Origin of the sequence: Paenibacillus sp. LBL (genome assembly GCF_029893715.1) — a bacterium.
In the GTDB taxonomy this organism is placed as follows: domain Bacteria; phylum Bacillota; class Bacilli; order Paenibacillales; family Paenibacillaceae; genus Paenibacillus_AQ; species Paenibacillus_AQ glucanolyticus.
Genome location: NZ_JARXYU010000025.1, coordinates 1 through 57671 on the forward strand (window position 1 = coordinate 1; position 57671 = coordinate 57671).

The 57671-nt window shown below is 49.9% G+C and carries 59 protein-coding genes, 1 rRNA gene and 1 riboswitch (1 of these 61 running past the window's edge); of the genes, 57 read left to right on the forward strand and 3 right to left on the reverse strand.

Translation table 11 applies throughout. The features are described from left to right. From rrf to M2277_RS31820, 5 genes are all read left to right on the forward strand, one after another. Positions 1-92, forward strand: a 5S ribosomal RNA gene (gene rrf / locus M2277_RS29205); the annotation flags it as partial. A 330-nt stretch (positions 93-422) separates the two neighbouring features. Next, positions 423-860 (forward strand): hypothetical protein, encoded by a 438-nt coding sequence (locus M2277_RS29210; protein ID WP_006207393.1) that lies wholly within the window; start codon positions 423-425, stop codon positions 858-860. 401 nt (positions 861-1261) lie between these two features. Then, positions 1262-1639: an IS3 family transposase gene (locus tag M2277_RS29215; RefSeq protein WP_280756253.1), complete on the forward strand. Its 378-nt coding sequence runs from the start codon at positions 1262-1264 to the stop codon at positions 1637-1639. Between the two features lie 31 nt (positions 1640-1670). Then, positions 1671-1877, forward strand: a complete 207-nt coding sequence (locus M2277_RS29220) for a DDE-type integrase/transposase/recombinase (RefSeq protein ID WP_280756254.1) — start codon at positions 1671-1673, stop codon at positions 1875-1877. 48 nt (positions 1878-1925) lie between these two features. Continuing rightward, complete coding sequence (locus tag M2277_RS31820; protein ID WP_457816001.1) at positions 1926-2102, forward strand: IS3 family transposase; 177 nt, start codon at positions 1926-1928, stop codon at positions 2100-2102. A 117-nt stretch (positions 2103-2219) separates the two neighbouring features. Here M2277_RS31820 and M2277_RS29225 read toward each other — a convergent pair whose 3' ends face one another. After that, complete coding sequence (locus M2277_RS29225; protein WP_280756255.1) at positions 2220-2741, reverse strand: hypothetical protein; 522 nt, start codon at positions 2739-2741, stop codon at positions 2220-2222. 230 nt (positions 2742-2971) lie between these two features. On the opposite strand from M2277_RS29225, the gene M2277_RS29230 reads away from it, so the two are divergent. The 10 genes from M2277_RS29230 to rsmI all read left to right on the forward strand — a co-directional run bounded on the left by M2277_RS29230 (position 2972) and on the right by rsmI (position 11044). After that, on the forward strand, positions 2972-3157 hold the full coding sequence (locus M2277_RS29230; protein ID WP_063478215.1) for a sigma factor G inhibitor Gin: 186 nt from the start codon (positions 2972-2974) through the stop codon (positions 3155-3157). Between the two features lie 136 nt (positions 3158-3293). Next, positions 3294-4961: an aminotransferase class I/II-fold pyridoxal phosphate-dependent enzyme gene (locus tag M2277_RS29235; protein ID WP_280756256.1), complete on the forward strand. Its 1668-nt coding sequence runs from the start codon at positions 3294-3296 to the stop codon at positions 4959-4961. An 84-nt stretch (positions 4962-5045) separates the two neighbouring features. Continuing rightward, complete coding sequence (gene tmk, locus M2277_RS29240) at positions 5046-5690, forward strand: dTMP kinase (RefSeq protein ID WP_063478217.1); 645 nt, start codon at positions 5046-5048, stop codon at positions 5688-5690. A 65-nt stretch (positions 5691-5755) separates the two neighbouring features. After that, positions 5756-6085 (forward strand): cyclic-di-AMP receptor, encoded by a 330-nt coding sequence (locus tag M2277_RS29245; RefSeq protein WP_006207400.1) that lies wholly within the window; start codon positions 5756-5758, stop codon positions 6083-6085. Between the two features lie 340 nt (positions 6086-6425). Continuing rightward, positions 6426-6869, forward strand: coding sequence for a YaaR family protein (locus M2277_RS29250; protein WP_280756257.1), 444 nt, complete (start codon positions 6426-6428; stop codon positions 6867-6869). Between the two features lie 75 nt (positions 6870-6944). Further along, the gene (holB, locus tag M2277_RS29255; RefSeq protein WP_006207402.1) at positions 6945-7931 is read left to right on the forward strand and encodes a DNA polymerase III subunit delta'; all 987 of its coding nucleotides are present in this window, start codon (positions 6945-6947) and stop codon (positions 7929-7931) included. Positions 7932-7987: 56 nt separating this feature from the next. Beyond that, positions 7988-8788, forward strand: coding sequence for a PSP1 domain-containing protein (locus M2277_RS29260; RefSeq protein ID WP_006207403.1), 801 nt, complete (start codon positions 7988-7990; stop codon positions 8786-8788). Between the two features lie 32 nt (positions 8789-8820). After that, positions 8821-9192: a DNA replication initiation control protein YabA gene (gene yabA, locus M2277_RS29265; protein WP_006207404.1), complete on the forward strand. Its 372-nt coding sequence runs from the start codon at positions 8821-8823 to the stop codon at positions 9190-9192. A gap of 194 nt (positions 9193-9386) precedes the next feature. Further along, on the forward strand, positions 9387-10154 hold the full coding sequence (locus M2277_RS29270) for a tRNA1(Val) (adenine(37)-N6)-methyltransferase (protein WP_076151275.1): 768 nt from the start codon (positions 9387-9389) through the stop codon (positions 10152-10154). Then, on the forward strand, positions 10151-11044 hold the full coding sequence (rsmI, locus tag M2277_RS29275) for a 16S rRNA (cytidine(1402)-2'-O)-methyltransferase (RefSeq protein WP_063478220.1): 894 nt from the start codon (positions 10151-10153) through the stop codon (positions 11042-11044). Before M2277_RS29270 ends, rsmI begins: the two co-directional genes overlap by 4 nt. A gap of 249 nt (positions 11045-11293) precedes the next feature. Here rsmI and M2277_RS29280 read toward each other — a convergent pair whose 3' ends face one another. Beyond that, positions 11294-11548, reverse strand: a complete 255-nt coding sequence (locus M2277_RS29280; protein WP_006207408.1) for an AbrB/MazE/SpoVT family DNA-binding domain-containing protein — start codon at positions 11546-11548, stop codon at positions 11294-11296. 321 nt (positions 11549-11869) lie between these two features. Here M2277_RS29280 and M2277_RS29285 point away from each other — a divergent pair, with 321 nt between their 5' ends. From M2277_RS29285 to M2277_RS29345, 13 genes are all read left to right on the forward strand, one after another. Further along, positions 11870-13159 (forward strand): HD domain-containing protein, encoded by a 1290-nt coding sequence (locus M2277_RS29285; protein ID WP_006207409.1) that lies wholly within the window; start codon positions 11870-11872, stop codon positions 13157-13159. Positions 13160-13253: 94 nt separating this feature from the next. After that, positions 13254-14018, forward strand: coding sequence for a TatD family hydrolase (locus tag M2277_RS29290; protein ID WP_006207410.1), 765 nt, complete (start codon positions 13254-13256; stop codon positions 14016-14018). Between the two features lie 206 nt (positions 14019-14224). After that, positions 14225-14439, forward strand: a riboswitch (cyclic di-AMP (ydaO/yuaA leader). 272 nt (positions 14440-14711) lie between these two features. Then, positions 14712-15899 (forward strand): 3D domain-containing protein, encoded by a 1188-nt coding sequence (locus M2277_RS29295; protein WP_280756258.1) that lies wholly within the window; start codon positions 14712-14714, stop codon positions 15897-15899. Between the two features lie 194 nt (positions 15900-16093). Next, entirely contained in the window at positions 16094-16645 is a 552-nt protein-coding gene (gene rnmV / locus M2277_RS29300) for a ribonuclease M5 (protein WP_040680119.1), read from the forward strand. Beyond that, the gene (gene rsmA / locus M2277_RS29305) at positions 16642-17526 is read left to right on the forward strand and encodes a 16S rRNA (adenine(1518)-N(6)/adenine(1519)-N(6))-dimethyltransferase RsmA (RefSeq protein WP_006207413.1); all 885 of its coding nucleotides are present in this window, start codon (positions 16642-16644) and stop codon (positions 17524-17526) included. The genes rnmV and rsmA overlap by 4 nt, the downstream gene beginning before the upstream one ends. Positions 17527-17640: 114 nt before the next feature. After that, positions 17641-18543, forward strand: a complete 903-nt coding sequence (gene yabG / locus M2277_RS29310) for a sporulation peptidase YabG (protein WP_036640982.1) — start codon at positions 17641-17643, stop codon at positions 18541-18543. Positions 18544-18833: 290 nt separating this feature from the next. Then, positions 18834-19109, forward strand: a complete 276-nt coding sequence (gene veg, locus M2277_RS29315) for a biofilm formation stimulator Veg (protein WP_006207415.1) — start codon at positions 18834-18836, stop codon at positions 19107-19109. 232 nt (positions 19110-19341) lie between these two features. Next, entirely contained in the window at positions 19342-19524 is a 183-nt protein-coding gene (locus M2277_RS29320) for a small, acid-soluble spore protein, alpha/beta type (RefSeq protein WP_006207416.1), read from the forward strand. A gap of 191 nt (positions 19525-19715) precedes the next feature. Beyond that, positions 19716-20570, forward strand: coding sequence for a 4-(cytidine 5'-diphospho)-2-C-methyl-D-erythritol kinase (ispE, locus tag M2277_RS29325; protein ID WP_006207417.1), 855 nt, complete (start codon positions 19716-19718; stop codon positions 20568-20570). Between the two features lie 108 nt (positions 20571-20678). Further along, a complete protein-coding gene (gene purR / locus M2277_RS29330) occupies positions 20679-21506 on the forward strand; it encodes a pur operon repressor (RefSeq protein WP_006207418.1) in 828 nt (275 codons plus the stop codon). A 183-nt stretch (positions 21507-21689) separates the two neighbouring features. Continuing rightward, the gene (spoVG, locus tag M2277_RS29335; RefSeq protein ID WP_006207419.1) at positions 21690-21974 is read left to right on the forward strand and encodes a septation regulator SpoVG; all 285 of its coding nucleotides are present in this window, start codon (positions 21690-21692) and stop codon (positions 21972-21974) included. A 110-nt stretch (positions 21975-22084) separates the two neighbouring features. Continuing rightward, positions 22085-23473, forward strand: coding sequence for a bifunctional UDP-N-acetylglucosamine diphosphorylase/glucosamine-1-phosphate N-acetyltransferase GlmU (gene glmU / locus M2277_RS29340; RefSeq protein WP_006207420.1), 1389 nt, complete (start codon positions 22085-22087; stop codon positions 23471-23473). 88 nt (positions 23474-23561) lie between these two features. Next, positions 23562-24515: a ribose-phosphate diphosphokinase gene (locus M2277_RS29345; protein ID WP_006207421.1), complete on the forward strand. Its 954-nt coding sequence runs from the start codon at positions 23562-23564 to the stop codon at positions 24513-24515. A gap of 155 nt (positions 24516-24670) precedes the next feature. On the opposite strand, the gene M2277_RS29350 is transcribed toward M2277_RS29345, so the two are convergent. Continuing rightward, the gene (locus M2277_RS29350) at positions 24671-24871 is read right to left on the reverse strand and encodes a hypothetical protein (RefSeq protein WP_006207422.1); all 201 of its coding nucleotides are present in this window, start codon (positions 24869-24871) and stop codon (positions 24671-24673) included. Positions 24872-24978: 107 nt separating this feature from the next. On the opposite strand from M2277_RS29350, the gene pth reads away from it, so the two are divergent. The 29 genes from pth to M2277_RS29495 form a co-directional block, all read left to right on the forward strand. Next, on the forward strand, positions 24979-25542 hold the full coding sequence (gene pth, locus M2277_RS29355; RefSeq protein ID WP_006207423.1) for an aminoacyl-tRNA hydrolase: 564 nt from the start codon (positions 24979-24981) through the stop codon (positions 25540-25542). A gap of 123 nt (positions 25543-25665) precedes the next feature. Then, a complete protein-coding gene (locus tag M2277_RS29360) occupies positions 25666-25896 on the forward strand; it encodes an anti-sigma-F factor Fin family protein (protein ID WP_006207424.1) in 231 nt (76 codons plus the stop codon). Positions 25897-26082: 186 nt separating this feature from the next. After that, a complete protein-coding gene (gene mfd / locus M2277_RS29365; RefSeq protein WP_280756259.1) occupies positions 26083-29610 on the forward strand; it encodes a transcription-repair coupling factor in 3528 nt (1175 codons plus the stop codon). After that, positions 29594-30679 carry a peptidylprolyl isomerase gene (locus M2277_RS29370; protein WP_076151268.1) on the forward strand — a complete coding sequence of 362 codons (1086 nt, stop codon included), beginning with the start codon at positions 29594-29596 and terminating at the stop codon, positions 30677-30679. Before mfd ends, M2277_RS29370 begins: the two co-directional genes overlap by 17 nt. A gap of 315 nt (positions 30680-30994) precedes the next feature. Beyond that, positions 30995-31537: a stage V sporulation protein T gene (spoVT, locus tag M2277_RS29375; RefSeq protein ID WP_006207427.1), complete on the forward strand. Its 543-nt coding sequence runs from the start codon at positions 30995-30997 to the stop codon at positions 31535-31537. Between the two features lie 199 nt (positions 31538-31736). Continuing rightward, positions 31737-33419 carry a putative polysaccharide biosynthesis protein gene (locus M2277_RS29380; protein ID WP_006207428.1) on the forward strand — a complete coding sequence of 561 codons (1683 nt, stop codon included), beginning with the start codon at positions 31737-31739 and terminating at the stop codon, positions 33417-33419. 95 nt (positions 33420-33514) lie between these two features. Beyond that, positions 33515-35029, forward strand: a complete 1515-nt coding sequence (yabN, locus tag M2277_RS29385; protein WP_280756260.1) for a bifunctional methyltransferase/pyrophosphohydrolase YabN — start codon at positions 33515-33517, stop codon at positions 35027-35029. 165 nt (positions 35030-35194) lie between these two features. Next, positions 35195-35467 carry an HU family DNA-binding protein gene (locus M2277_RS29390; protein ID WP_036640966.1) on the forward strand — a complete coding sequence of 91 codons (273 nt, stop codon included), beginning with the start codon at positions 35195-35197 and terminating at the stop codon, positions 35465-35467. Next, complete coding sequence (locus M2277_RS29395) at positions 35467-35745, forward strand: RNA-binding S4 domain-containing protein (RefSeq protein ID WP_006207431.1); 279 nt, start codon at positions 35467-35469, stop codon at positions 35743-35745. The genes M2277_RS29390 and M2277_RS29395 overlap by 1 nt, the downstream gene beginning before the upstream one ends. Before the next feature lie 151 nt (positions 35746-35896). Continuing rightward, a complete protein-coding gene (gene yabP / locus M2277_RS29400; protein ID WP_006207432.1) occupies positions 35897-36178 on the forward strand; it encodes a sporulation protein YabP in 282 nt (93 codons plus the stop codon). Further along, entirely contained in the window at positions 36175-36744 is a 570-nt protein-coding gene (gene yabQ, locus M2277_RS29405) for a spore cortex biosynthesis protein YabQ (protein ID WP_006207433.1), read from the forward strand. The genes yabP and yabQ overlap by 4 nt, the downstream gene beginning before the upstream one ends. An 11-nt stretch (positions 36745-36755) precedes the next feature. Then, positions 36756-37106: an FtsB family cell division protein gene (locus M2277_RS29410; RefSeq protein WP_006207434.1), complete on the forward strand. Its 351-nt coding sequence runs from the start codon at positions 36756-36758 to the stop codon at positions 37104-37106. A gap of 114 nt (positions 37107-37220) precedes the next feature. Then, positions 37221-37712, forward strand: coding sequence for a S1 domain-containing RNA-binding protein (locus tag M2277_RS29415; RefSeq protein WP_006207435.1), 492 nt, complete (start codon positions 37221-37223; stop codon positions 37710-37712). 344 nt (positions 37713-38056) lie between these two features. Then, positions 38057-40567: a stage II sporulation protein E gene (spoIIE, locus tag M2277_RS29420; protein WP_280756261.1), complete on the forward strand. Its 2511-nt coding sequence runs from the start codon at positions 38057-38059 to the stop codon at positions 40565-40567. A 173-nt stretch (positions 40568-40740) separates the two neighbouring features. Beyond that, a complete protein-coding gene (locus M2277_RS29425; protein ID WP_006207437.1) occupies positions 40741-41481 on the forward strand; it encodes a vWA domain-containing protein in 741 nt (246 codons plus the stop codon). Next, positions 41465-42385: a serine/threonine protein kinase gene (locus tag M2277_RS29430; RefSeq protein WP_036640963.1), complete on the forward strand. Its 921-nt coding sequence runs from the start codon at positions 41465-41467 to the stop codon at positions 42383-42385. The genes M2277_RS29425 and M2277_RS29430 overlap by 17 nt, the downstream gene beginning before the upstream one ends. A 42-nt stretch (positions 42386-42427) precedes the next feature. Then, positions 42428-43858, forward strand: coding sequence for a tRNA lysidine(34) synthetase TilS (tilS, locus tag M2277_RS29435; RefSeq protein WP_280756262.1), 1431 nt, complete (start codon positions 42428-42430; stop codon positions 43856-43858). Positions 43859-43926: 68 nt separating this feature from the next. Then, on the forward strand, positions 43927-44466 hold the full coding sequence (gene hpt / locus M2277_RS29440; RefSeq protein WP_006207441.1) for a hypoxanthine phosphoribosyltransferase: 540 nt from the start codon (positions 43927-43929) through the stop codon (positions 44464-44466). Positions 44467-44565: 99 nt separating this feature from the next. Beyond that, positions 44566-46635 (forward strand): ATP-dependent zinc metalloprotease FtsH, encoded by a 2070-nt coding sequence (ftsH, locus tag M2277_RS29445; protein ID WP_280756263.1) that lies wholly within the window; start codon positions 44566-44568, stop codon positions 46633-46635. Between the two features lie 230 nt (positions 46636-46865). Further along, positions 46866-47804 (forward strand): quinolinate synthase NadA, encoded by a 939-nt coding sequence (gene nadA, locus M2277_RS29450; RefSeq protein ID WP_280756264.1) that lies wholly within the window; start codon positions 46866-46868, stop codon positions 47802-47804. Positions 47805-47842: 38 nt separating this feature from the next. Further along, positions 47843-49459, forward strand: a complete 1617-nt coding sequence (nadB, locus tag M2277_RS29455; protein WP_006207444.1) for an L-aspartate oxidase — start codon at positions 47843-47845, stop codon at positions 49457-49459. Next, positions 49449-50324, forward strand: a complete 876-nt coding sequence (gene nadC, locus M2277_RS29460; RefSeq protein ID WP_036640958.1) for a carboxylating nicotinate-nucleotide diphosphorylase — start codon at positions 49449-49451, stop codon at positions 50322-50324. The genes nadB and nadC overlap by 11 nt, the downstream gene beginning before the upstream one ends. After that, complete coding sequence (locus M2277_RS29465; protein ID WP_006207446.1) at positions 50321-51085, forward strand: type III pantothenate kinase; 765 nt, start codon at positions 50321-50323, stop codon at positions 51083-51085. The genes nadC and M2277_RS29465 overlap by 4 nt, the downstream gene beginning before the upstream one ends. Before the next feature lie 52 nt (positions 51086-51137). Further along, positions 51138-52022: an Hsp33 family molecular chaperone HslO gene (hslO, locus tag M2277_RS29470; RefSeq protein WP_036640957.1), complete on the forward strand. Its 885-nt coding sequence runs from the start codon at positions 51138-51140 to the stop codon at positions 52020-52022. Positions 52023-52042: 20 nt separating this feature from the next. Then, positions 52043-52978 carry a peptidylprolyl isomerase gene (locus M2277_RS29475; protein ID WP_280756268.1) on the forward strand — a complete coding sequence of 312 codons (936 nt, stop codon included), beginning with the start codon at positions 52043-52045 and terminating at the stop codon, positions 52976-52978. Between the two features lie 420 nt (positions 52979-53398). Further along, positions 53399-54334, forward strand: a complete 936-nt coding sequence (gene cysK / locus M2277_RS29480) for a cysteine synthase A (protein WP_006207449.1) — start codon at positions 53399-53401, stop codon at positions 54332-54334. A gap of 263 nt (positions 54335-54597) precedes the next feature. Continuing rightward, positions 54598-56274, forward strand: a complete 1677-nt coding sequence (locus tag M2277_RS29485) for an anthranilate synthase component I family protein (RefSeq protein WP_006207450.1) — start codon at positions 54598-54600, stop codon at positions 56272-56274. Between the two features lies 1 nt (position 56275). Beyond that, on the forward strand, positions 56276-56857 hold the full coding sequence (gene pabA, locus M2277_RS29490; protein ID WP_006207451.1) for an aminodeoxychorismate/anthranilate synthase component II: 582 nt from the start codon (positions 56276-56278) through the stop codon (positions 56855-56857). After that, on the forward strand, positions 56854-57671 hold the 5' portion of the coding sequence (locus M2277_RS29495) for an aminotransferase class IV (protein WP_280756265.1). It continues 70 nt past the right edge of the window; 818 of the gene's 888 nt are visible here — the first part of the coding sequence; its start codon is at positions 56854-56856; its stop codon lies beyond the right edge, outside the window. The genes pabA and M2277_RS29495 overlap by 4 nt, the downstream gene beginning before the upstream one ends.

The following is a 57671-nucleotide window of genomic DNA, read 5'->3' on the forward strand; positions in this document are numbered from 1 at the left end:
CACGCGTACCCATACCGAACACGACCGTTAAGCCTTCCAGCGCCGATGGTACTTGGACCGCAGGGTCCCGGGAGAGTAGGACGTCGCCAAGCGAAAAACCACTGTCGATGTAATCGATGGTGGTTTTTATTTTTGCTTTTTACGGAGAATAGGTTGTCCGACTCATGAATGATATTGTGTTGAGTCGTCAATAACCGTAACTGTTATATAACATGGTCATAAAATTAACATAAACAGATGAAGATTTTGTTACCGATATCACGCAGAAAATCAGTATAATAGAATTAGGCATAATCGGGAAAGTGCTTACCGATTTACGCAGGCTATAGGAATGAAGGCCTGATTGGAGGGTTCTCCATTAACCAACCAACTACGAATACTCATCTGGAGACCGGTTATTGTGGGGGAAGGAGGACAATTACATGTTGCGTAAAAATAGTCTGCGTGTAGCAGAGATCATATGTGCGGGTACGATTTTGTTAATCGGATCCGGATGCGGCGCATCCACAGAACCAAGCTGGAAGTCCTTCGACGGTGCGGCGAATGTAAAGTCGTTCCCGGTTCCGAAGGAAGCGAATAAAACCGAACAAACCACAGGCAATAGTGATTTGGACTACGTACGTTATGCGCTTCCGGGGCTGAAGGAAGACGATAGTATACCTGAAGCTTACCTGGATGAAATCGTGTCCTGGGGATGGAAGCAGAAGGAAACGGAAGACAATGGTTCTTCATTAGTTTTTGAAAAAGGAAAAAATATCGTCCACCTGTCGGTGCATGACGATTTTCTCATAATCACGGTTCCTGCTCAGTTTAAGAAACAAGTCATACAAGGATTGGAAAGCAACAAAGCGAATGAATAAAGACCTCTTTCCGGCTTTGAAGTGCACCCCTTAGAATAGACATTGGAAAAACCCCCGGGTTTAACCGATGAAATTCTAGGGGGTGTATTTTTATGGGACAAAAGTTTAAGACCTATTCAATTTGCCAATGAAAAAGGAAGCTATTCGTCTTCACATCGATGATAAATGGACGTATCGCTGAATTACGAAGTACCTGGAGATTCAGGACGCGGATCGTGTGAAAAAGTGAATGAGAAAATATATAGGGAGCTAGGTGGGTTCGGTCTACTGGATGGACGGGGACGTCGGAAGCAATATAGGAGTCAGGATCGGTATGTGCAAAAGTTGAAACGGGAGAATGAGTTGCTAAAAAAGTGCTTGGTCGCCTGGAAGGAGGAAGTAAACAAGAGAGATATCAGATCATGGAAAAGGTAGTAGCATACGGAGATGTCCAGAAACTTTCCCGTGTTTTTGGTGTGTCCCGAAGTGGTTATTACGCTTATTTAAAGCGCAAACGAATCGATCGTGATGCAAAGGCAAAGAAGCAGGTGTTTCAAGTTTATCAGCGTTATGAAGGAAAATATGGCTATCGGCTGCTTCAGTTATTTCTTTGGCAAGATCAAGGGATTTGGATGAACCACAAGAAGGCCCTTCGTCTCATGCAAGCACACGGCATTCAATCTCGAATTCGCCGTAAGAGACGATTTGGAAGCACGTGTGCAGCTGCTGAGCGTGTATCGGAGAACCGTCTGAAAAGGGATTTCACTGCGGAAAAACCAAATTCAGAAATGGGTAACTGACATTACTCAGTACCGTGTTGGAGAGCGTTGGGTGTACCTGTCAGCCATTAAGGATCTGTTTAATAACGAAATTGTGGCTTACGATATGGGCGAACGCAACGACAATGAACTCGTGCTCCGCACATTCAGCAAAGCATTTGTTAAGCAAAAAGACGTGACCGGATGGATCGTTCATAGCGATCAGGATTTCCAGTACACGTCTCATGTTTACCACGACATGCTACCAGCCAAAGGTTAGCGCCCGAATCAGCATGTCTCGACGAGGAAAGTGTTATGACAATGCTCGATGGAGAGCTTCTCCTCGCATCTCAAAACGGAAGGACTCTACCCTTTCATATTCGAACGGTCACCGAAGCACAAAACAAAATTGAGAAATACATTCTGTTTTTATAACCGGAAACGACCACAACGAAAACTAAAAAAACTGACGCCGGTAGAGTGCCGACGCCCGTTTTTTGCCTAGGTTTTTTTCAAATGTCTATAAAATGGGGTCTTGAACACTTCGGAATGAGGTGTTTTTTTGATGATGGACTGGATGATTACTATATGTACCCATGTAGATGGAAGACAGCTTACTGTGTTATTGCATGTAGTAAGAGATGTCTTGTTCGTTCATTTTTAACATGCCTTCCTTACGCTGACCAGTCAGGCGCAGCATCGTATAGCCACGGGGGAGAAGAAGCCACAGATGCCAGAATGCTAGCGCAATCGCTAAAGGCAGCGGTAACCAGAAAGCCATGATAGCGCTTAAGACAATCCCTACCCAGCAGGTATAGAACTGTACCAAAGTGAATACACGCAAGCTGACGTGTTGATCCGGTATATAGCCAAGCCACGGTAGCTTTAGACGAAAGCGCCAGCGCTTCCGGTAGCCTGCTCCGAGCAGAATGAGCACCGTATGCCCGATGACATACTGGATCCATAGCATAAGCGGAAAGGCGATTAGCATATAGAGCGGGATATAGGGTGATACCGTAAATATCCCCGCAGCTGCAGCGAGCACAGGCAGACTTAGGTAAAGGATGAGCAAGCTTTTGGAAATCTGAATTTTTTTAATGAGTCGGTAGTGATAAAAGGTGGCTTGACCGTGTGGATCTGCCATTGGGCTGTGCCGTCCTCCTTAGGTATAAGATAAATTTCGATAGACAAGAAGTAACAGTCTTTTATGTTTTTATCGGACAAAATCATATTTTTATTAAGTTAAAAAAAGGTACAGACACAAGGCCAGCAAGGGGTACATATAAATAAAGCGTAGAAAGATATCCTATGAAAAGGTTTAAAATAATAGAAACTGTGTCATACTAATAGTAAAAGGATCAAGGTGGGATGGTTATGGAAGAATTGACCGAACACGTGTGTATCATATGCAATCAGTCCAAGATAGACGGAATCACCATTGTATCGCAATTCGTATGCGAGGAATGTGAATCGGAAATCGTTCATACCAGTGCGGAAGATGCCAAATATCATTTTTTCATCCGTCAATTAAAACAGATTGCCATGCCTAAAAATGCATAGACGCGATACGCGTGTAATGGGCCTGAATTGAAGGCCTTTTTTTGTTTGTGCAGGCTGTTTAGGGGATTGGGGCGTAGGCGTAGGTTTCAAATTGCGTTAAAATAGGTTAGAGAATGTAATCCGAAGGGATATGTCGATGACTACACATAGAGACCTTGCCCCACTTGCAGAAGCATTGGCGTTATACCGGGATCGGGGGGCTTCTTCTTTTCATGTACCCGGTCACAAGAATGGCAGGGCATACGAGGCAGACAAGAACGGCGCAGACATGCTGCATGAAGCCATGCGTATTGATGTGACGGAAATTACCGGGACGGATGATTTGTTTCATCCTGAAGGGGTCATTCAGGACGCACAGGAGCTGGCAGCAGATTGTTTTGGAGCCGAGGAGAGCTTTTTCCTCGTGGGTGGAAGTACTGCCGGCAATTTGGCGTTAATCCTAACGGTATGCCGGGAGCCTGGGGATATCGTGCTTGTACAACGGAATGTACATAAGTCTGTCTTAAACGGATTAATGCTGGCAGGGGCAAGGGCGGTCTTTCTTCAGCCGGAAATGGACAAGTCCAGTGGTCTGGCTGTTGCTCCTTCTGCAGCGACGCTGGCAGCAGCGCTTGAGGCTTACCCGGAGGCAAGAGGGGCCGTCGTAACGATGCCCAACTACTACGGGATGGGCAGCGACTTGAGGCCGCTAGCAGAGGCATGCCATGAGCATGATATTCCTCTGCTTGTGGATGAGGCGCATGGAGCCCATTACGGGCAGCATCCCCAGCTGCCGATGAATGCCCTGTCCTGCGGCGCGGATGGCGTGGTTCAATCCACGCACAAGATGTTAGCCGCGATGACGATGGGAGCCATGCTGCACGTACAGGGCGGGCTGCTCGACCGCAGCCTGCTGCGTCAGCGGCTGGCAATGGTCCAGAGCTCCAGCCCCTCGTACCCGCTCATGGCTTCGCTGGACCTGGCGCGGCGCCTGCTGCACATGCAGGGCGCAGGCGCCTTCACGGCTGGCCTTGCCGCCGTGGATGCCTTCCGGCGCGGCCTAGCGAAGCTGCCGCGCTTCGGGCTGCTGCAGCCGCCGCAGCCCGGGGGCCACGCCGCGGGCACAGCCGCTGCGGCGTATACCCGCCAGGACCCGTTCAAAGCGGTCATATATGACCGCACTGGGTCCCTGAGCGGGTATGCACTCCAGCGCGCACTAGAGGCGCGCGGCTGTGTGCCGGAGATGAGCGACGAGCTGTACGTCGTCTTATTGTTTACGTTAGGGTCGACCCAGGAAGATGCGAATCACGTCTTATGGGCTCTTGTGCATATTGTAGAGCAGGAGGAGGCGTTGGAGAAGACCGGGACTGAACCAGGCGATCAACCAGAGGGTACGGAATTGCTGATCCGGAAATTGCGGGATCAGGGGGATTTCACGAGGTATGAGCAGCCAGCGTTTCGTACGGAAGAAAATCTTGATTATATCGATGTCGATGCTAGCTTGTTAACTGAAGAGTATGTAACCCCCAATGTTTCCACGTGGAACAATTTGCCCGGGGAAACTCCCTATTCAGCTCCGGTTCCCTTTTCACTGAAGCCGATCGACAGGGAGAGGGTGGAGTCCGTGCCAATAGAGAGCAGCGCCGGACGAACGGTCGCGGAGATGGTGATTCCCTATCCGCCAGGAATTCCGATTCTGTATCCGGGCGAGGTCATAGCCATGGAGATGGCACAGAGAATGCTGGCATTAAGGGAGGCAGGGGCCAAGTGCCAAGGCATCAAGGATCCAACACTGGCAAGCATTGTCGTTTTTAAGGAATTATGAGGCAAGGAACTCGAAGTATACACTGATATCGATAGTCGACACATATTAGATCCGTGATCAACAAAAGATGAAAGCAGGATACTTATGAATAATCGCAGACCACTATTTATTACCCTGGAAGGAGGAGAAGGATCCGGTAAAACGACCATGATGGGCAGACTCGCCGCCTTTATGCAGAATCATTCGATCCCTTATCTGATTACCCGCGAGCCTGGGGGCATTGAGATTGCGGAGAAGATTCGCTCCATTATTCTGGATCCGGAGCACACCGCGATGGATGCACGCACCGAAGCATTATTATATGCGGCAGCCCGCCGACAGCATCTTGTGGAGAAGGTGGAGCCGGCATTAAGGCAGGGGCTGACCGTGCTCTGTGACCGATTCGTGGACAGCAGCCTGGTTTACCAGGGATATGCACGCGGATTGGGGATGGAAGAGGTGTGGAGCATCAATCAGTTCGCCATCGATACCCGGATGCCGGATTTGACGCTGTTGTTTGATATCGAGCCGAAGATTGGCCTTTCACGGATCGCAGCGAATGCCGAAAGAGAATGGAATCGACTGGATATGGAGAACCTGACATTTCACGAGAAAGTTAGGGAGGGCTATCTGCTGGTAGCAGAGCGTAATCCGGGTCGAATTCGCATCGTGGATGCTTCCAAGACACCGGCGCAGGTCGAACGGGAAATGAATCGTCACCTGGAAGACGCGATATTAAAGGATTTTTGAGGTTGTTTGTCAAATAAGTAGTGATAGGGGCACACGATGTCCAAATTAAACAAGGAGGGTTTACCATGAAATTGATTGTTGCGATTGTACAGGATAAAGATAGCAACCGTCTCTCTGCCGCATTGGTCAAAGCTAATTTTCGGGCAACGAAACTTGCCAGCACAGGCGGCTTCCTGAAGGCGGGAAATACCACCTTTATGATTGGGGTAGACGATTCACAGGTTGAAAGCGTGCTTAGTGTCATTCGCACAAGCTGTAAGGTTCGTGAGCAGCTGGTCACTCCGGTAACCCCAATGAGTGGTACTACGGATTCCTATCTACCGCTTCCAGTCGAAGTACAGGTTGGCGGTGCTACGGTATTTGTGCTCCCTGTTGAACGATTCGAGCATTTCTAAATTCATTTTCTGGATCTGCGATAGCACGTAACGGATGTTTTTATTGGGATATTTGACGGCTGTGTTCTCCTGTATCGACTATCTTTTGAACCTCTTCTGTATCATAATAAAAATAGTTACCGTAGATCGCCGTACTCGGGAGATGATCTTTAATTAGGTAATGATGTAGATGAACTCCAAATAAACTGTTGAATGTATCAGATGATTGCCTGTAAATCGCTTGACAAGAAAACCATTTCAAGGTACGTTCACGTGAGGCATAGGTTGTTCGATTTATGAACGTACCGGATGCCTCCGTTTTATTAAGATGCTAGAATTACGCAAGAGGCGGTGGATCAGGGTGAAGATTAATCCGGGCTTTCGGCCCATGAAAAGTGAAATCACGGTGCCGGATGGCAACGCCAGACCGATTCAGCAGCGATCATTCTCCGATATGATGCAGCAGCAGGGGGAACGTGCAACCCATGAGGAACTGAATCGTCAAATGCGTGAAATTGCACTACAAGGGGACCGATTGGCCAAAGTCATGACTGTTCGGGAGCTGAAGACTTATAGAATGATGGTTCGGCGCTTCCTTGAGGAAACGGTTCGGCGCGGTGTGAAGATGAAGGAAACACGGGGCTGGGACCGCCGGGGGCGCGGCAAGCGTTATAATGTCATAGATGAGGTTGATTCTGCGCTGCTGGCTATGGCAGATGATCTGCTTGATACGGAGCAAGGGAGAATTGATTTGCTGAACAAGGTTGGAGAAATTCGCGGCATGCTGATCAATCTTGTATTTTAATTGTAAGGAAGCTTAAAACGATCCATGAGGTGTTACGGCCATGAAGGCATGGGGATCGGTAGAAAGTGAGGACTTATGTCTTTTAATGATATCGTAGGTCAAGAGACTGCGAAGCAATTGCTGCAAAATGCCTTGCGCCGCCATGCAGTTAGTCATGCTTATCTGTTCAGCGGTCCTAACGGTGCCGGGCAGATGCAGACGGCGCTTACGTTCGCCAAGGCATTGTTTTGTACGGAACTTGAAGATGATGCCTGCGGGCATTGTTTGGAATGCCGCAAGGTGGACCATGGCAATCATCCTGACCTTACGATGGTCGAGCCGGATGGGGCCAGCATCAAGATCGATCAGATTCGTGATCTGCAGCGCATATTTTCCTATCGCTCGGAGAACCGCAATCCGAAGGTCTATATTATTGATCGGGCGGAGAAAATGACAACACAGGCAGCCAACAGTCTGCTTAAATTTTTGGAGGAGCCGCAGTCGCCAGCGGTAGCTATCCTGATAGCCGAGAATGGACAGGCACTTCTGCCCACCATTCAGTCCAGATCCCAGCAAGTACCGTTCCGGGCACTGGATCCACAGATGATGGAGAAGGTCCTGGTAGGTGAAGGTTATCCTGCTGCACTTGTGCGCTGCGCAGTTCATCTTGCATCAGGAATTGATGAGTGCAGGAAAATATTGAATGAGAATTGGTTTGCAGAAATTAGAAACGTAGTGTTACAATTAGGGAAGGAGTCTTTGAACCGAAGCGGCTCAGCTATGATTACAGCGAGTCAAAAAGTGTTCAAAACAGAACTCTCTGATCATCTGGACCTATTGTTCAGCATGTTTCATTTATGGTTTAAGGACATGATCCATGTCCAGTATGGAAGGAAAGAGTCTCTCGTTTTCATAGATCAGGCGGAGTATATCTCTGGTCATGCGTCAGCCCGCAGCACAGCACAGTGGGTGTCATACATGGATTTGGCCGCAGAGTGTCAGAAGAAGTTACGCTATAATGTCAATGGACAGCTCAGTTTAGAGCAGTTGTTGATGGGTTTGGGCGGTAACACTCCGGCGTGAGCACACCCCCAGGCCCGAAGAATGGCCAATATGTACAGGCACAAGGGGGTTTATTTTTGTACAGTGTAGTAGGTGTCCGCTTTAAGAAAGCGGGCAAAATATATTACTTCGATCCGCTCGATCTGCCCGTGGAGAAGGAACAATCCGTCATTGTGGAAACCGCGAGAGGCATAGAGTATGGTCAAGTTGTGATAGGAAAGAAGGAGGTTGGTGAATCGGACGTTGTTCTTCCACTGAAGAAGGTCATTCGCATCGCTGGTGATTCCGATGCCCGTGTGGTTGAAGAGAACAAGCACGCCGCGAAAGATGCATTCACCACCTGTTTAAATAAAATTCGGGATCACGAGCTGAAAATGAAGCTGGTCGATGTGGAATTCACATTTGATCGCAACAAAATCATTTTCTACTTCACCGCCGAAGGCCGTGTGGATTTCCGTGAACTGGTTAAGGATCTGGCCAGTATATTCCGAACTCGAATCGAGCTTCGCCAAATCGGAGTTCGTGACGAAGCCAAAATGCTCGGCGGTCTTGGACCCTGTGGACGCGTACTGTGCTGTTCCTCATGGCTTGGTGATTTTGAGCCGGTATCGATCAAGATGGCAAAGGATCAAAGCCTATCGCTCAATCCGACTAAAATTTCCGGGCTATGCGGAAGATTGATGTGCTGCCTGAAATTTGAGCATGATAATTATGAAAGCGTGAAAGAAGAGCTTCCATCCGCTGGAAAGCTTGTCGTTACTTCGCTGGGAGAAGGCAAAGTAGTCGGACTTAATGCGGATAAGCGGACGGTTCATGTTCAGCTGTTTGAAATTGGAAAGGTTAAGGAACTTCCGATGGATGACGTTGTCATCAAGTAGTCCAATAGAATGTTTATTTTCGGGGTGTAGACTTGGAGAAGAAAAACATTTTTGTGCTCATTCAAGAGTTGGAAACACAGATGGGACATATACACAGTGAACTGGGTGGACTTAAGCTGGTCATCAAGGAACTGCTGGAAGAGAACCATCGCCTCAGTCTTGAAAATGAACAGCTCCGGAAAATATTAAAGAGGGAAGTCAATCCGGCAGAATTTGAAAACCCAGTTGCTATACAACCTCAGCCTCATGTGAAGGATGAGGAACATGGAGAAGATGTGGTCGGTGAGGGATATGATAACCTGGCCCGGCTGTATCATGAAGGCTTCCACATTTGCAATGTCTATTATGGACATCTGCGCACGGAAGGGGATTGCCTGTTCTGCTTGTCTTTTTTGAATAAATGAGAAGCCGTAGGAGAAACTGCCTACGGTTTTTTTCTAGAATGGAAAGGTTATACTGTAAGGATCGATAAGAACGTCATACGGCTGCTTGTCATGCAATGTGAAGAGCAGCCTTTTGTGTATTTTATAGGCCCGACATGCGGTTAGTTAGGGCAATACGAGGCAAGGATCTATTATGGAGATAAAGGGTTGAAACTATGAAATTGAAAGAAGTGCTGTTACAGACATCAGAGCGGATTGATGATCTGCTCACCCATGAGCTTGGAATCATCCAGAGCGAGGAGGTTTTCAGCTTCTCCATGGACGCGGTCCTGCTTGCCAGGTTTGCCAGCGTACCACGGCGGGGCCGCATTTTGGATATGTGCACGGGGAACGGAGTTGTACCCATTCTGCTGTCGACACGTACGGGTGCACCGATTGAAGGCATCGAGATACAACCCAGACTGGCCGATATGGCTAGACGGAGTGTAACGATGAATGGTCTACAGGAGCAGATCACGATACATGAAGGCGATCTGCGGGAGCTGTACAAGGAAAAAGGGTATGGAGCCTATGACCTGATTACGGTGAATCCGCCTTATATGCCGATGAATGGCAGTGACTTAAAGCTGAATGAGCATCAAGCGATTGCAAGGCATGAAATCCACTGCACGCTTGCGGAAGTGATTGAAGCCTGTGCGAAGCTGCTGCGCCAGGGCGGGAAGATGAGCATGGTTCACAAGCCGCTGCGTTTGGCGGAGATTATTACCCTGATGAGCAAATACCGGATTGAACCGAAAGTCATCCGTTTTGTCCATCCGCGTGTAGATATGGAGGCCAACATGGTGCTCATAGAAGGCATTCGGGATGGGAAGCCGGAGGTACGGTTGAAGCCTCCGCTGATTGTGTATGACGAGCAAGGAAATTACGGCCCGGATTTCATGGAAATTTACTACGGATCACATGAGGATGAGACTAAAGAATGAGAAATATCGTGCAACAGAGTTATGCAACTCGGGACGAGGGAAGCCCGGGTTCACTTTATTTGGTGGCGACGCCGATCGGTAATTTAGAGGACATGACGTACCGTGCGGTGCGGATTCTCCAGGAATGCGACATTATCGCAGCGGAGGATACGCGGCAATCGCGTAAGCTGCTGACGCATTTCGAAATTCCGTCCAAGCCGATGTTCAGTTATCATGAGCATAATAAGGCGGCGAGCGGTCCTGAAATCATACGCTATATAATAGAAGGAAAAAATGTGGCACTCGTCAGCGATGCCGGTCTGCCGGCCATTTCAGACCCTGGTACGGACCTGGTTTCACTGGCCATTGAAGCGGGAATTTCCGTCATTCCAATCCCGGGGGCCAATGCTGCACTTTCCGCCTTAATCGTCTCGGGTCTGCCAACCGAACGGTTTACCTTTATCGGCTTTTTGCCGCGGGAACGCAAGGATATCGTGGAGCAGCTGCAGGCACTGCAATCGGCGCAGGGAACGCTGTTGTTCTATGAATCCCCGCATCGTGTGAAGAAAACGCTGGAGATCCTGCAAGAGGTACTGGGAAATCGGAAGGTGACCCTCGCACGCGAGTTGACCAAACGATATGAGGAATTTCTACGCGGAAGCGTGACAGAGTGCCTGGAGTGGCTTACGGAACATCCTCCATTGGGTGAATATTGTTTGGTGGTAGAGGCGGGCAGTGCAGAGGAAGAGCTTCGGGAGAAAAATGCCTGGTGGCAGGAGCTTTCGCTGGAGGAGCATGTAGAGCATTATGAGCGGAAAGGATTAAGCCGGAAGGATGCAATGAAAAAAACCGCGGGTGATCGCGGTGTATCGAAGCGGGATATATATAACGCGTTATTAGCAGATTCATGACCACCCATACCTGGCGCAGGGGGATAGCCAAATAGCCCACAAAGTAGAGCCTATGCTTTGATGATTATTTTAAAAACTTTGCTGGGACCCGTAAAGGATTGAAGAATGGCTTGCATTTCACTGAAAACTTTCTTTAATCTCAAAAAAAGACCCTCCTGCGGCCGGGTTCAAAGCCGAGGAAGGTGCCAAGGAGATATGAAAAAGGTTAGAATTAACAAAGTGTAATAATGCTATTATATACTAAAAATCTTAATTTGTCACAGGTGTAGGGATTTCCGAGATACATTCATGGCAAACAATTTTACCCTTGAAGTAAGTGACATTCTCAGCGTTACCACAGAAGATGCAGGCAGGCTCATATTTCTTAAGCATGATGCGTTCGCCGTCTACATAAATCTCCAATGCGTCTTTCTCACCAATTCCGAGCGTACGGCGTAACTCAATTGGAATGACGACCCGTCCAAGCTCATCGACTTTCCTTACAATTCCTGTTGATTTCATCATAACTTATAAATGCCCCTCTCGCCATAATTTAAAAAAGTCATAATTCGACATAGTTCTAGTTTTTATGTTATTTATAGTACCAACGATTCCCAAAACAGTCAACCTATATTTTTGAAAAATCGGAACCTATTTACGAAAGTATAGTGAACAAAACCCTTGTATAACAAAGGAATTACCATAATCGAACCAATTATTGTTGCAATTTTCTATTTGTCGATTTGGAAAGCGCGTTTTTACCTTATTCGACATTGTTCGACATTAGTTGTCAAAAGAAGTGTTAAACGGCCATATCCACATCAAAATGATAAGGAGATGAGATGGATGCATTCCCCAATATCGGAAGAAAAAGTGTTCAAGGATCCAGTCCACAATTATGTTCATGTGCAGGACGATATCATATGGAGGTTAATCAATACGCCGGAATTCCAGCGGCTCCGCCGGGTCAGGCAGCTTGGGACCTCTTACCTGACTTTCCACGGAGCGGAGCACAGCCGATTCTCTCATTCTCTGGGTGTCTATGAAATTACGAGAAGAATCATCTCTCAATTCGAACGGAGAGGGTATTCTGACTGGCCAGCCGAGGAACGGCATGTGGCTCTCTGTGCGGCGCTGCTGCATGATTTGGGACACGGGCCTTTTTCCCACTCTATAGAAGAAGCCTTCAATATGAACCACGAGGATTGGACATGCCGGATACTGCTTGGTGATACTTGTGTTAACAAGGTTCTGCAGGAGCTTGGGGCAGATTTTCCGGAGAAAGTGGCTTCCGTCATTAACAAGACGTATGATAAGCCGATTGTCATGAACCTGGTAACCAGTCCGCTTGATGCAGACCGCATGGATTACCTGCTGCGGGATGCGTATTATACGGGAGTGAATTATGGGACCATTGACATCGACCGGATATTGCGGATGCTGCGGCCGTTCCGTGACCGCGTGGTGGTCAAGGAATCCGGCATGCACGCCGTGGAGGATTATCTGATGTCGCGGTACCAAATGTACTGGCAGGTGTATTTTCATCCTGTCACCCGAAGTTCGGAGATCATCTTGCGTCAAATTTTTCGTCGTGCAAAAGAGTTGCATGACAACGGGTACGCTTTCCGGTTTATGGTCGAGCCGCTTCCGGCCCTGTTTGAAGGCAATATCGGTGTAAATCAATACCTGCGCCTGGATGAAGCACTTATTCAGACGGCATTTCTGCAATGGACCGAGGAGGAAGACAAGCTTCTTGGCGAATTATGCGGCCGTTTCATGCACCGGAAGCTCTATAAATATGTAGAAATCGACAATATCGATTTGGAGACCATCGACGGGATACGCCAAGCGTTTCGCGATGCGGGGCTGCATCCGGAATATGACCTGGAGATTGATTTTCCAACCGATCTTCCTTATGATAAGGTTCATTCTGATATGCCGCTTAACGAGAAGCAGATCCTGCTTCTGGATCGGCATGATGAGCTGCGGGAAATTTCCGAGGTGTCCGATATTGTACGCTCTATCAGCGGCATTCATAAAGGGCGATATCATCTTTATTTTCCGGAGGAGAAGGTGTATCCGCTACTGGAGCAGATGCCGGAGAAGATAGGTGAGATTTTTAAGCAGCAGAATTAACTTGGTGATCAGGACAACCGCAGCATGATGGGTATAAGCAGTGCTGCAGGAAAATATACGACAAGGAAACGACAGGAAAGGAGAGGGTAATATCATGCTGTTCGACACGCATACTCATCTGGATGCTCCCCAATTCGACGAGGACCGGGAGGAAACCATCGCGCGGGCGCTTGAAGCCGGCGTGAGCCGGATGATTAACATCGGATTTAACCGGGAGACCATACCGACCACGATGAAGCTGGCAGAGAACTATGACTTTATATATGCAGCGGTAGGCTGGCATCCTGTAGATGCCATCACCATGGAGGATCAGGATCTGGATTGGATCGCCTCCCTATGCAGTCATGAGAAGGTGGTGGCTATCGGGGAGATTGGTCTGGACTATTATTGGGATACATCCCCAAAAGAAGTACAGCATCAAGTATTCCGCCGCCAAATCGGACTGGCTCGGGAACTGAACATGCCCATTGTCATCCATAACCGGGATGCACATGAAGATATCGTAAAGATTCTGAGGGAGGAAAAAGCCGCTGAGGTCGGCGGTGTAATGCACTCCTTCTCCGGGAGCTGGGAAACGGCCAAAATGTGTCTGGATATGGGATTCCATATTTCATTTGGAGGACCGATTACCTTCAAGAATGCGAAGCAGCCTAAAGAGGTATTGGCGCAGGTTCCACTCGATCGATTATTGATCGAAACGGACTCGCCTTATCTGACCCCCCACCCCTTCCGCGGGAAGCGAAATGAGACCGCTTATGTAAAATTAGTGGCGGAGACCGCAGCCGAGATTAAGGGCATGTCCTTAGAGGAATTGGCCCAAATTACCACCAAAAATGCACTGGAACGATTTGGCATTTAACGAAATTGAGAGCAAAAGCGATGAAAAAGAGAGCATTTTCGATTAATTAAAGTTTTTTAATCAGAAAAGGCGTTGATATTACAATATTTTAACCATTTACATCAGAAAATGTGGTTGATTGTTGCTTTACAACCTGCATGTAAACAGGATATCATCTTTTCAGTGATAAGAAGCTGCGATGTGCAGATCGCCAGCCGAATATTTCATGAACCGTCTCGCTTAATCTCCGAAATTCTGGAGAACGGGGGAACCGATACCGCCGTGCATACAGGTCTGAATGCACCAAGCCGTATTTGATTTCTTTATCGGGTCTTTGGGGTGAATTTGAAGGATCTCGCCATGAGCGGGTATCCGGATATAGGGCGTCTCTCTTACGTCCGAACCCGACAGCTAACTCCGTAAGCGAAATAAGAGGGGAAATCTCGTGCATACCATTTCCATGATTCTAATCATCAGGAAGCCACGTTAGAGCCTCTAGTACTCTTTCAATGGCTTTCTTTTATTTTTGAATAATGGTGAAGGGATCATCATACTCTTGGTAATCAGGAGGTGGTGGTAGATGGACGGGAAGACGGGAATTGACGCAGGGTGTTAGATAGATAGCAGGGCGCCTTGTGAGAATAATTGCTATAGTCACGTCAAATGCATTCATGCGTTACTGAAGACGGCGGGACTATGAAGGAGGATGGAATAGTGGGCATTTTTCAACCTGAAGAAACCCATGAATCACAATCATCCAGCATGTCTTACGCATTGAGATGGAAGCATGACAATTTGCGTCAATTGATGTTGCTCGGCACGATGGGAGCCGTTACGGTATCACTTCTCGTTTCGTTGATTGTACATGATCAGACAGGCAAGGAAGTTCAGCTTGTGGTCGATGGTCGTGTCACCACAGTAGAAACACGTGGATCATTGCTGCAGGAATTGCTGGATGAGCAAGCGATCACGTTGAGCCCAGAGGATCAGATTTCGATGCCTCTAAACGGTGCGATCCAGGACGGCGACCGGATCATCATTGAACGGGCAGTTCCAGTCAAGGTTACAGTTGGCAGCAAAACCAAAACCATATTTACATCCCAGGATACGGTTGATCATGTACTGAAAGAAGCTGGCATTACGATCCAGGGTGAAGATATAGTACAACCGGCACAGCATACGAAACTTACCAGCGATATGAGTATCAACGTCGTGCGCGTTACGAAACAAAACGTTAAGGAAACAGAAGACCGGGAATTTCGTGTGATTAAGACAGCCGATCCATCGCTCGAAAAGGGTGACAACCGCGTGATTCAGCGGGGTGAGTCCGGCATCATGGTAAATCACTATGAGAAGGTCTATCACGATGGCAAGCTGGTTTCCAAGACCAAGGTTTCCCAGGAGATTGAGCGCAGAACGAAGGACAAAATTATTGCTGTAGGCACGAAAAAAGTGGAGAAACCCGCTATTGCTCAAGTGGCAGCCACCGATGTGAAAGCAACACCGGCTAAACTCTCCGGCACGAAAAAGGTAACAACCGCCAAAGCGGTGGAGAATAATGTGGCTTCTCGGGCAGGCGTTGATTTTAAATACAAAAAGGTATTGAACAACGTGTCGATGACGGCGTATTCTGCCGAGCAGCAAGGAATCGGCACTCGGACAGCATCCGGAACACGTGTGACGGAAGGTCGGACGATTGCGGTAGATCCTAATATCATCCCCATCGGATGGTGGGTGTATATTGAAGGCATCGGCTTCCGTCGTGCGGAAGATACGGGCGGTGCCATCAAAGGAAATAAAATTGATGTTTATTACGATTCGTTGAAATCCGCCATGAATTTCGGACGTAAAAGCGGCCGTACTGTTTACGTGATCGGTCCGGTTAAACCTGAATTGAACTAAACGAATGAATTCCAATTTACAATGCCATTCTAATGCTATACTATTTAGCTTATAATAAATGATGATGAAGAAGAGGGAATCTTTCCTCTTCTTTTGTTTTGTAAAAAACGAGTAATAATATAAGGCCTATGGGGCTTGAAGCTGACCATTCGCTGTACAAGCCGGCCTTGCTTGGAAAGGAAGAGAGCAATCGCATGATTAAAGAAGTAATCGTTGTGGAGGGCAGGGACGACACGGTAGCCATTAAACGGGCCGTGGACGCGGATACGATCGAAACGGGCGGTTCTGCCATCAATAAGCAAATCCTTAAACGCATCGCGCTTGCCCAGGAGCGCAGAGGCGTTATTATATTAACGGACCCCGATCATGCAGGAGAGCGGATTCGGAAAATCGTGGAGCAGGGCGTGCCAGGCTGCAAACACGCCTTCATTCCGGAAGAGGACGCTACCCGAAAAGGGGATATCGGCGTTGAGAACGCCTCTCCTGAGGCCATTTTGCGTGCGCTGGAGCGGGTCCACACCTCCTTCGAGGGCAGAGAGAGCCTGATCAGTCTGGAGGACATGATGGAGGCCGGTTTATCGGCCCATCCGGAGGCAGCGGCAAGACGGATGGCGATGGGAAACCTGCTGGGCATCGGATATTGCAACAGCAAGCAGTTTCATAAACGACTGGCCACGTTTCAAATATCACGTGAAGAATTTCTGGCCGCGCTGACGCAGCTGGAAGAGGGGGGCGTAAAATCATGAGCCGGTTCGAGGATATATCAACACCAAGACGGACGAAGGAGATCATCTCACGTCATGGATTCTCCTTCAAGAAGAGTTTGGGTCAGAACTTTCTCATCGATCAGAATATTCTCTACAAAATCGTGGAAGCCGCAGGATTAGATGAGGATAAAGGAGCGCTAGAGATCGGTCCTGGCATCGGAGCATTGACGGAGAAGCTTGCACAGACTGCGGGAACGGTTACAGCGATAGAGATCGATCAGCGCTTGATTCCGATCCTGAGGGAAGTGCTGGAGCCTTATGAGAACGTGAAGGTTCATCATGGGGACGTATTGAAGGTGGACCTTCATGAGTTGTTCCAACAAGACTTTGGGGGTGTATCGAAAGTCAGCGTCGTTGCGAATCTTCCGTATTACGTGACAACGCCGATTCTGATGAAGCTGCTCGAGGAGAAGCTGCCGCTGGAGAATATCGTCGTGATGATCCAGAAAGAAGTAGCAGAGCGTATGGCTGCGGCACCGGGAAGCAAGGATTACGGGAGTCTCAGCATCGCCGTCCAATATTACAGTGAGCCTAAGCTGGTCTGTATCGTGCCGCATACCGTATTTATTCCGCAGCCCAATGTCGCTTCGGCTGTTATTCGCCTAGCCGTACGGGAAGAGCCACCTGTCAGCGTAGAAGACGAAGGGTTTTTCTTCGAAGTGGTACAGGCTTCTTTTGCACAGCGGCGGAAGACCATCGCCAATAACCTGAAGAGCCGGTTCTTTGCGGGTGAAGGACGTGAGCGGCTGGAACAGCTGCTGCAGGAAGCGGGAATTGTGCCTTCACGGCGCGGAGAGACACTCAGCATCGAAGAGTATGCCAAACTTAGCAATGTGCTCTACAACGCCGATATTCGATAGACCAGCAGATTGACGTGCGCAGGGGGCCCTGAAGGGGTTTAACATGATAAATTGAAGCTTCGTAAGAACCAATAGTCACAGTGGCCCATACCATAGGGTAGGGGTGATGTTGTGATGAACTTGGGAGACTTGGTCGTTCGTAAATCCTACGGCGGCGATGTAACGTTCCGGGTAGAAGGCATGCGGCAAAATAATAATATCGTCATCAAAGGGACGGAATTCCGGTTATTGGCCGACGCTCCCGTTAATGATTTGGTCACGGTCCCGCATCCCGCCGTAAGCGAACGAACAAAGCAGGCACAAATTAAAGCCAGTGAGTCGCTTGACCGCCTTCAGAAGCACCGTCAGGAGCAGAGCGAGCGTCAACTGGCCAATCTGCGAAATATCGAAGGCGACCAGCATGCGAATAAGGGATACTTTGACGTGCCGGGCAAGGTACTGCATTTGGATGGAGATCCCCAGTACCTGAAGAAAAGCATGGCCTTGTACAATCAGCTTCGGGTACCAGCGGAAGGCCATTATATCAATGAGTCGTCGATGGCCGATTCATTATATCGTCTTCTTCCCCGGGTAAGACCCGATATCGTTGTGATTACAGGGCATGATGGTGTTCTCAAGAGACGACAGCCATACGACTTATATAGCTTGGACAGCTATAAAAATTCACACAACTTCGTCACGGCTATCCAGGTAGCCCGTCAGTATGAGCGGAATCTGGATTCCCTGGTCATTGTGGCCGGTGCGTGCCAATCGCATTTCGAAGCACTTCTGCAGGCAGGAGCCAATTTTGCCAGCTCGCCAGGGCGAATTCTCATCCATGCGCTGGATCCAGTGTATGTAGCTGCCAAGGCAGCTTATACGTCGGTCAGGGAAACCGTGAATATTCATGATATCGTCCATCATACGATTAGCGGCAGCCAAGGCGTGGGCGGAATCGAAACAAGAGGCAGCTACCGGATCGGTCTGCCCAAACTGCAGGATTTGTCCACTTTGAAGGTTACGCCTTCCGTTAGCTAGCCTTTAAATCCTAGTGCTAGCGGTTGAATCATGCCGCTGAGGACGAACCAAGAAGAACCCCACAAGCTGGGGTTTTTTTATTTTTTCTTTCGAAACCTATAGAAATTTGTCAAAAAAAATACATAAAGCTTGTCATTTTAGCGCATATTAAAACAAATGAACACGAGAAATACGGGATCAAAAAAAATTCGTTGACAAGGTATTTTTGATGCTGATATAATTAATGTTTTTGAATTGACAAATGACTGAATCTTCGGTATAATGGACAAGGAAAGAGGTGGTCGTCGACAATGGCTAAAAATGCGCTGTTGGAAATCAAACGCAGTCTCGATGCCCATTTAGGGCAAAAAATTACGCTTCGGGCTAACGGTGGCCGTCGGAAGACCGTCGAGCGTACTGGTGTTTTGGAAGAAACGTACCCTTCTGTTTTCATTGTGAAGCTGGATCAAGACCAGCAGACTTTTAAACGTGTGTCTTACAGTTATGCCGATATTCTGACCGAAACCGTGGAAATCATGGTAACCGGTGATGACAACGAGATGCGAATCACCTATATCAAGTCATAACGATATGTCGAGAACAGTCTCCACTTACAGGGAGGCTGTTTTTTGTTGTTGCCAGCTCTCCAGAGGAATGACAAGGAGAGATGGAACGCATACTAAGGCTGCGCGGGTCTCTTCAGCCGCCTGAATGCGGCCAGTGGAGACTTAAGCCTTGAGGAGCTTTACGTAAGGCCTCTACAACGCGCTGTAAGCCGTTCATGCCATACTCAATACATTTTCCAAGGAGGCGGGTTTGATGAGCCGGAGAAGGCGCAGTATTATGTCAGATCAACTGAAGACCGAATTGGCTAAGGAATTGGGATTTTACGACACCGTGCAGAAGGAAGGCTGGGGAGGCATTAAAGCCAAGGATGCCGGCAACATGGTAAAACGGGCGATTGAGCTCGCAGAGCGGGCAGCTAGCAAATCAGATCTGTAAACCACAGGGCAGGGCCTTCCGTAAAGCGGGAGGCCCTGTTATTTTATTGCGGCTCAAGCGGCACGGGTACGCTGCAACGGACGGTCCCATGACTTCATCGCCGGAGTTTGTTAAGATAGAGGCAATAGATGTTTTTCTCCGAATATGGTAAGTTCAAGCATATGGGAAAAGCTAAGGATAGGTGAACGTTCTTGAAAATATACGAAAAAGCACCGGCCAAAATTAATTTGATGCTGGATGTACTCCATAAACGTCCTGACGGCTTTCATGAGGTAGAGATGGTCATGACGATGATCGACCTCGCCGACCGGCTCGAAATGTCGGAACAGAGGCGGGATACCATTATCATCACCTCACAGGCAGGATACATACCGCTGGACGAGAAGAATTTGGCCTTTCAGGCAGCAAGACTAATCAAAGAGCGCTACGACGTGAAGAAGGGTGTGCACATTCACCTGGACAAAAAAATTCCCGTCGCGGCAGGACTCGCAGGAGGCAGCAGTGATGCAGCGGCAACTCTGCGTGGGTTGAACCGCCTCTGGGAGCTGAACATCCCCCAGCAAGAGCTGCTTGCGCTTGGCGCGGAGCTCGGCTCGGATGTGCCGTTCTGCGTAACCGGCGGCACAGCACTGGCGACAGGGCGCGGCGAGGTGCTGACGCCGATCCCGAATCCGCCGCAGTGCTGGGTGATCGTGGCGAAGCCGCCGATCAACGTATCGACGGCGGAAGTTTACGGCCGTCTGCGCAGCGAGCAGATCCAGCACCATCCATCCGCTGAGCGTATGGTAGAGGCGCTTTCGCAGGGCAGCTTCCAGTTGATGTGCCAATCGCTTGGCAACGTGCTGGAGGAGGTTACCTTGAAGATGCACCCCGAGGTTCAGCAGCTGAAGGAAGGGATGCTGAAGCTGGGAGCCGATGGAGCGTTGATGTCCGGAAGCGGACCTACGGTCTTCGGTCTGGTATCGAAGGAATCCAAGGTGGCCCGGATTTATAATGGTCTGCGGGGTTTCTGCAAGGAAGTGTATGCTGTTCGCCTGCTTACCTAGAAACGGTTATTATTGACAATTCGGGGGCGAATTTCAATTGAAGTTGTATAAATACGTACAAAAGTGTTATATTTAACATATAATATTCGGATTTAGCGAGGAACCCTAGTGAAAAAATTAAAACGAAGCGAACGATTGGTCGACATGACCCAATATTTACTATCCAAACCGCATACGTTGATTCCGCTGACGACGTTCGCCGAGCGATATGGAGCGGCCAAGTCATCGATCAGTGAGGATTTGGCGATCATTAAGGACGTATTTGAGAGTGAGGGGCTCGGAGAGCTCCAGACGCTGGCTGGTGCAGCGGGCGGAGTCCGGCACATTCCGAAGCTGCGCAAGGATCATGCGCTGCGGTTTGCCGAGGAGCTGTGTCAGCAGCTTCAGCAATCGGACCGGATTTTGCCGGGGGGTTACCTGTACATGTCGGATCTGCTTGGACAGCCTTCGCTGATGAACGAGGCGGGCAAGATCATTGCTACCGCATTCTCGGACCGGGATATTGATGTAGTCATGACGGTGGAAACCAAGGGGATTCCGCTGGCTTATGCGACAGCGGCCCAGCTGAACCTGCCGGTCGTACTAGTTCGCCGGGACCATCAAGTGACGGAAGGATCGGCCGTAAGCATCAATTATGTATCGGGCTCACACAAGAGCATTCACACCATGTCATTGTCCCGCCGGGCGCTCAAAGAACGCTCCCGTGTACTGATTGTGGATGATTTTATGAAGGCGGGGGGTACCATACAAGGTATGGTCGATCTGCTGGGTGAATTTAATGCCGAAGTCGCAGGTGTAGGTGTATTGGTAGAGTCGGGAGCGGTTGAAACCGAGGAAAGGCTTCTGGAGGACTATATCTCACTCGCCATCCTAAGCGATGTGGACTCCAAAACGAAGAGGATTACCGTGAACCCAGGTAATTACTTCGAAAAATAGGATCGCGATATTTGTCGATATAATAGCGTTTTCATTCGAATTTGCCCGAAGTCTGTCGAAAATATCACTTTCTAAAAAAAATTCCTGTTTTTAGGACATTTTATAGTAGAAAAAAGAAGGATTTCGGGTTTGCTGTGTGGAATTATACACCAAGTCTCTGATGGAAAAAGGTGGTGAACACATATGCAAATTACGGATGTCAGACTCCGCCGTGTTAACTCTGAGGGGAGAATGAAGGCAATCGCATCCATTACCATCGATAATGAATTTGTCGTTCACGACATTCGCGTCATCGACGGAAACAATGGAATGTTTGTTGCAATGCCGAGCAAACGCACTCCTGATGGAGAATTCCGCGACATTGCCCATCCCATTTCTTCCGGTACCCGCGAGAAGATTCAATCGGCTGTATTGGCCGAGTATGAGCGCGCGGCTACAGAAGAAGAAGTGATTGAAGAAGGCGCTTAAGTTCTACAATTGGGGTTCAAGGAAAAGAGAGCCATACCTATGGCTCTCTTTTCTTTTTTTGTAGAATGATATATATTCAGTAGTGAGTTCAAGAGGAGGAGGCATGGCCCTTGAAAAGATTTGCTATTGTGCTCGCCGCTGGGCAGGGCAAACGTATGAAATCCAAACTATATAAAGTGCTGCATCCTGTTTGTGGCAAGCCGATGGTAGGACATGTATTGCAAACGGTACAGCAGGTGAACTGTGAACGCAGTGTTGTGGTCGTTGGTCACGGCGCGGAAGCCGTCCGCACATATCTGCAAGACGCAGCCGAATATGTTCTGCAGGAACAGCAGCTCGGTACGGGTCACGCTGTGAAGCAAGCCAAGGAACTTCTTGGCGCTGAGGAAGGATCCACGATTGTCATTTGCGGGGATACTCCACTGGTGACTTCAGAGACACTGGAAAATCTTTTGAAGCTTCATGAGAGCAACAACGCGGCCGCTACGGTGCTTACCGCGCATATGGACAACCCCAAAGGCTACGGCCGGGTCATCCGTGGCGAGGATGGCAGTGCACTTCGGATTGTCGAGCAGAAAGACTGCAGTCCGGAAGAGGACGCAGTTACTGAAATTAATACCGGTACCTATTGTTTTGACAATAAAAAGCTATTCGCTGCACTGGATAAGGTAACCAATCAGAATGCGCAGCAAGAATATTACCTGACCGATTGCATCGGTATCCTGAAACAAGCCGGCGAGACCGTGCTTGCTTATCAGACGAATGATTATGCGGAATCGATTGGCGTCAACGATCGTCTTGCGCTATCAGAGGCCGAAGGCTTCATGAGAGAGCGCATCAACCGCACGCACATGTTGAACGGTGTTACCATCATTGACCCTGCTTCGACGTATATCGGTGCTGATGTCACTATTGGTTCTGACACCGTGCTCTATCCCGGTACCATCCTGAAGGGGAATACGGTGATCGGAGAAGACTGTGTGATCGGACCCGATACGGATATTGAAGACTCCGTTATCGCCAATGGTGCCAGCGTCAAACATTCGGTGCTCAGCAGTGCTGAAGTCGGCTCGCGGACATCGGTGGGGCCTTTTGCTTATCTCCGCCCAGGCGCCAAGTTGGGTGAAGATGTGAAGGTTGGCGACTTCGTTGAAGTGAAGAATGCCACGATTGACAACGGCTCAAAAGTATCCCATCTCAGTTATGTTGGCGATGCCAAGGTCGGCAAAAACGTCAATATCGGCTGTGGAGCGATTACTGTCAACTATGATGGTTATAATAAATCCATTACCGAGATTGAAGATGATGCATTTATCGGCAGTAATGTGAATTTGATTGCACCGGTGAAGGTAGGCAAGGGCGCATTCGTTGTTGCAGGCTCCACCATTACGCATTCGGTTTCCGACAATGATCTGGCCATTGCCAGACAGCGTCAAGAGAACAAGCCTGGATATGCAGAGAAGATTCGGGCACGCGCTATTGCTAAGAAGAACAAGTAAATCGTAATACGCCTGCTTCTCTCGCGAAGATGGGAAGCGGTGATCGGATAGCCTAATTCAACGAACCAGCACGGAGGGTTTTTATTCTATGACTTATCTTGATTCTAAATTAAAAATATTCACGTGTAATTCCAATCCTAAACTTGCTCATCAAATCGCTGACTATATCGGCATTCCGATGGGGGAATCGCATACAACCAGCTTTAGTGACGGCGAGATTCAAGTAAAGCTCTCCGAGAGCGTACGGGGCTGCCACGTATATATCGTACAGTCTACCTGCCTGCCGGTGAATGATAACCTGATGGAGCTGCTGGTTATGGTGGATGCGCTCAAGCGGGCATCCGCGAAGAGCATCAACGTGGTTATTCCGTATTACGGATATGCCCGTCAAGACCGTAAAGCGCGTTCGCGGGATCCGATCACTGCAAAGCTGGTTGCGAACCTAATCGAGAAGGCAGGAGCTCATCGCGTCATAACGATGGACCTGCATGCGATGCAGATTCAAGGCTTCTTTGATATTCCGGTGGATCATCTGCTCGGCGTACCGATTCTTGCACAATACTTCCGCTCGAAGCAGATTGAGAACCCAGTCGTTGTATCTCCGGATCACGGCGGTGTGGTTCGTGCAAGAAAGCTGGCTGATTTCCTGAATGCTCCGCTGGCCATTATCGATAAGCGCCGTCCGGAGCCGAACGTCAGTGAAGTCATGAACATCATCGGGAATATCGAAGGCAAAACAGCCATTCTGATCGATGACATTATCGATACAGCCGGAACGATTGTGCTGGGTGCCAACGCGTTGATGGAAGGCGGCGTAAAAGAAGTGTATGCGTGCTGTACACATCCGGTTCTCTCGGGCCCTGCCCATGAGCGTCTGGAGAACTCTCCGCTGAAGGAAGTTGTTGTAACAGACACCATTCCGATCACCAATCCTAATCCTAGCAGCAAGCTGACCGTGCTGTCGGTTGCTCCATTGATGGGAGAAGCCATCATTCGGGTTCACGAGGAATTATCGATTAGTAAATTGTTTGAAATAGAATAATAAACCGTGCCGGACAGGGTTACATCTCCTTATTAGGAAATGTAGCCCTTGTCGGCTATGGTGACTTTGGCTCGGCCTTACCCCGGCATCGCAGTTGAACAACTGTGAAGTAAACGTTTTCATAATAGAGGCCTGTTAATACACGGTTGGCCATGTCAGTATCCGGGCCTGGAAATGAAAGTGAACGTACTCCGATTGTACAGCGTTCCCTCAAGCTCAACAAAATAGGCGTCGACTGCAGTGATCAGACCCACGTCTATGTGACAACCGAGTTCATAGACTTGAACGGGGATGCCATGCTTCATATGGTATTGAAAATGGCTGTGATGCGTTAATTTCTGTTCAAAAGCTTTCAATGCCGATTCACCTTCTTATGAGGGCATTACGCCAATAGGTTTTGTTCATATTGTACTCAGAAATGCGCAAAGAAGAAAGTATAAATCGTGAAAGGAATCAACCAGTGATGAAATGGATTGTCGGACTGGGCAACCCTGGTCCAGCTTATGAGAAGACACGCCACAATGTTGGGTTCATGGCACTGGATGCTCTGGCGGAGCGTCATGGCATGAAGTTCAATCAGAACAAGTGCAAATCGGTCATCGCCGAAGGGATGATTGGCGGTTCCAAGACCGTTTTGATCAAACCGATGACCTTTATGAATCTCTCAGGCGAGGCTGTACGCGCCTATATGGATTATTATAAAGTAAATCTGGAAGATATGATTGTAGTTTATGATGATTTGGATACCGTCGTTGGCAAGATCCGTCTGCGCTATCAGGGCAGTGCGGGAGGACATAATGGCATCAAATCCATCATTCAGCATACGGGCACTCAAAGCTTTAACCGTGTCCGCATGGGAATATCCAGGCCGGAGCCGGGTTATGCCATCGTAGACTATGTGCTGGGCACCTTTCCGAAGAAGGAGCGTGAGCAGCTGCAGAGCATGGTGGAAGAAACCTGCGATGCGCTGGAGTTCAGCCTGGATCATACCTTTGAACAGACGATGGCGAAGTTTAACAAATCCTAGAGGAGCATCATATGATGCAGACATACAAGAGATGTATTAAGGCTCCCGAAGCAGAAGAACAGCGTCTTAAACAAGGAAAGTCCGGGCATACTGAAGGTATATACAACCTTCAGGAGGCATATGATGGCGATAACCTATGTTTGTAGACACTGTCGAGCGTTTCAGGGCCGCATCGATTCCAATCATGTATCCGAAGCACGTCTTGGTTTTGATTCCTTGACCCCTGAGGAACGCAAGGATATAATAGCGTATGATTTTAACGGAGAAGTTATGGTTCGGGTAACCTGCGATCATTGCAGGGAAGCGCTCGAAGCCCATCCGGAGCTTAGTCTTTTGGCAAATCCCCTGCAATGAGAGTATAATGGGGTACACGATGCTTTATCGTAGAAGACATACAGTGGCATAGTCTGCCGCTGCCCTAGCCTTGGCAGTTTTGCTCAAGGCTTCTTTTCGGTTATAATTTTTTGGCAAATGTTTAAAATTCCATGAGAAATAGATTCTAGGAAATTCATTTCTTTTGCATAAGAGAGGTGCCCCCTTTTGTTACAAGCACTTATTGATGTATTTTCGAAGGATTCGGATTTCAAATCCATTACGGCCGGGGTTAATGCCGGTATGAGGGAGCAATTGATCTCCGGTCTTTCCGGGTCGTCCAGGCAAATCTTAATGGCTGCACTGCATCAAGACCAGCAGCGCCCGCTGCTCGTTGTGACTCATAATATGTTTTCAGCCCAGAAAATCGCGGATGATCTGCAGGAAGCGCTATCATCTGATCAAGTGCTGTTATACCCAGCGAATGAACTGGTAGCGGCTGAGTCGGCGGTATCAAGCCCCGAGACTCTGGCACAACGGATTGATGTACTCGTCCGCTGTGCCAGGGGCTTCCGGGGTATTGTCGTTGCGCCATTTTCCGGCGTGCGCCGGCTTCTTCCAGCACCGGAAGTGATGTCGGATGCCCGGATCGTGCTTCATGATGGCGGGACGCTTGTGCTGGATTCCTTCTTGAATCGGATGGTTGAGATGGGATATGAGCGGGTGGAACGGGTTGAGAGCCGCGGTGAGATGAGTGTCCGCGGCGGCATCATCGATTTCTATCCGATGACAACGACGATGGCCTACCGTATTGAGCTGTTTGATGAGGATATCGACTCGATTCGAACATTCGACCCCATCGATCAGCGCTCGATTGATAAGGTTCGGGAAGTAGTCATCACGCCGTGCAAGGAGATTATTGCGGATTCGGAGCGGCTCAGCCGTACGGCTGATACGGTGGTTCGTCTGCTGGAGGCGCAGCTCGAACGTATGAGTGACCGCCAAGCCAAGCTCCGTTTGCGGGATGAAATACACCGCGAAGTTGAAATGCTGCGCGAGCGGATTTATTTCCCTGAGCTCTATAAATATATTTCTTTGTTATATCCGGAGAAGACCAATCTGTATGATTACATGCCGAAGGATACCATTCTGATTATGGATGAACCGGCACGTCTGCTCGAAACAGCGAAGCAGCTGGAACGGGATGAGGCCGAATGGAATTTGCATCTGATGCAGAATGGCAAATCCCTTCCGGAGCTGCCGTTGTCGCTGGATACGGAGGAACTGATCTATCAGCATCCATATCAAAGCCTGCTGATCTCGATCTTCCTGCGTCAGGTGCCAAGAATGCAGCCGCAGAATATCATTAATGTCATCACGCGCGGCATGCAGGATTTCCATGGTCAGATGAACGTGCTTAAGGCGGAGATGGAGCGCTGGAAGAAATCTGGCGTTCAGGTCATGATGCTGGCGGGCGATGCGGAGCGGATGGACCGCATGCGGCGAGTGCTGCAGGACTATGGCATTGACGAGCCGGTGATGCTTGAAGGGCATCTGCAGAATGGCTTCGAGATGCCTTCTGTCCATGCCGCCATCATTACAGAGAGCGAAATGTTCTCCTCGAAGCAGCGCAAAACTCGCAAAAGCACGAAGAATATGGACAACGCCGAGCGTATCAAGAGTTACACAGAGCTCAAAGTCGGCGATTATGTGGTGCATCAAAACCACGGTATCGGGAAATATATGGGGATCGGGACGCTGGAGATCAACGGGATCCATAAGGATTACATGCATATTTTGTATGCTGGTGGCGATAAGCTGTCCGTTCCGATTGAACAGATCGATCTTATCCAGAAATATGTCGGTTCTGAAGATAAAGAGCCGAAGGTTTACAAGCTGGGCGGAAATGAATGGACCCGGGTCAAGAACAAGGTCCGTTCCTCCGTTCAGGATATTGCCGATGATCTGATTAAGCTGTACGCCGAGCGTCAGTCCGCTCCCGGATACGGATTTGAGAAAGATACGTCAGAGCAGCAGGAATTCGAGGACATGTTCCCTTATGACGAGACACCCGATCAACTCCGTGCCATTACCGAGATCAAAAAAGACATGGAGCAAAATCGACCGATGGATCGGCTGCTGTGCGGCGATGTTGGTTACGGGAAAACCGAAGTGGCGGTTCGTGCTGCATTTAAGTCGGCCATCGAAGGCAAGCAGGTTGCGGTACTTGTACCGACAACGATTTTGGCGCAGCAGCATTACGAGACGTTCCGGGAGCGTTTTGCCAATTATCCGATCAACATTCAGGTGCTGAGCCGTTTCCGCAGTCGTAAGGAACAGAATGAGACGATCAAAAAGGTGAAGCAGGGTTCCGTCGATATTCTGATCGGTACACACCGCTTGCTGTCTCAGGATATTGTGTTTAAAGATCTGGGACTGCTTATCGTGGATGAAGAACAGCGGTTTGGCGTTACGCATAAGGAGAAATTAAAGAAGCTGAAGACCAATGTCGACGTGTTGACGCTGACGGCAACGCCGATTCCCCGCACATTGCATATGTCGATGCTCGGCGTTCGGGATTTGTCGGTTATTGAGACACCGCCGGAGAATCGTTTTCCGGTGCAGACTTATGTCGTGGAGCACAGCCAGACCCTGGTTCGGGAAGCTATCGAGCGTGAGCTGGCCCGCGGCGGTCAGGTCTACTACCTCTACAATCGGGTTCAAGGCATTCAGGAGATGGCCGCTCAGATATCCATGCTTGTGCCGGAGGCCAGAGTGGGTGTCGGCCACGGTCAAATGTCGGAGACAGAGCTGGAGAAGACAATTCTCGACTTCCTGGATGGCGAATACGACGTATTGGTCAGTACGAGCATTATCGAGACGGGTGTCGACATTCCGAATGTAAACACATTGATCGTGCACGATGCGGACAAAATGGGTCTCTCCCAGCTGTACCAGCTGCGCGGACGTGTAGGGCGTTCCAATCGCATCGCTTACGCTTACTTCACGTACCAGCGCGATAAAGTATTGACCGAAGTGGCGGAGAAGCGGCTGCAATCGATCAAAGAGTTCACGGAGCTTGGCTCCGGATTCAAGATCGCGATGCGGGACTTGTCGATTCGCGGTGCCGGCAATCTGCTTGGAGCGGAGCAGCATGGATTCATTGCTTCTGTCGGGTTCGATCTCTACTCGCAGATGCTGGCTGAGGAAATTCAGAAGCGCAAAGTCAGCATGCTGGGCGAGCCTGCGCTGCAGACAAAAGATTGGAATACATCCATCGATCTGGGCATTGACGCATACCTGCCATCGGATTACATTTATGACAGCATTCAGAAAATCGAAATTTATAAAAAAGTGGCGGTCGTCTCGTCCATTGACGAATCGGCTGAGCTTGAAGATGAGCTGCTTGACCGCTTTGGCGAGCTGCCGCTGGCGGTAAGTAACCTGCTTGCTGTTTCCCGCTTGAAGGTATATGGTCGTACGTACGGGATCGACTCGATTATTCAGCGCGGGGACGATGTGCTGCTGCAGTTCTATGAAGGACAGGACAAGGCGGTTAATACAGCAGGTCTTGCGCAGATTGGAAATATGTTTGAAAGACGTGTACAATTTGAACAAGGACCTGCGATGGCTATTCGCATTAAAGGCAAGGGACTTTCCGATCAACAATTGTTAGAATTGCTGGAGCAATTCCTGGAGGCTGCACAAGGGCCATTCAACCTGAAGGGAGAACTACAAAATGCCGTTAAGAAATAAAAAGGCATGGAAGACATTCATTGTATCCATCACAGCCGTACTATCCATGTCGATGATCGCTGCATGCGGAAACGACAAAACCGAGGGTGCCAAAGAAGATAACAGTAAAGTCATTGTGAAATATAAAGGCGGAGAAATTACCGAGAAGGAATTCGATCTGGAGCAGCGCATGATCCAGTTCATGTCTCCGGAATACGCCCAATTTCTGCAGATGGATGAATTTAAAGAGTATTTGGCCAAGCAGGGCGTAGCGTATGAATACCTGTATGCCAAAGCTGACGATAAAGCAAAAGAAGCTGCCGAGAAGCAAGCCGATGATCTGCTCAAGCAGCAGAAGAACGGTATGGGCGAAGATCAGTTCAAAGCAGCTTTGGAAACGCAGAAATTGACAGAGCAGGACCTGAAGAACTACATGCTTCGTGTTCTGACTGTAATGGAGCACGAGAAGAATCAGGTCTCCGAAGAGGATATCAAGAAGGATTTCGATGCAAACAAGAAGGATTATACCAACATCAGCGTTCGCCATGTCCTGGTGAGCTTTAAAGATGCGGAAGGCAAGGACCGACCAGAGGGAGAAGCCCTTAAAATCGCCAAGGAAGTGGAAACCAAGCTGAACAAAGGCGAGGATTTTGCCGCAGTAGCGAAGGAATATTCCCAGGATCCGGCCTCCAAGGACAAGGGGGGGCTGATTGAGAACAAACCTGCGGGTTCTTGGGTACCGCAATTCAAGGAAAAAGCTCTGACGCTTGAGCTGAACAAAATCAGCGCTCCTGTTGAGACGGATTACGGCTACCATGTCATGAAGGTGGAGAAGCGCGAGGAAGTTGCATATGACAAGCTTCCTGCCGATCAGAAGGAAGGCATTCTGAATGAGCTTGCTTCCGCGAAGATCGATAACTTCATGCAGAATGAGCTTAACGATCTGATTGAGAGCATGGATCTTCCGAAGAGCGAGAATACGGACAAGCCTGCTGAAGGCACAGGTGACGAGCAGAAGGACGGCACAACCGATAAACCGGCTGAGGGCGACCAGACACCGGATGCTGGCAAGGAAGACACGGGCAAATAATTTGACGGACAAGCGTCCCGTTAATTATCTTGTGCTGCGCTGCCAATATTCAAGTATTGTAAGACAGCGAATGGCTCAAATGGCGGGATTTGTAATCCATAACGTGCGAAATCGCGCGTTATGGATTTTTTTCCCCAAGACCTGATGAATTTATTTTTGGATTTCGCAACCAACAGAGGGTAGATGATGTATAAGGAATTGGGAATGGATGAATACTATGGTCAGACATTAACTCTTATATACCTGGGGACATCCTCTTCCCGAATGGAACAGTAGTTGAAAAATCTTCTTAATGAAAGTGGGGCAACAAGTGACATGAAAGCTACTGGTATCGTCCGCCGTATTGATGACCTCGGGCGCGTGGTCATTCCGAAAGAAATTAGACGCACACTGCGGATTCGCGAAGGCGACCCGCTCGAAATTTTCGTTGACCGGGATGGAGAAGTCATTCTGAAGAAATATTCACCTATCGGTGAATTGGGCGATTTTGCGAAGGAATATGCGGAATCCCTTTATGAGAGCACAGGTCACATCACGATCATCTCTGACCGTGATACCTTCATCGCTGTAGCAGGCGGCTCCAAGAAGGAGTATTTGGACAAGCCGATTGGCAACCTTCTGGAGAACTGCATGGAGAATCGGAAGACGGTTCTGGAAAGCAACAGCGGTACTTATGAGATCAGCAAAGACAACCCGGAAGCCTTGTCCGCTTTTGTGGTTGCGCCTATCATAGCTGGAGGAGATCCGATTGGCAGCGTTGTGCTGATGAACAAGGATGAATCCGTGAACATGGGTGAAATGGAAGTGAAGATGTCTGAAACGGCCGCAGGCTTCCTCGGCAAGCAAATGGAACAGTAAGACGAGGATATGACGCCTTGGATGGAGACTCCCGCTGAATGTTGATCTTAGGATCAATCGACAGTTGGGAGTTTTTGTTGTCTGATATAGTTTTGTACCGCTCCCCTACCCTTGGTTATAATGGAGATACACATGACGGCATCCGTATTATGGTTGATTGGTGATCCGTAAAGATCATGTAGGGGATTGGAAGAAGGCTATGAAACCAGATCAAACAGGCGTAAGGCTCCTGCGGGGAGCGTTTATTCTCAGTGCGGCCGCGATTCTGTCCAAGCTGATTGGAACATTGCAAAAAATACCGCTGCAAAATATGGGCGGAGATGCCGTATTCGGCATCTACAACACGGTTTATCCGTTTTATATGATGATGATTACCCTTGCGGCTGTCGGTTTCCCGGCTGCCGTCTCCAAATATGTGGCGGAGTATGAGGCGGTGGGACGAACCGAGGACAGCCACCGGCTGCTGAAGCTGTCTTCCATCACCTTGGTGCTGTTTGGTCTAATCCTGGGTTTCCTGATGTATGTTTGCGCTCCATGGATTGGCCTATGGATCGGAAGCAGCCAAGTGGTTCCTGCGCTTCGCGCAGGTGCATTGGCTTTGGCGTTCGTTCCTTGGATGGCGGTACTGCGCGGTTATTTTCAGGGTCTGCACAATATGGTGCCAACGGCGATTTCCCAGATTACGGAGCAGATTGTCCGTGTAGGGGTTATGATTGCGCTGCTGCTCTACATGATTCGTGCCGGAGCCCGTGCAGATATGATTGCGGCCGGGGCGCTCCTGGGGTCTGCCGCCGGCGGTGCAGCCGGGCTCTTGGTGATGGGGCTGTACTGGCGGAAGCACATCAAGGGGTATCGAGGCAAGGTACATGGAGGAGAAGGAAGTTCAACATTCGGCATACCGGATATGAACGATTCGGGGCAGCATGCCGATGTAACTAAAGAGGGAGCAGGTGTTCTAATTCGCCGCCTGCTTGCCTACGGCATCCCGGTTTGCCTCAGTCTGCTTGCGGTTCCTTTGATTGGACTGGTGGACACTTTCACAGTGCCGCGGCTGTTGAAATCCAGCGGGCTTGGTGAAGCGCTGACGATGGCGGAGTTTGGGATCTATAACCGGGGTCTGCCGCTGGTCCAACTGGTTACGATGCTGGCTGCCTCCTTGTCGGTTCTGTTTATTCCTGCACTGGCGGAAGCCAAGTTCAGAGGAGAGTCAGACCGTGTTGCAGGGCAAACCCGTATGGCCCTTCGCTGGTTCTGGCTGATCGGGATGACGGCCTCCGTAGGACTGGCCGTGCTTGCCGAGCCGATTAACATCATGCTGTACGAAGATGCAGCCGGTACGGGGACGATGCAGGTGATTGCCTTCACGGCGGCCGGAGGGACGCTGAGCACGATTACAGCCGCGCTGCTTCAGGGCATCGGCGTCGTGAAGGCGCCAGCGCTCCATCTGCTGGCGGCGGCTGGACTGAAGCTGCTGCTCAACCTGCTGCTGGTGCCGCAGCTGGGCATTACCGGCGCAGCCATCGCTGGCGTGGCTGCGCACCTGACCGCCGCAGCGCTCAATCTCGCGCTGCTCTCACGCAGTGCCGGCGCACGGCTTGACGCCGGCGGGCTGCTCGCGAGGACGTTGCCCGTCCTCGCAGCGGTGGCGCTGGCCGCCTGGGGCGCAGGCGAAGCGGCCAGCGGCATCTTGGCGGCGGCCGGCTTCGCCCCAGGCCGCCTTACCTCCGCGGCCCGGAGCCTGAGCGGCGTCGCGGCCGGTGGCGGCGCCTTCCTCATCGGCGCCGCGCTCACGAAGCTCCTCACGGAGGAGGAGCTTCGGATGCTGCCGAAGGTCGGAAGACCGCTGGCAGCCTTCTTGCGAGCCTTGCGTGTGCTACGCTAAAAGCACGGCAAACGTGAGATGTTTGATCTTCTGTGATATAGTAGTGTACGATAACGACGTCTATAAGGCGGACGAAGAGCGAAAGGAAGTATCGTATGAGTGCATCCATTACGGTGGTCGGCCTGGGTTCTGGCAATCCTGATCGATTGACTATAGGCATCATAAAAACCATGCAGCGGGCATCGAAGGTGTATGTGCGCACATTATCTCATCCCGTAATCGCTGCGTTAAATGAATTCCAGGTCAATCCGGAATCGTTTGACCATGTGTATGAAGCACATGACACCTTTCCTGAGGTGTACGAATCCATTGCATCCGCTCTGATCAACCTGGCCAGAGCTGCTGAGGATAATCGTGAGATTGTCTACGCGGTGCCGGGACATCCCATGGTAGCGGAAGCCACGGTTCGGTTGTTGCGGGAGCGCTGCCCGGGAGAGAATGTGACCCTGACGGTGCTCGGCGGTGAGAGCTTTCTGGACGAGGCCTTCGTTCGCCTTGGTTTCGATCCCATTGAGGGCTTCCAGCTTCTCGATGCAGCTGAGCTTCAAGCAAGCGTCCTTCAGCCGCAGCTGCATACCCTGATCGGCCAGGTGTATGACATGTTTACCGCTTCGGAAGTCAAGCTGGCGCTGATGGAACTGTATCCGGACGATTACCCGGTTATCGTGGGCCATGCGCTGGGCGTTGAAGGCGAGGAAGCGATTCAGCGTGTGCCGCTCTACGAACTGGATCGTATCGAAGGTTACGGGAACCTGTCGCTGGTCTATGTGCCTCGAAGTGATGACAGCCAGCTCCGGCAGAGGACGTTTGCCAGACTTCATGAAATTATCGGCATTCTGCGCAGTCCTGAAGGCTGCCCATGGGACCGTGAGCAGACCCATGAGTCCATCCGCAAAAATCTGATCGAGGAAACCTACGAGGTGCTTGAGACGATTGATGAGGATGACCCTGAGCATATGCAGGAGGAGCTTGGTGATCTCTTGCTGCAGATTATGCTGCATTCACAGATGGAGGAGGAGCTCGGTACCTTTACGGTGTACGATGTCATTCAAGCCCTGAATGACAAGCTGATCTTCCGTCATCCGCATGTCTTTGGCGAGAGCAGCGCCAAAGACGCGGAATCGGCCTTGCAGAACTGGGAGCAGATGAAAGCCGAGGAGAAGCGCCTTAAAGGCCTCCCCCCAGAGAAAGCCTCTGTACTGGACGGCATACCGCGGGATCTTCCCGCATTGATGAAAGCGTACAAGCTTCAGAAGAAGGCATCCAAGGTCGGCTTTGATTGGGATAACATCGAAGGTGTGTTCCAGAAGATTGAGGAGGAGCTTGGTGAACTGCGGCAGGCCGTGGCCGAAGGTCAGTCAGCCGAGGATACGGCACTTGAGCTGGGCGATCTGCTGTTCGCGGTCTCCAATGCAGCAAGATTCATCGGAGCAGACCCGGAAGAGTCACTTTCGAGAACGAACCGGAAATTTGTCAGTCGCTTCAGCTACATAGAGGAGCAACTTGCTTTGCAGGGAAAATCCGTTGAGGGAAGTACTTTGGACGAGATGGAAGCCCTATGGCAGGCTGCCAAATCGGGATCGTCACACAACGGCGGGATCCACGGGTGAAAAAAGGCAACTTTTCACGAAAAAATAAAAAAATAGGGATTTGCGGCAGGAATTCCGCAAGGCATCCAGAATAATCATTTATGGTGAAATCTTGCAGAGTGCAAGGCGGTTTAACCGAATAACCGTAAATCTTATATTTTTCTGATAATTGGGAGGATTTAACTCATGAACAAAACAGATCTGATCAACAACATTTCCGGTAAAAGTGGATTGACAAAAAAAGACGTTGAGAACGTCTTGAATGGCTTCCTTGGCGAAATCACGGATGCTTTGGCTAATGGTGATAAAGTTCAATTGATCGGCTTCGGTACTTTCGAAACTCGCAAACGCGCTGGACGCACAGGCCGTAACCCGCAAACAGGCAACACCATCGAAATTCCAGAATCGAACGTTCCTGCATTCAAAGCAGGCAACAAACTTAAAGAAGCTGTAAAATAATGCGAGTCGATAAATTCCTGAAAGTATCGAGGTTAATTAAGCGGCGTACCGTAGCGAAAGATGTATCGGATCAAGGCCGGGTGCTGATCAACGGCCGTGAAGCGAAGCCGAGCAGCACGGTTAAATTGGGCGATGAGATCACCGTCCAGTTTGGCCAGAAGCTCGTGACCGTCCGGGTCGAGCGTCTTACCGAGACAACCCGTAAAGATGAGGCAACCAGCCTCTATACCTTGGTCAAGGAAGAACCGATCGTTAAAGATCACGGTCTGGACTGGTAAGCAGCCTAAACCGTTACATGAAGCGTCCTTCTCACATGGGGTGAGGGGGACGCTTCTGTTTTTTATGCCATGATCTTCACTGAAGTGCGCTTCCGGGTTCTAAAGACAGGCACCTTTCCATAAGCTATTGTTAAAAGGAGGGGTACATGCCATGATCGACCAAGGGAAGGGCAAGTTTCATGACCTGAGGATGCAGAACCGGAAGCTGCTGGACATAACGGGTGTCCAAAATGTGGAGAGTTTTGACAGTGAAGAATTTCTGCTTCAGACCGAGCTGGGGCATCTCACCATTCGGGGGCAAAATTTACATATTAAAAATCTCAGCCTGGAAGAGGGGCTTTTGTCTATTGAAGGTCAGGTGCATTCACTTATTTACCTGAATCCCGGTTCTCAGGCCAAGAATAAGAGCCTGCTCGGTAAGCTGTTTAAATGAACCCAAGCGTACAATGGATCACGCTGCTCTGGATGCTCTTCTCCGGAGCAGCGATGGGAGTCGCCTTCGACAGCTACCGGGTGCTGGCCGGGCAGCTCCATTTCCCAAAATGGTCCAAGCATACCCTAGACTTCCTTTACTGGATTGCGGCAGCGTTCTTCATTTTTCGCATGTTGTACTTCACCAATAACGGCCAACTGCGTTTTTACGTGTTTGTAGGGCTATTTATAGGGGTTTGGATCTATTTTTTATTATGGAGTGTCATAACCCAGCGTTTTGTGGTAATGTTAATTCAAGTGACAAAAGGCATATTGTCCTTTTTGTACAAGTTGTTCCGCATGTTGCTTTGGAATCCGATTAAAGGAATCCTGATGTTATGCTTAGGGTTGTTAAGGTTTCTATGGAAGTTTCTCCTGTCGCTGTTGCGTTTGGTACTTAAATGCCTCATGCCTTTTTGGCGACTCTTGAAATGGATGCTGAGACCGATCACATCCAGAGTCAGGTTACCTGCATGGAGCAAGCAATTAGCGGACAAGGTTATTAAGGCGTGGAAGCGCTGGTTTTAGGAGGTATGGTCATGGGAAGATTTGCTGATCCGTCGAAGCAGGCTCCCCAACAAACCAAGACGAAGAACAAAGGCGCCCGCCGGCGTAAAAGAATGTTTGTGGCGATGATGGCGCTGTTTTTGATCTGGGCAGGTTCAACGCTCTGGTCCCAGAATGACCGCATCCGTAATCAGAACGAAGCGCTAGCTCAGAAGCAAGGGGATTATAAGTCCGTTGAACAATCGCTAAACCAGATTCATCATGAAGTGGAGCGATTGAAGGACCCTGAATATATCGGGCAGATTGCCCGTAAGAAATTTGGTTTATATCTGCCAAATGAAACACCGATCATTCAGCCCCAAAATTCGGGCGAAAAGCCGTAATTAGGCATGACAGACGTCTGTTGACCTTGTTTAGGTCATTATCGTATAATCAAATCACCGCAGCGCGATTTTTAAATCCGACTGTATATTTTTAAGGGAGGATCATTTTATTCTATGGCAATTGAAGTGGGCACCAAGTTAGAGGGCAAGGTGACAGGCATAACGCATTTTGGAGCATTTGTGGATCTGTCAGGAGGTGTCACGGGTCTCGTTCACATCTCGGAGATCGCCGACAACTACGTTAAGGATGTCAACGATCATTTGAAGATCAACGATGTCGTTACCGTGAAGGTGATTAATGTCGACAAGGACGGCAAGATCGGTCTATCGATCAAGCAGGCCGTCGACAAGCCGGCTTCCGAAAGTCGTCCACCCCGCGCACCGAGACCGGAACGCAGTGGAGGCGGCGGCGGAGAACGATTCGGAGGTGGCGGTGGTGGAGGATTCAACCGTGAACGCGGTGGACGCCCGTTTAAGCCTGCGGCCAACAAGCCTTCATTCGAGGATAAAATGTCACGCTTCCTAAAAGACAGTGAAGAACGAATCTCTTCGCTTAAGAAGAATACGGAAGGTAAACGCGGCGGACGCGGAGCCAAACGTATGTAATTCGATAAAATATAAACTGACCGCAGAGGGAAATCGCCTTCTGCGGTTTTTTTGTCGTTGTATCCAAGGGTACGACAGGTTCCTACGCAATTTACGGCGCTCCCGTGGAAATGCGCGCGGGATGTCCGCCTCAATTCGGGAAATGATCTGCCTGGATGTTTCAAGCTTGATCGGTGGAAACACCGCTGGGCACGTAGGATGAACGCTCTTTTCCCGAACGTTCGCAAGGCACGGCGATTTTGTCGGAAATTTCTTTGGGGCTTGTCCGGTGTTCTGACAAACTTTCCTGAATGGGGGTTTTATAATGGGACCAACAAATTCGTGAAGAATGGGGTGCCAGCGTAATGGATAAAAGAAATCTGGTGATGTTTCCGGGTACTGAGGCAGTTAAAGGGGGAGCGGGTTCTATTCGTGCCCGTGTAACAGAACGTTTAGGGCAGCTGTCTTTCCTGCAGCGTCCCATCCACTTCCTGGCCGCAAAGAAGTGGATGATCTTGCTAACCTTCATGGGTTTCCTGCTTGGACGAGCGATGATTCTGGGAGAGCTGTCTCCGTTTGCAGTTGCTTATTTTGCAGTCATTGCCTTTATGCGCCGCGATTATCTTCTCCCGGTAGGCGTGGCTATCGTTGCAGGAAGTTTATTTGCGTCCTTTCCGGTGGCTTGGATGGTGCCGGCAGAGATCTTGATCTTTTATTTTATGATGCGGGGATTGGAGACCTATGAACGTGCGGAACTGTCTTATGCACCGCTGATGGTGTTTGTCTCCACTTTCTTTGTGAACCTTTTCAGTGTCCTCATCGGGCCGAGCATTACCTGGTACTCCATGATGATGCTTACCCTGAACGCCGTGCTCAGTTTTGTTCTGACGCTGGTATTTATCCAGGCCATCCCGGTGCTGACGCTTCGTAAAAAATCGTATGTCCTCCGAAACGAGGAAATTCTATGTATTATCATTCTGCTGGCGTCGGTCATGACAGGGGCCGTCGGCTGGACAGTCCAATCCCTGTCGGTGGAGCATGTATTATCCCGGTATCTGATTTTGCTGTTTGCTCTAGTGGGGGGAGCTCCGCTGGGTGCCTCCGTGGGCGTAGTGACGGGATTAATCCTCAGTCTTGCCAATATATCGGCATTCTCCCAAATGAGCCTGCTCGCATTTTCCGGGATGCTCGCCGGGATGCTGAAGGAAGGAAAGAAAGGCGGTGTTTCGCTGGGAATGCTGCTGGGAGCTACCATTCTCTCCATTTATTTCAGCAATCCTGGTGAGGTGATGATATCGACTTGGGAAACCTGTGCTGCCATTGTGTTATTCCTGATCACACCGAAGAGTGTGATGCAGGCCATTGGCAAATACGTGCCGGGTACGCAGGACCATACTCGTTCTCAGCACGAATATGCGAAGCGGGTTCGAGATCTTACGGCGGATCGCGTGACGCAGTTCTCCAAGGTGTTCCGCCAGCTCTCGCAAAGTTTTGGACAAACCTCAGGGGTCATGCAGCCTCCAGGCAGACAAACGGAGGAGATGAACCATTTCATGAATGCCGTGGCTGAAGGCAGCTGTGCCACATGCTATAAACGGAATCAGTGCTGGGATATGAAGTTTTACCAGACTTATAAATATATGACCGATATGATGACCTCAATTGAGGAGAGTCCGGAGTTGGAAGCCAAGGATCTGCCGCCGGAATGGAGCCGGATCTGCGCCAAGAAGGAGGAAGTGCTTGGCATACTGAAGCAGCAGTATCATCTCTACCAACATGATATGCAGTGGAAACGCCAAATATACGATAGCCGTCATCTGGTAGCGGAACAATTATCCGGGGTTTCGCAGGTGATGGAGGACTTGGCCCGGGAGATCAAGCGGGAGAGCCAAACGATGCACATACAGGAGGAGCAGATCAGAGAAGCGTTGCAGCAGCTCGGGTTATCGATTCAAGGCATCGACATCATCAGTTTGGATTCCGGCCAGGTTGAGATTGAGATTATTCATGCATATACCCGAGGGTATGACGAATGCAGGAAGATTATTGGACCTCTGCTGTCTGACATTATCGGGGAGCACATCGCTGTGATGGAAGAGACCTTGACCCATCCGAGGGATGGTTTGGCGACTGTGCGTTTTGGTTCAGCCAAGACGTTTGAAATTATGACGGGGGTAGCGGCGGCAGCCAAGGGAGGAGATATTTTATCGGGTGATAGCTTCAGTACGGTCGAGTTGGGCAACGGTACGTTTGCGGTAGCGCTTAGCGATGGGATGGGTAACGGGGAAAGGGCGCGGCTCGAGAGCAGCTCGGCACTCAATATATTGGAGCAGCTGCTTCAATCGGGGATGGATGAGAAACTTGCGATTAAATCGGTTAACTCGATTTTGATGCTGCGCTCGCCGGACGAAATTTATGCCACGGTTGATATGGCTCTAATCGATCAATATACCGCTCAGACCACGTTCATGAAGATCGGCTCAACCCCAAGCTTTATTAAACGGGGCAGCGATGTCATACCGGTATCGGCCAGCAATCTTCCGATTGGCATCATTCAGGATATCGAGGTGGATCTGGTATCATTACAGCTTCAGGCAGGCGATGTTCTGATTATGATGACGGATGGAATCTATGATGCTCCTGGTTACGCCGTTAACAAGGAGCTGTGGATGAAGCGCTTGATTCAGGAAGTGAGCAGCGAAGACCCGCAGGAAATTGCCGATTGTTTGTTAGAGAAAGTCATTCGTTATCAACAGAACCAGATTCATGATGATATGACGGTGGTGGTCGGACGCGTCGATCATTTTCATCCCGAGTGGTCCAATGTGCATGTGCCGGGATTTGCTCGAATGGAACGGCCCCGAACGGTTAGCTGACGGATTCAGGTAAAATATGTGATTACCCGGGAAATGGAGGAACCTAAGAAGACCCTGAATCTTTTTCCGCCTATTCTTTTCCTATTGGTCGTTTGAACTCTCTTGAATGTGGAAATGATAGAGATAGAAGTCAAATCGATAGGAATGGATGAGACGGAGGCGATTATTTAATTATGAAACAAATTCTACTGATTACAGATGGATGCTCAAATGTAGGGGCCAGTCCGGTACTGGCCGCAGCCCATGCGCTGCAGGACGGAATTGTCGTAAACGTGGTGGGGGTTCTTGATTACGGGACGATCGGTGAGCTTGGGGGACTGGAGATTAAGGAGATTGCCAAAGCGGGAGGAGGCATTCACCGGATCGTAGGTACACCGCAGCTGGCACAGACGATGCAGATGATGACTCGGAAAACGGTGGTTCAGACGATCCAACAAGCGGTAAATAAAGAGATACAGCATATTTTAGGGAGCGGGTCATTGGAGGAGCTTCCGCCAGACAAGCGTTCACAAGTCGTTGAAGTGGTGGATGAGCTGGCTGAGACGTCATCCCTTCAAGTAGCGCTGTTAATTGATGCAAGTGCCAGCATGAAGCCTAAACTGGCTGCTGTTGAAGAGGCAATACGTGACTTGATGCTGAGCCTGAAAGCGCGCTTAGGCTCAAGCAAGCTGTCCGTATTCCATTTTCCGGGCAAGCATAGCGGCGAAGATGTGGTCATGGACGTGGATTGGACCTCGGATCTGGATGGTGCGAGGGGGATGTTCAGCCGGCTTCAGATGAAAGGGGCTACGCCGACAGGGCCTGCCCTGTTAAAGGTGATTGAATTTTACCGATATGGTACACTAGAAGGTAATCAATCATGGCAGGGTGATTCCAGCCAAGAGGAAGGGATGCTCGGTGACTACGTTGTCTAACCCGGGTTACCCGCCAGGAACCGTAATTACCGGTAAATGGCGGAACAGCCGGTACATCGTGGAACGTATGCTCGGCAAAGGGGCTAACGGCAAGGTGTATCTGGTCCATCGGGCAGGAGTACGCGGGCGTTATGCTCTGAAAGTAGGTCATGACGCCCTGGATCTTCAATCCGAAATTAATGTGCTGAATGCGTTGAAAGAACAGATGCCGGACCCGTATCTTGTGGAGGCGGACGATCATCATGATGGCAGCCATGAGGTGTCCTTCTATGTCATGCGTTACATTGAGGGGAGCCCGCTGCATCGGTTTATTCGCAAACGCGGCACCGAGTGGGTAAGTCTGATTGGATTGAAGCTGCTTGAGAAGTTGTCTGTTCTGCATGCATCAGGCTATGCATTCGGGGATTTGAAGCCGGATAATGTAATGGTCTCGGCATACGGAAGAGTGGAGCTGATCGATTACGGAGGCGTCAGCTCCTTTGGGCGCAGCGTAAAACAGTTTACAGAATGGTATGATCGGGGATACTGGAATGCCGGAAGCCGAACCGGCGACGTATCCTATGATTTGTTCTCGTTTGCCGTGATGTGTATCGGCCTGCTGGATGAGAAATCCTTAAGGGAGGCATCTTGCCAGCTTCCCCAGACCCGCAGTGTTGCAGATCTGCAGCTGATACTGCGAAGAAACCCTGTGTTCAAGCCATACGCTGTCTGGCTGAATAAGGCGTTATGCGGAAATTTCGCGGATTCACGGGAAGCGTTGAACGAGTGGAAGAAACGGATGTATGAAGGCACAGTCAAGAGCGCGCGTCCTATTCCGGGGCGTACGCCTCGGTGGCTGAGGAACGCATTTGCCTTATCGTTAGTCATTATGGCCTGTGCTGTTTATTTCTTCTTCCGCTCATGAAGCATACGTCTTGTCACTGGGAGTTATAAAGGGGATCTGCAAGTGAAACAGGATTATTTACGGACATTTGTTCATAACGTGGAGCGAACCGCCGCAGAGTTTGAGCTGTGGTCGGAGGGTGATGGTATCGTGGTCGCTGTTTCCGGCGGCCCCGATTCCGTTGCGCTTCTGCACGTGCTGCACGAAATTTCGCTGAACCATACGCCGCTTAGGCTGATCTGCGCCCATGTGCATCATGGCTTTCGAACTGAATCGGATCAAGAGGCAGAGATGGTGCGTGAGTTGGCGGAGCGGCTGGGGCTCCCCTTAGAGACAGCGTTCATTGATATTCCTGCTTATATGGAAGAGAGCGGCAAGGGAGGACAGGAGGCAGCTAGAGAGAAGCGCTATGAATTTCTGCTGCAAACTGCACAGAAATACAATGCACGCTCAGTGGCTCTTGCTCATCATGCCGACGATCAGGCCGAGACGGTATTGATGAGGCTTCTGCGGGGAAGCGGTCTTCCCGGGCTTGCCGGAATTAAATTTAAGCGCACGGAAAAAAAAGTGGAACTTATCCGTCCGTTCCTTCGTATGTACAAAGCGGATATCGTGGAGCTGTGCCGGGTGTGCGGTTTCCAGTATGCGGTAGATAACAGCAATCTGCAGACGAAGTACCGCCGCAACGCGATTCGTCTGGAAGTATTGCCTTTCCTGGAACAATACAATGGGCAGTTCTCCTCCTCACTCAATCAGCTGGCCGAAATTGCCCAGCAGGAGGATGATTTTGTGGAGCGTGAAGCTGCGAAGCAATTTCGGAGTATGGTGCAGGAGAACGATGGGAGGCTCGCTTTCGACGCGCCTTCCTTTTTGGGCTTACATGTCGCTTTACAACGGCGTTTGATTAAACTAATATTAAATTACCTGCCCTCAGATCAGGAAAACACCGATTTTGTCAAGATTGAATCGGTTCGCCAAGGGATTCTTAACGATCAACGAAGCAATTGGCGTCTGGATCTGGGCGACGGCATTACCTGTGTTCGCGAGTATGGCCAAGTCCAGTTCTGGCCTAAGCCTCCGGAAGAACAGGGACAGTACATATACATTCTTGATTCTCCTGATGTTTCAGAGCTGTATGTTAAGGAAATCGGAAAAATGCTGAAATTGTCGTTAAAGACAGGAAGCGAAAGCCGGAGCGGCTCCAGACCATCGCCCTTTGTGGCGGATTTTGATGCGGATGGGCTGCAGTTTCCTTTAACCGTACGTAACAGACAGCCGGGAGACAAGATGAAGATCATGGGATTAAACGGAAGCAAAAAGGTGAAAGATATTCTCATTGATGAGAAAATTCCACCGTCTGTCCGTTCCCGGATTCCTATTCTTTGTGACAGTTCCGGCAGCATCGTGTGGATTCCAGGTGTACGACGTTCCGTTCATGCCGCTTGCGGGCGGCACACATCACGAATTCTCCGGATGGAGCTATCGGATGCTTAAGGCAAGTGTTAAACGAAGAATGGCCCGTTTCACGCTTTCATAGTATAAACGTAGGAGGTCCACTTAAGTTGCAGAATGACATTCAGGAAATACTCATCAGTGAAGAAGAGATTCACGCAAAAATTAAGGAACTCGGTTCCAAGCTAAGCGCCGAATATGCGGGACGCAATCCACTAGTAATTTGCGTTCTTAAAGGTGCGTTTATTTTTATGGCCGACTTGGTTAAATCCATATCAGTACCTCTGGAGCTGGATTTCATGGCTGTTTCCAGCTATGGGGCATCTACGAAATCCTCTGGCGTGGTCAAAATCATTAAAGATTTGGACGCGTCCGTTGAAGGAAGAGATGTTCTGATTGTGGAGGATATTATCGACAGCGGCCTTACGCTAAGTCATTTGATTGAGCTGCTTAAGAGCCGTAAGGCAAATTCGGTGTGCGTAGTTACCCTGTTTGACAAACCGGCACGCCGTACGGTGGATTTGCAGGCTGATTATACCGGGTTTGTACTGCCCGACGCTTTTGTTGTCGGATATGGACTCGATTATGCCGAGCATTACCGGAACCTCCCCTACATCGGGATTTTGAAGCCGGAAATCTACAGCAGTTAAACCGCGCCAATGGGCTGCTGCCACAGATTAGGGCCCTTTGTTGAGATGGCCAGACAGGCTGTGGTAAAATATCTTATGTGTCTTGAGAGGAGGTAGGGGATGAGTCGGTTCATCCGGAATTCTGGTTTTTATTTGATTCTATTTTTGGTCGTGGTGGGCATAGTTCAATTTGTCACCAATGGCGGCGAGCAAGCCGATGCCCCTAGTTATAACGAGCTGCGGCAGGAAGTCAAAGCTAACAACATAGAGGAAATGACGGTGCAATTTGACGGTTACGCTTATCTGGTGACCGGTAAGTATAGGGAGATTACCGAAGAGAAAAAATCGGAGAATTTCTCAACCTATATTCCTGCTACGGATGCAGCTATGCAAGAGCTGACTGCAGCCAGTGACAGCAACAAAGTCAAACTGACCGTGGTGCCAATGGAAGGCCAAAGCATTTGGCTGACATTGCTTTCATCCTTTATTCCGCTCATCATTATGTTTGTTCTGTTCTTCTTCCTGTTTAATCAGGCTCAGGGCGGCGGCGGCAAAGTGATGAACTTTGGTAAGAGCAAAGCCCGCTTATATAATGAAGAGAAGAAACGGATTACATTTGAAGATGTAGCCGGAGCAGATGAAGAGAAGCAGGAACTTATTGAGGTTGTTGACTTCTTGAAAGATCCGCGCAAGTTTAACACGGTAGGCGCTCGCATTCCGAAGGGTGTTCTCCTTGTCGGTCCTCCGGGAACCGGTAAGACACTCCTGGCACGTGCTGTTGCCGGTGAAGCGGGAGTGCCATTCTTCAGCATTTCCGGTTCCGATTTTGTTGAGATGTTTGTCGGTGTTGGCGCATCTCGGGTGCGCGACTTGTTCGAGAATGCGAAGAAGAATGCTCCATGTATTATCTTTATTGATGAGATTGATGCTGTAGGTCGTCAGCGCGGTGCCGGTCTTGGCGGCGGACATGACGAGCGTGAGCAAACACTCAACCAATTGCTGGTCGAGATGGATGGTTTCGGAGCAAACGAAGGCATTATCATCGTTGCTGCAACGAACCGACCGGATATTTTGGACCCGGCGCTTCTTCGTCCGGGACGTTTTGACCGTCAGATTACAGTAGATCGTCCAGATGTGAAGGGCCGTGAAGCTGTGCTGAAAGTCCATGCACGCAACAAGCCGTTGACGAAGGATGTTAAATTGGACATCATCGCTAAACGTACGACAGGATTTACGGGTGCCGATCTGGAGAATCTCCTCAATGAGGCAGCCTTGCTTGCGGCACGCCGCAATCGTAAGGATATCTCCATGCGAGAAGTGGATGAAGCGATCGACCGTGTGATCGTGGGTACGGAGAAGCGCAGCCGCGTGATCAGTGACCGCGAGAAACGTATCGTAGCTTATCACGAGGCGGGTCACACCATTGTAGGTTACTTCCTCGAGCATGCGGATACCGTTCATAAGGTAACGATTATCCCTCGTGGTCGTGCTGGTGGATACGTCATTATGATGCCGAAGGAAGATCGGATGCTCGTGACGAAACAGGAATTGCTTGATCGTGTATCCGGTTTGCTTGGTGGTCGTGTAGCCGAGGAGTTGTTCATTGGCGAAATCGGTACCGGAGCATACAGTGACTTCCAGCAGGCAACCGGCATTATCCGCAGCATGGTTGTGGAGTACGGTATGAGTGAGAAGCTTGGACCGATGCAGTTCGGTACATCCCAAGGACAGGTGTTCCTGGGACGCGATATCGGACACGAGCAGAACTATAGTGATCAAATCGCTTATGAGATCGATCAAGAAATGCAGCGGTTCATTAACGATTGTTACGAGAAGTCTAAAGAGATTCTGACCAAGCATTCCAAAGAGGTTCACCTGATTGCGAATACGCTTCTTGAGATGGAAACACTGGAGCTTGAGCAAATCAAGAATCTCATTGAGACTGGATCAGTTGAAGGCAATGGCAATGGAGAAGGTGAAGGTTCTTCCGAGAGCGGCGAACCGATCATCGACAACATTGGTGACGTGAAAGTTCGCATCCAAGGGAAAGAAGACGGAGATCAGCCGATTTCCACGGAAGAAATTCCGAACAACCCGATGGATTCGAATGATCAACAGCCGGAGCCTAAAGATTCGGACCGTAAGGATCCTCCAGATGGATCGGACAACGGAAACAGCAGGTTAACGTAATATTCGCTGATAAAACATCGAATACCGAATAAAATCGAAGAACCGGAGAACGATAATTCGTTTTCCGGTTCTTTTTGTGCTTTCTATCACATTGACAGGGCACAGAACGAACGTGTACATTAGTTGTTAAATAAGGATGCGCATCCTTTCACAAAGGTATAAACCATCCTGGAAGTCACATGGTCATCAAGCGGTTTACAGCCGGACTACATAAAGGGAGAGGGTCGATCATGGAAGCTTTGGCACTGGAGCGTAAGGCAGAGCAAAACCGTGAACTGCGTGAGCGGTTAATGCAATTGAAGAAGGAACGTAACGCAATTATTTTGGCTCATTATTATCAACGGGATGAAATACAGGAGGTCGCTGATTTCCGCGGGGATTCCTTCTTGCTTGCGCAGAAAGCAGCACAAACCGATGCTGAGGTTATCGTATTCTGCGGTGTGCACTTTATGGGTGAGAGCGCTAAAATCCTGGCACCGGGCAAAACCGTTCTTATTCCTGATGAGCGTGCCGGTTGTCCGATGGCGGATATGGTGAACGTTGACGGCTTGCGGAAGTTGAAAGCGCAGCACCCGAATGCAAAAGTGGTAACTTACATCAATTCATCAGCTGAGATCAAAGCAGAAACAGATATCTGCTGTACTTCATCCAATGCGGTAAAGGTGATTCAATCCGTCGATTCGGATGAAATTATATGGGTGCCTGATAAAAATTTAGGGCACTACGTCCAGCAGCATACCGACAAGAAGCTGATCATCTGGGAAGGGTACTGCAACACACATGATATGCTGACCGTTAAGGATGTTGTCGAGATGAGAGCCAAGCATCCTGGTGCCGAGTTTGTGGTGCATCCGGAATGTCGTCCGGAGGTCGTTGCGATGGGTGATTTTGTAGGCAGCACAACTGCGATTCTGGAATATTGCAAAAATTCGTCTGCCAAGGAGTTTATTGTAGGTACAGAGGATGGCACAGGATATCAGCTTCGATTGGATAGCCCGGGCAAATCGTTCCATTTTGCCACGAAATTCCTGGTTTGTCCCAATATGAAAGTGAATAATCTCAAAAAGCTGGTCAAAGCACTGGAAACGATGAAGCCGCAAATTTATGTACCTCCGGTCGTTGCAGAGAAAGCCAGAACTTCATTAGAGCGCATGTTACAGGTTAAGTAGCATGCGCTACTCTTTCGTGAAAAGACAGGTGAGGCATCGTGATACCGCAGTATTTGATTGATTTTGAACTGAACGATCTGCCGGTCGTCCAGACGGATGTCATCGTCATCGGTTCAGGCATTGCGGGTTTATATACGGCAATCATGGCAAGTGCCACTCAAAAGGTGCTGCTGATTACAAAGAAATCGCTGCTCGAGAGCAACACTCGTTATGCTCAAGGCGGCATTGCTGCCGTAACAGCTGAAGATGACTCTCCGGTCTACCATCGCCAGGATACCCTGATGGCAGGGGCGGGACTATGCTCATCTACTGCGGTGGATGTCCTCGTAAATGAGGGACCGGTTGGGGTTCAGGAGCTGATTCGTCTTGGGACGATGTTTGATGTCGAGAATGGCGAGCTTGCGCTAACCAAGGAAGGTGCGCACAGTCACCGTCGTATTCTTCATGCTAATGGGGACGCTACCGGATATGAAATTGTGCGTGCCCTTTCCATTCAGGTTGAAATGCTTCACAATATAGAAGTATGGGACGATCATTTTGTCATTGATCTGGTCACGGAGCAAGGGGAATGTCACGGTGCATTGGTACAGATGCCGGATGGCAGGCGGGTTTTTGTACGTGGGCGGGCGACCATTATGTGCTCAGGAGGCGCCGGCCAGCTGTACAGGTATACAACCAACCCGGAGGTTGCGACAGCCGACGGTGTTGCTATGGCTTACCGGGCAGGTGCGGACATCAGGGATATGGAATTCATTCAGTTCCATCCCACGGCACTTAGCTATCCGGGTGCACCACGGTTTCTGATCTCCGAGGCGGTTCGTGGCGAGGGCGCTGTTCTTCGTAATATCAAAGGGGAACGGTTCATGCCAAAGTACCATGACTTGCTGGAGCTGGCCCCCCGGGATATTGTTGCCCGGGCCATTGTCAGCGAGATGGAAGCGACGCGGTCTACCTTTGTGTATCTGGACATTACCCATGAGTCACCAGAGATGGTCAAACATCGGTTCCCGACGATTTATGAAACATGCATGCAGTATGGACTTGATTTATCGTCAGATTGGATTCCGGTCTCCCCGGCTGCGCATTATATGATGGGGGGCATCAAGACCAATTTGCACGGAGAGAGCAGCGTGAAGCGCTTGTTCGCTTGCGGGGAGGTTTCGTCTACTGGCGTTCATGGAGCGAACCGGTTGGCAAGCAACTCGCTTTCGGAAGCGGTTGTATACGGCAGTCGCATTGTGGAACGTATTCAGAAGCTCCCTGAACCATCAGAAGGGCCCCTTCATGTATCATTTCAGCTTGGACGTAAGGATGCCCCGTCACAAGCGATAGTTGAAAAACGCTTGAAACTTCAAAAAGTGATGGTACGATATGCAGGGCTTCGCCGCAATCGGGATACCCTATTAAGAGCTGCAGAAGAGCTTGGCCGTCAGCTGCCATTGTTCCAAGCGCTGCTCTCGAAACGTGAGGAATACGAGTTTGCCAACATGCTCACCGCATCCCTGCTCGTGGTTCAGGGCGCGCTGGGTCGCGAAGAAAGCCGGGGAGCCCACTACCGTGAGGATTTCCCGGATCGGAACGACAGCGTATGGCAGAAGCATATTGTGCATACTCGGGATCAAGAGATGACGGAGGAATTGAGCGATGATGTTTAACGGATACCATGATGGCCTTCTCCAGAGCATTCGGACATGGCTGCAAGAGGATATTGGATCAGGGGATATTACAACCCTTACCACGATTGAGCCGGGTCACGAATCCAAGGCTGTTATTCATGCCAAGGAGGCAGGAGTTGTTGCGGGCATGCCTGCCGCGGAACTCGTATTCGAAACGGTCGATCCTTCCCTGACGTTTACGGCATTTGTCCGTGACGGTGACATGGTGGAGAAGGGTACCATTCTCGCTGAAGTGGAGGGAAGCACGCATCGTATTTTGACAGGGGAGCGGCTCGCTTTGAATTTGCTTCAGCGGCTGTCCGGCATAGCAACCCGAACACGTTCTTTTGTTGACATGCTGGAGGGATTACCGACCCGACTGGTGGATACTCGCAAAACAACACCGGGGCACCGTATGCTGGAGAAATATGCGGTTCGGGTCGGTGGCGGTGCGAATCATCGATTCGGCTTGTACGATGCCGTCATGATCAAGGATAATCATATTAAGGGTGCAGGCGGAATCGCGCAAGCGGTGAGCCGGGCAAGGGCTAATATTCCACATACAATGACCATAGAAGTTGAGACTGAGAGTTTTGTGCAGGTGGATGAAGCTTTGGAGGCAGGCGCTGATATCATCATGCTCGATAACATGAGTCATGACATGATGGCGGAGTCTGTTCGGAGAATCAAGGCCAGGTCCCCTCATGTGCGTGTCGAGGCGTCGGGAAACGTGACGCTGGAGACCGTGCGCGGGATTGCCGAAACCGGAGTGGATGTGATCTCCGTTGGACGGCTGACTTATTCTTTTCACAGCCTGGATATCAGCCTGGATCTTAACGAGAAGAAAGGAGGAGCAGTGGATTGATTCTGGTTGTAGATGTAGGGAATACCAATATTGTGCTGGGGGTATACCAGGGCAAGAAGCTGCTGCATGATTTTCGGATCAGTACAGCGCGTCAATCTACCGTAGACGAATACGGCGTATTAATTCACAATTTGTTTCAAATGTCGAATATATTGGTAAGCCAAATAGAAGGGGTTATTGTGTCTTCCGTAGTTCCTCCGCTTGTAGGCGTGGTTGAGGAGATGTGTAATAAATACATTGGCAAAGCCCCTCTTATCGTGGGACCGGGCATAAAAACCGGACTTAATCTGCGGTACGAAAATCCGCGTGAGGTGGGCGCTGACCGAATCGTCAACGCTGTGGCAGCCGTCGAGCAGTACGGAGGGCCGCTGATTGTAGTGGATTTCGGTACGGCGACGACGTTTGACTGCATTGATCGGGATGGGAATTACCTCGGCGGTGCTATAGTGCCCGGGATTGGGATTGCCACGGAGGCCCTTGTACAGCGTGCTTCCAAGCTTCCGCGCATCGAGCTCGAGAAGCCCAAAAAGGTAATCGGACGCAACACCGTCCATGCCATGCAGGCCGGCATCGTGTATGGATACGCAGGCCAGGTCGATGGTCTGGTCAAACGCATAAAAGCCGAGATGGGAACGGACAATGTTAAGGTTATTGCTACCGGCGGATTGGCCGAGCTGATCGCAAGCGAGACGGAATCCATTGAGGAGATTGCCCCGCTTTTAACGCTTGAAGGCTTGCGCATTATTTATGAACGGAATTAATCGTTATACTTCAGTTGGACATAACAACTAAGAAGGACAAGGAGGCCTCAAGATGGATAAACAAAAAGACCGTATGCTGCGGGGAACTGCACTAAACGGAAAAGTACGGACATTTGCCGTTCGGACAACCGAACTGGTAGAAGAGTTGCGCCGGAGACATGATACGTTCCCTGTCGTCACAGCCGCTTTGGGCCGTACCGTGTCAGCAGCAGCGATGATGGGAGCCATGCTGAAAGGAGACGAACGCCTTAGCATACAAGTACGCGGCGATGGACCGATCGGACTGATTGCAGCCGAGAGTAGTGCCAACGGAGAAGTTCGCGGGTATGTCAAAAATCCGCATGTCGAGCTGACAAACATTCGTCCGGGCAAGATGGACGTTGCAGCAGCGGTGGGTACCACCGGCCACATTGATGTGATTAAGGATTTCGGCCTAAAGGAACCTTATCGGGGCAGCGTTCCGATCATTTCAGGTGAGCTGGCCGAGGATTTTACGTATTATTTTGCCGTTTCGGAGCAAACCAATTCCGCGGTAAGTCTGGGTGTGCTGGTTTCACCGGATTACACCGTGGCGAATGCCGGAGGTTTCATCATTCAGCTCCTCCCTGGAGTGACCGACGAGGAGATTACGGAGCTGGAGCTTGCGTTAAGCAAGATCCCACCGATTACCGAGCTGCTGGAAGAAGGACTGGAGCTCGAGGATATCCTGAAGCGGGTTGTTCCGGATGTGACCATTCTGGAGGAAACGCCAGTGATCTTCAGCTGCGACTGCTCCCAGGAGCGGGTTGAGCGCGCTTTGATCAGCTTAGGACTTGAAGAGCTTGAGCAGATGATTGAAGAGGATGGCAAGGCGGAGGTTTCCTGTCATTTTTGCAATGAGAAATATACTTACGATGAAGAACAGCTAAGATCCGTGCTAGAGCGGGCCAAATCTTAACGTTGGGATGAGCGACCGTGATGACGAGACAAGAGAAGGGATTGTGGGCGACCGTCATTGTCTTGACAGCATGCGTAATAGGTATGGGCGGCTTGATGCTGTTTTCGGGGATTTTTTCGAAGGAGGCTTCGCCACCATTGAAAGATGGATCCCTGGCAGTCGCATCCATACAGGACAGGGCGATCACTGAAGACGAATGGGTTGACGAGCTAAAAAAGCGTTATGGCCGCGACATGCTGATGACCATGCTGAATCGGCAAGCGGTAGCTCTGGAGGCCAAGGCGAAGGGCATTGATATTACGACGGCGGAAGTAGATGCGGAGATCGACGTGATGAGCCGCAGCTACGGTTCAAAGGAACGGTTCTTATCGGAAATGGAAGACCAGTTAGGGATTACCGAAGCAGAATTAAGGATGGAAACGACCTATAGGCTGCTGCTTGAAAAAATCGCCACCTCTGATGTTCATATCGAACCGCAGCAGATTGATGCTTATCTGGATTTGTACCCTGATCAATTTCGCCCCAAGAAACAACTGAATTTGTCTATGATTGAAGTGGCTTCGGAGGATGAGGCGAACCAGGCCATGGACCGGCTGGAGAACGGTGAAGATTTTGCTGCTCTCGCGTCTGAGATATCCTTGGATGAATACACCCGTGAGGAGGGTGGACAGATAGGGCTGATCGAAGAGGATGATCCTTTTCTGCCGCCCGCACTGCTTGATGCAGCTTTAGAGCTTGAATCCGGGGATATTGCGGGACCTATCTCACTTACAGACACCTATGCGATCGTTTATCTGCACGATATTATTGAGCCTAAGGCTCCCAGCGAGGACAAGATTCGCGAAGCGGTTCGTAAGCAGCTAGCGCTGGAACAGTCGATATCCTTATCGGAACTGGAGCGGCAGCTTCGGGAGAAGTATGAGGCACGAATCAGCGAGGGCACGGTCACGCTGTAGATCAAAATGAGGAAAAGCTCGCTGTAGCGGAGTAAATCTGCTGCAGGAGCTTTTTTTCGCTTAAGTTGGCCTTATTCGTCAAGGCTGAGGACATATCGGCATTCCAGATTCTGCAATGGTGCGGAATAGGCCCTCTTCTCGTTCAAGAGACGCAGGAAAATCCGCCTAGAAATGTTGAATTTCGAGCAATGGGATATTGACAATGGCTTGTAACGTTGATAAGATGAAAGAACGAAAACCTACCTTTTTACTCGGATATTAGGGAGGCCGAAATAATCGAAAGTTTCAGATTATGCTGGCTCCGCTATCTTTTAACACATCCCAGACACAACAAATTCAATGATTCGACATTAGAATGAATAACATCATTATGTATTGACTATGTTTGTACATTTTATATTTATGAGGAGGGCTTTATTCATGGCAAAAGTCGTCAATAATGTGACAGAATTAATCGGTGGAACTCCACTTGTCCGTTTAAACCGGATTGTACCTGAGGATAGCGCAGAGATTTATCTGAAGCTGGAATACCAGAACCCGGGAGCAAGCGTTAAAGACCGCATTGCAATCAGCATTGTGGAAGAGGCGGAGAAAGACGGCCGCTTGAAACCAGGTGATACTATAATTGAAGCAACAAGTGGAAATACGGGTATCGGATTGGCGATGGTGGCTGCTGCCAAAGGCTACAAAGCAGTTATCGTTATGCCTGAAACCATGAGCTTGGAGCGCCGCAACCTGCTGCGTGCCTACGGAGCGGAATTGGTCCTGACGCCAGGATCGGAAGGTATGAACGGCGCGGTTAAGAAGGCAGAAGAAATTCAGAAAGAAAATGCCGGATTTTTCATGGCTGAGCAATTCAAGAACCAAGCCAATGTGAAGATACACCGTGAGACGACAGGTCCTGAAATCGTGGAAGCCATCGAGTCCATCGGAGGTTCCCTGGATGCGTTCATCGCTGGTATCGGAACAGGCGGTACGATCACAGGAGCAGGTGAAGTGCTGAAAGGCCAGTTCACTGACATCAAAATCATTGCGGTAGAGCCCGCTGCTTCGCCGATCCTTGCCGGAGGCAAACCAGGTCCTCACAAGATTCAAGGCATCGGAGCAAACTTTATTCCTGAAATCCTGAATCAAGAAATCTACGATGAGATCGTGCACGTAGAGAATGATGATGCCTTTGAAACATCCCGTCGTGTGGCGAAGGAAGAAGGCGTTCTTGGCGGTATTTCTTCCGGTGCTGCTGTATATGCTGCATTGAAGGTGGCTAAAGAGCTGGGTAAGGGCAAACGGGTGGTAGCTGTGATTCCAAGTAACGGGGAACGTTACCTGAGCACGCCTCTCTATAACTTCGAATAAGACGACTTTAAGATAGAACTGCGAATTTTCCCGTTCCGTTAGGGTCTGGACATACGTAGTTATAAGGAAGCCTTCAATGTGTTTTATAGCATTGGGGGCTTTTTGTGTATACTACTCCCAAAGAGAACGCTTTAATGGAATCCAGGCTCATCCATGGACAAAAATTATTGTGGGACATGCCCTATTTAGGGTTTTCAAGAGAAGCGGGATACAGTATACTGACAGGCAACAGTAAGGCTTTTGGAGACTAAGGGAGGATCGGCATGGAGAGAAGAGTGAAGCTGGCCCAGTGGCAAGAATGGGCTAAAGAGGGCTGGTCCGTAGTTCCCTATCTGGTTCAATATAAAGGAACATCAAGAGGGTTGCCCTTGTCCTGGAGACATGCATGGAAAGCGGCGTCGCCGTATGCCTTCGTGCTGGAGAGCGGCAAGGGCGGACGCTACACGTATCTTGGATTGCAGCCGGTTTCCATTCTCCAGGGAAAAGGAAGCAGCGGCGAGGTCATAGAGCTGTCCAGCGGTAAAAGAACGAACGTAACAGGAGAGCCGCTGCATCTCCTGGAGCAGTGGATGGGAGCCTGGAAAGCCCCACGTGTGCCGGAATGGCCTGATTTTCGTGGAGGCTGCGCCGGTTTCCTGAGCTATGATGTGGTCCGCTCGATTGAACAGCTCCCCACGATGGCCAAGGATGAGCCGGGCTTTCCGGATTACCTGTGGATGCGCATGGAAGAGATTTGGATATATGATCACACCGATGATAGCATGTACTGCTCGGTTCACGTTCCGCTGCCATGGGCAAACAAATCAGCAGCCCTGGACATTCAGTCAGAAGAGCCGGTGTCAGTGTCGGGTGATCCTTCAGGCACGTGTAATGACTCGGTACTTGCGCCCGAGCAGGAGAAACTATTGGGCCAGTTATATGAAACAGCCGCTATTAGAGCTGAATCCATGCTGTCCCAGTGGAACGAGATGTTTGGAACAAATTCAGGAATCGGTGTTATGTCCGAAGATGAGCATGTGCGGCAGGAACGGCAGGCAAAAGCACAGGAGCTGTCCGGGCCCAACGTTGAGATCTGGGATCGGCTGCAGATTGATTTTTCACAAGAAGCATTCCAGCAAGCGGTGTTATCCATTCAAGAATACATCCGCCAAGGCGATGTGTTTCAGGTGAATTTATCCTTAAGGCGGCATTTGCAGCTGCATGCGGACCCTGCTGATATTTATGAATGGCTGCGTATATTGAATCCGTCGCCTTACATGGGGTATTTGTCCTCACCTGGCTTTAGTCTGGCGAGCGGCTCACCGGAGCTGCTGGTGAAGCTTGATGGCGATGTTGTGTCTGCGCGGCCGATCGCAGGAACCCGCCGCCGCGGAAGCAACCCGGATGAGGACGCTGCTATGGAAGCTGAGCTTCTTGGCAGTGAGAAGGAACGGGCGGAGCATATCATGCTGGTTGATCTGGAGCGGAATGACATTGGACGGATTGCGGCATACGGATCGGTTCATGTTCCTGAGCTGATGACGGTGGAGAGATACTCCCACGTGATGCACTTGGTGTCACAGGTGGAGGGTCAAATTGCAGAGGGAAACAATGCATATGATGTCATCGCGGCAACATTCCCTGGCGGCACTATAACAGGCGCTCCCAAAATCAGGACCATGGAAATCATTGAAGAACTGGAGCCTGTTACCCGGGGGCCTTATACCGGCTCTATGGGCTGGATCGATTATAATGGGGATATGGAGCTAAACATTATTATCCGGACCCTTGCGGTACAGGATGGGATTGGCTACATTCAGACGGGAGCGGGTATCGTGATTGATTCCGATCCTTATCGAGAGTACAGGGAGTGCCATAACAAGGCAAAGGCTTTGATTGCGGCACTGATGTGCAGTGAAGAAGAAGCTGCAGCGGTGGCTGCGAATATAGGGGGGAAATAACATGATACTTGTCATCGATAACTATGATTCGTTTACGTATAACCTGGTTCAATACTTGGGAGAGCTCGGAGAGGAAGTCAAGGTATACCGGAATGATGAGATTGATATTGCCGGGATCGAGGCATTGGCACCGGATCATATTCTCATATCGCCTGGACCGGCCACACCGAATGAGGCGGGTATCAGCCTGGAGATTATTGAACACTTCAAGGGTGTCATTCCAATCTTCGGTGTTTGCCTCGGTCATCAGGCGATAGGCCAAGCTTTTGGTGGCAAAGTGATTCGCGCGGAGCGGCTGATGCACGGGAAAACCTCGCCCATTCACCATACAGGCGATTCGGTCTTTGAAGGTCTGCCGGTTCCTTTCACTGCAACGCGTTATCACTCGCTGATCGTGGAGAAGGAGAGCCTGCCGGATGATCTTGAGGTTACCGCCTGGACCGAAGAGGGCGAGATCATGGGCTTGCGCCATAAACAATATCCGGTTGAAGGTGTGCAATTCCATCCGGAATCGATTATTACCGATCACGGTCATCAGATGCTGCGCAACTTTTTGAAGCGCACGGCTGGCGCCAAGGCATGAGATTCATTGGCTTGAACGGCGGCATCGTGGATGCTGCCGGGGCTGTGGTGTCTGTAATGGATCACGGTCTTCTGTACGGAATGGGCGTATTCGAGACGTTTCGCACCTATCAGGGGAAGCCATTTCAATTAGAGCGGCACTTGGAACGACTTATGGATAGCTGCCGACAGCTTGGGATAGTCCACATGACAGACCATGACGGGATGAGCCGCTGGATATCGGAGCTGATGGAGGCTAATGGCCTTCAGGATGCTTATATCCGGTATACGGTTACGGCGGGCGAGGGTCTGCTGGGTCTGCCTCTCGGTGATTATGTGAAGCCCTTCGAGATCCTGTTTGCTAAAGAGCTGCCGGTCACGAAGGAAGATGTATACGAAAAAGGCAGAGTGATGCGCCTGCTGTCTCTTCCAAGGAATACACCGGAATCCCCTGTCCGGATGAAATCCCTGCATTATATGAACAATATACTCGCAAAGCGGGAATTGGAGGGGTATCCTGCCCATCCCGGCGGACCGGCAGAAGGCTTGATGCTAACCGCAGGAGGGGATGTGGCTGAGGGTATTGTCAGCAACGTCTTTTTTGTCAAAGAGGGGCATTTATATACGCCTGATATCAGTACGGGCATTTTACCGGGGATTACCCGGGCCGTTGTCCTGGAACTGGCTGCCGAGCTTGGAATCGAAGCCGAAGAAGGGCACTACAGCTGGGAAGTATTCAGCGGAGCGGATGAAATATTTACGACAGGCTCTGTTCAGGAAATCGTACCGGTCACGACACTGATTGGATCGGGAGATCAGTCTATTGTCATTGGACA

Coding starts and splice junctions, on each gene's coding strand:
- M2277_RS29290 (WP_006207410.1), top strand. CDS start 13,254: ATGCTGTTCGACACGCATACTCATCTGGATGCTCCCCAATTCGACGAG.
- yabP (WP_006207432.1), top strand. CDS start 35,897: ATGATCGACCAAGGGAAGGGCAAGTTTCATGACCTGAGGATGCAGAAC.
- hslO (WP_036640957.1), top strand. CDS start 51,138: ATGGATAAACAAAAAGACCGTATGCTGCGGGGAACTGCACTAAACGGA.
- rsmI (WP_063478220.1), top strand. CDS start 10,151: ATGAGAAATATCGTGCAACAGAGTTATGCAACTCGGGACGAGGGAAGC.
- M2277_RS29270 (WP_076151275.1), top strand. CDS start 9,387: ATGAAATTGAAAGAAGTGCTGTTACAGACATCAGAGCGGATTGATGAT.
- M2277_RS29390 (WP_036640966.1), top strand. CDS start 35,195: ATGAACAAAACAGATCTGATCAACAACATTTCCGGTAAAAGTGGATTG.
- veg (WP_006207415.1), top strand. CDS start 18,834: ATGGCTAAAAATGCGCTGTTGGAAATCAAACGCAGTCTCGATGCCCAT.
- M2277_RS29225 (WP_280756255.1), bottom strand. CDS start 2,741: ATGGCAGATCCACACGGTCAAGCCACCTTTTATCACTACCGACTCATT.
- M2277_RS29280 (WP_006207408.1), bottom strand. CDS start 11,548: ATGATGAAATCAACAGGAATTGTAAGGAAAGTCGATGAGCTTGGACGG.
- M2277_RS29245 (WP_006207400.1), top strand. CDS start 5,756: ATGAAATTGATTGTTGCGATTGTACAGGATAAAGATAGCAACCGTCTC.
- M2277_RS29235 (WP_280756256.1), top strand. CDS start 3,294: ATGACTACACATAGAGACCTTGCCCCACTTGCAGAAGCATTGGCGTTA.
- M2277_RS29360 (WP_006207424.1), top strand. CDS start 25,666: ATGGCGATAACCTATGTTTGTAGACACTGTCGAGCGTTTCAGGGCCGC.
- M2277_RS29210 (WP_006207393.1), top strand. CDS start 423: ATGTTGCGTAAAAATAGTCTGCGTGTAGCAGAGATCATATGTGCGGGT.
- M2277_RS29345 (WP_006207421.1), top strand. CDS start 23,562: ATGACTTATCTTGATTCTAAATTAAAAATATTCACGTGTAATTCCAAT.
- M2277_RS29230 (WP_063478215.1), top strand. CDS start 2,972: ATGGAAGAATTGACCGAACACGTGTGTATCATATGCAATCAGTCCAAG.
- pabA (WP_006207451.1), top strand. CDS start 56,276: ATGATACTTGTCATCGATAACTATGATTCGTTTACGTATAACCTGGTT.
- M2277_RS29370 (WP_076151268.1), top strand. CDS start 29,594: ATGCCGTTAAGAAATAAAAAGGCATGGAAGACATTCATTGTATCCATC.
- holB (WP_006207402.1), top strand. CDS start 6,945: ATGTCTTTTAATGATATCGTAGGTCAAGAGACTGCGAAGCAATTGCTG.
- spoVT (WP_006207427.1), top strand. CDS start 30,995: ATGAAAGCTACTGGTATCGTCCGCCGTATTGATGACCTCGGGCGCGTG.
- yabQ (WP_006207433.1), top strand. CDS start 36,175: ATGAACCCAAGCGTACAATGGATCACGCTGCTCTGGATGCTCTTCTCC.
- nadC (WP_036640958.1), top strand. CDS start 49,449: ATGATGTTTAACGGATACCATGATGGCCTTCTCCAGAGCATTCGGACA.
- M2277_RS29380 (WP_006207428.1), top strand. CDS start 31,737: ATGAAACCAGATCAAACAGGCGTAAGGCTCCTGCGGGGAGCGTTTATT.
- tmk (WP_063478217.1), top strand. CDS start 5,046: ATGAATAATCGCAGACCACTATTTATTACCCTGGAAGGAGGAGAAGGA.
- M2277_RS29425 (WP_006207437.1), top strand. CDS start 40,741: ATGAAACAAATTCTACTGATTACAGATGGATGCTCAAATGTAGGGGCC.
- M2277_RS31820 (WP_457816001.1), top strand. CDS start 1,926: ATGGAGAGCTTCTCCTCGCATCTCAAAACGGAAGGACTCTACCCTTTC.
- cysK (WP_006207449.1), top strand. CDS start 53,399: ATGGCAAAAGTCGTCAATAATGTGACAGAATTAATCGGTGGAACTCCA.
- M2277_RS29320 (WP_006207416.1), top strand. CDS start 19,342: ATGAGCCGGAGAAGGCGCAGTATTATGTCAGATCAACTGAAGACCGAA.
- nadA (WP_280756264.1), top strand. CDS start 46,866: ATGGAAGCTTTGGCACTGGAGCGTAAGGCAGAGCAAAACCGTGAACTG.
- spoIIE (WP_280756261.1), top strand. CDS start 38,057: ATGGATAAAAGAAATCTGGTGATGTTTCCGGGTACTGAGGCAGTTAAA.
- M2277_RS29395 (WP_006207431.1), top strand. CDS start 35,467: ATGCGAGTCGATAAATTCCTGAAAGTATCGAGGTTAATTAAGCGGCGT.
- M2277_RS29485 (WP_006207450.1), top strand. CDS start 54,598: ATGGAGAGAAGAGTGAAGCTGGCCCAGTGGCAAGAATGGGCTAAAGAG.
- pth (WP_006207423.1), top strand. CDS start 24,979: ATGAAATGGATTGTCGGACTGGGCAACCCTGGTCCAGCTTATGAGAAG.
- M2277_RS29410 (WP_006207434.1), top strand. CDS start 36,756: ATGGGAAGATTTGCTGATCCGTCGAAGCAGGCTCCCCAACAAACCAAG.
- M2277_RS29285 (WP_006207409.1), top strand. CDS start 11,870: ATGCATTCCCCAATATCGGAAGAAAAAGTGTTCAAGGATCCAGTCCAC.
- ftsH (WP_280756263.1), top strand. CDS start 44,566: ATGAGTCGGTTCATCCGGAATTCTGGTTTTTATTTGATTCTATTTTTG.
- M2277_RS29215 (WP_280756253.1), top strand. CDS start 1,262: ATGGAAAAGGTAGTAGCATACGGAGATGTCCAGAAACTTTCCCGTGTT.
- spoVG (WP_006207419.1), top strand. CDS start 21,690: ATGCAAATTACGGATGTCAGACTCCGCCGTGTTAACTCTGAGGGGAGA.
- yabG (WP_036640982.1), top strand. CDS start 17,641: ATGAACTTGGGAGACTTGGTCGTTCGTAAATCCTACGGCGGCGATGTA.
- rsmA (WP_006207413.1), top strand. CDS start 16,642: ATGAGCCGGTTCGAGGATATATCAACACCAAGACGGACGAAGGAGATC.
- M2277_RS29475 (WP_280756268.1), top strand. CDS start 52,043: ATGACGAGACAAGAGAAGGGATTGTGGGCGACCGTCATTGTCTTGACA.
- rnmV (WP_040680119.1), top strand. CDS start 16,094: ATGATTAAAGAAGTAATCGTTGTGGAGGGCAGGGACGACACGGTAGCC.
- M2277_RS29415 (WP_006207435.1), top strand. CDS start 37,221: ATGGCAATTGAAGTGGGCACCAAGTTAGAGGGCAAGGTGACAGGCATA.
- yabN (WP_280756260.1), top strand. CDS start 33,515: ATGAGTGCATCCATTACGGTGGTCGGCCTGGGTTCTGGCAATCCTGAT.